Annotated in this window: 49 protein-coding genes and 1 pseudogene; 20 read left to right on the top strand and 30 right to left on the bottom strand. The window is 44.3% G+C overall.

All coding sequences use genetic code 11. The features are described from left to right. The 4 genes from A3762_RS16800 to A3762_RS16785 all read right to left on the bottom strand — a co-directional run. The coding region (locus tag A3762_RS16800) for a bifunctional (p)ppGpp synthetase/guanosine-3',5'-bis(diphosphate) 3'-pyrophosphohydrolase (RefSeq protein WP_068756716.1) at nt 1-2091 on the bottom strand (2091 nt) is incomplete at its 3' end. 131 nt (nt 2092-2222) lie between these two features. Further along, on the bottom strand, nt 2223-2435 hold the full coding sequence (gene rpoZ / locus A3762_RS16795; protein WP_068480249.1) for a DNA-directed RNA polymerase subunit omega: 213 nt from the start codon (nt 2433-2435) through the stop codon (nt 2223-2225). A gap of 79 nt (nt 2436-2514) precedes the next feature. Next, entirely contained in the window at nt 2515-3141 is a 627-nt protein-coding gene (gene gmk, locus A3762_RS16790) for a guanylate kinase (protein ID WP_068480252.1), read from the bottom strand. A 134-nt stretch (nt 3142-3275) separates the two neighbouring features. Next, on the bottom strand, nt 3276-4130 hold the full coding sequence (locus tag A3762_RS16785) for a YicC/YloC family endoribonuclease (RefSeq protein ID WP_231876703.1): 855 nt from the start codon (nt 4128-4130) through the stop codon (nt 3276-3278). A gap of 139 nt (nt 4131-4269) precedes the next feature. On the opposite strand from A3762_RS16785, the gene rph reads away from it, so the two are divergent. After that, entirely contained in the window at nt 4270-4992 is a 723-nt protein-coding gene (gene rph / locus A3762_RS16780; protein WP_068480258.1) for a ribonuclease PH, read from the top strand. A gap of 169 nt (nt 4993-5161) precedes the next feature. Here the strand turns inward: rph and A3762_RS16775 are convergent, their stop codons facing one another. Next, nucleotides 5162-5935 (bottom strand): exodeoxyribonuclease III, encoded by a 774-nt coding sequence (locus tag A3762_RS16775; RefSeq protein WP_068480261.1) that lies wholly within the window; start codon nt 5933-5935, stop codon nt 5162-5164. Nucleotides 5936-6026: 91 nt separating this feature from the next. On the opposite strand from A3762_RS16775, the gene pyrE reads away from it, so the two are divergent. Then, nucleotides 6027-6686 (top strand): orotate phosphoribosyltransferase, encoded by a 660-nt coding sequence (gene pyrE / locus A3762_RS16770; RefSeq protein WP_068480264.1) that lies wholly within the window; start codon nt 6027-6029, stop codon nt 6684-6686. A 93-nt stretch (nt 6687-6779) separates the two neighbouring features. Then, a complete protein-coding gene (locus A3762_RS16765; RefSeq protein ID WP_068480267.1) occupies nt 6780-7421 on the top strand; it encodes a hypothetical protein in 642 nt (213 codons plus the stop codon). On the opposite strand, the gene A3762_RS16760 is transcribed toward A3762_RS16765, so the two are convergent. Then, on the bottom strand, nt 7408-8556 hold the full coding sequence (locus A3762_RS16760; RefSeq protein ID WP_068480271.1) for a DUF3530 family protein: 1149 nt from the start codon (nt 8554-8556) through the stop codon (nt 7408-7410). The genes A3762_RS16765 and A3762_RS16760 overlap by 14 nt on opposite strands. Before the next feature lie 39 nt (nt 8557-8595). Between A3762_RS16760 and rpe the strand changes: the two genes are divergently transcribed. The 9 genes from rpe to A3762_RS16715 all read left to right on the top strand — a co-directional run bounded on the left by rpe (nt 8596) and on the right by A3762_RS16715 (nt 17230). Further along, the gene (gene rpe, locus A3762_RS16755) at nt 8596-9273 is read left to right on the top strand and encodes a ribulose-phosphate 3-epimerase (protein WP_068475688.1); all 678 of its coding nucleotides are present in this window, start codon (nt 8596-8598) and stop codon (nt 9271-9273) included. Nucleotides 9274-9299: 26 nt separating this feature from the next. Then, nucleotides 9300-9953 (top strand): phosphoglycolate phosphatase, encoded by a 654-nt coding sequence (gene gph / locus A3762_RS16750; RefSeq protein ID WP_068475686.1) that lies wholly within the window; start codon nt 9300-9302, stop codon nt 9951-9953. Between the two features lie 206 nt (nt 9954-10159). After that, entirely contained in the window at nt 10160-11671 is a 1512-nt protein-coding gene (gene trpE, locus A3762_RS16745; protein ID WP_068480275.1) for an anthranilate synthase component I, read from the top strand. Beyond that, nucleotides 11671-12255: an aminodeoxychorismate/anthranilate synthase component II gene (locus A3762_RS16740; protein ID WP_068480277.1), complete on the top strand. Its 585-nt coding sequence runs from the start codon at nt 11671-11673 to the stop codon at nt 12253-12255. Before trpE ends, A3762_RS16740 begins: the two co-directional genes overlap by 1 nt. Nucleotides 12256-12284: 29 nt before the next feature. Further along, nucleotides 12285-13322 carry an anthranilate phosphoribosyltransferase gene (gene trpD, locus A3762_RS16735; protein ID WP_068480280.1) on the top strand — a complete coding sequence of 346 codons (1038 nt, stop codon included), beginning with the start codon at nt 12285-12287 and terminating at the stop codon, nt 13320-13322. Nucleotides 13323-13342: 20 nt separating this feature from the next. Continuing rightward, nucleotides 13343-14155 carry an indole-3-glycerol phosphate synthase TrpC gene (gene trpC, locus A3762_RS16730; RefSeq protein WP_068477178.1) on the top strand — a complete coding sequence of 271 codons (813 nt, stop codon included), beginning with the start codon at nt 13343-13345 and terminating at the stop codon, nt 14153-14155. A gap of 104 nt (nt 14156-14259) precedes the next feature. Further along, nucleotides 14260-15363 carry a TRAP transporter substrate-binding protein gene (locus A3762_RS16725; protein ID WP_068480283.1) on the top strand — a complete coding sequence of 368 codons (1104 nt, stop codon included), beginning with the start codon at nt 14260-14262 and terminating at the stop codon, nt 15361-15363. Nucleotides 15364-15392: 29 nt separating this feature from the next. Then, nucleotides 15393-15950, top strand: coding sequence for a TRAP transporter small permease subunit (locus A3762_RS16720; protein WP_369820688.1), 558 nt, complete (start codon nt 15393-15395; stop codon nt 15948-15950). Then, nucleotides 15947-17230 (top strand): TRAP transporter large permease subunit, encoded by a 1284-nt coding sequence (locus A3762_RS16715; protein ID WP_068480289.1) that lies wholly within the window; start codon nt 15947-15949, stop codon nt 17228-17230. Before A3762_RS16720 ends, A3762_RS16715 begins: the two co-directional genes overlap by 4 nt. 10 nt (nt 17231-17240) lie before the next feature. Here A3762_RS16715 and A3762_RS16710 read toward each other — a convergent pair whose 3' ends face one another. After that, complete coding sequence (locus A3762_RS16710; RefSeq protein WP_068480293.1) at nt 17241-18305, bottom strand: SMP-30/gluconolactonase/LRE family protein; 1065 nt, start codon at nt 18303-18305, stop codon at nt 17241-17243. Between the two features lie 56 nt (nt 18306-18361). Next, nucleotides 18362-18853 (bottom strand): DUF4442 domain-containing protein, encoded by a 492-nt coding sequence (locus A3762_RS16705; protein WP_231878842.1) that lies wholly within the window; start codon nt 18851-18853, stop codon nt 18362-18364. A gap of 163 nt (nt 18854-19016) precedes the next feature. On the opposite strand from A3762_RS16705, the gene A3762_RS16700 reads away from it, so the two are divergent. Both A3762_RS16700 and A3762_RS16695 read left to right on the top strand, forming a co-directional pair. Then, nucleotides 19017-19280 (top strand): acyl-CoA-binding protein, encoded by a 264-nt coding sequence (locus tag A3762_RS16700; RefSeq protein WP_068474019.1) that lies wholly within the window; start codon nt 19017-19019, stop codon nt 19278-19280. Nucleotides 19281-19360: 80 nt separating this feature from the next. Continuing rightward, nucleotides 19361-19684, top strand: a complete 324-nt coding sequence (locus A3762_RS16695; RefSeq protein ID WP_068474017.1) for a phage integrase N-terminal SAM-like domain-containing protein — start codon at nt 19361-19363, stop codon at nt 19682-19684. A 9-nt stretch (nt 19685-19693) separates the two neighbouring features. On the opposite strand, the gene A3762_RS16690 is transcribed toward A3762_RS16695, so the two are convergent. From A3762_RS16690 to A3762_RS16670, 7 genes and pseudogenes are all read right to left on the bottom strand, one after another. After that, nucleotides 19694-20743 (bottom strand): AraC family transcriptional regulator, encoded by a 1050-nt coding sequence (locus tag A3762_RS16690; RefSeq protein WP_082869200.1) that lies wholly within the window; start codon nt 20741-20743, stop codon nt 19694-19696. Nucleotides 20744-20888: 145 nt separating this feature from the next. Then, nucleotides 20889-21542 carry a CocE/NonD family hydrolase C-terminal non-catalytic domain-containing protein gene (locus A3762_RS28425; protein ID WP_255375058.1) on the bottom strand — a complete coding sequence of 218 codons (654 nt, stop codon included), beginning with the start codon at nt 21540-21542 and terminating at the stop codon, nt 20889-20891. Nucleotides 21543-21674: 132 nt separating this feature from the next. Then, nucleotides 21675-22349 (bottom strand): annotated as a pseudogene (locus tag A3762_RS28420) (alpha/beta hydrolase); the annotation flags it as partial. Nucleotides 22350-22358: 9 nt separating this feature from the next. After that, nucleotides 22359-22556, bottom strand: coding sequence for a hypothetical protein (locus tag A3762_RS26595; RefSeq protein WP_068479983.1), 198 nt, complete (start codon nt 22554-22556; stop codon nt 22359-22361). Nucleotides 22557-23044: 488 nt separating this feature from the next. Then, nucleotides 23045-23986, bottom strand: coding sequence for a WD40 repeat domain-containing protein (locus A3762_RS16680; protein ID WP_068480299.1), 942 nt, complete (start codon nt 23984-23986; stop codon nt 23045-23047). A 77-nt stretch (nt 23987-24063) separates the two neighbouring features. Continuing rightward, nucleotides 24064-24534 (bottom strand): Rsd/AlgQ family anti-sigma factor, encoded by a 471-nt coding sequence (locus A3762_RS16675; protein WP_068480302.1) that lies wholly within the window; start codon nt 24532-24534, stop codon nt 24064-24066. A 171-nt stretch (nt 24535-24705) separates the two neighbouring features. Continuing rightward, a complete protein-coding gene (locus tag A3762_RS16670) occupies nt 24706-25194 on the bottom strand; it encodes a disulfide bond formation protein B (RefSeq protein WP_068474709.1) in 489 nt (162 codons plus the stop codon). A gap of 178 nt (nt 25195-25372) precedes the next feature. Here A3762_RS16670 and A3762_RS16665 point away from each other — a divergent pair, with 178 nt between their 5' ends. Beyond that, the gene (locus tag A3762_RS16665) at nt 25373-25777 is read left to right on the top strand and encodes a flagellar basal body-associated FliL family protein (protein WP_068480305.1); all 405 of its coding nucleotides are present in this window, start codon (nt 25373-25375) and stop codon (nt 25775-25777) included. On the opposite strand, the gene rmf is transcribed toward A3762_RS16665, so the two are convergent. The 3 genes from rmf to A3762_RS16650 all read right to left on the bottom strand — a co-directional run bounded on the left by rmf (nt 25774) and on the right by A3762_RS16650 (nt 30353). Further along, nucleotides 25774-25980 (bottom strand): ribosome modulation factor, encoded by a 207-nt coding sequence (gene rmf, locus A3762_RS16660; protein WP_068480389.1) that lies wholly within the window; start codon nt 25978-25980, stop codon nt 25774-25776. The genes A3762_RS16665 and rmf overlap by 4 nt on opposite strands. A 432-nt stretch (nt 25981-26412) precedes the next feature. Beyond that, on the bottom strand, nt 26413-27987 hold the full coding sequence (gshA, locus tag A3762_RS16655) for a glutamate--cysteine ligase (RefSeq protein ID WP_082869198.1): 1575 nt from the start codon (nt 27985-27987) through the stop codon (nt 26413-26415). A gap of 77 nt (nt 27988-28064) precedes the next feature. Continuing rightward, a complete protein-coding gene (locus A3762_RS16650; RefSeq protein ID WP_068480308.1) occupies nt 28065-30353 on the bottom strand; it encodes a Tex family protein in 2289 nt (762 codons plus the stop codon). A gap of 154 nt (nt 30354-30507) precedes the next feature. Between A3762_RS16650 and rep the strand changes: the two genes are divergently transcribed. Then, nucleotides 30508-32532, top strand: a complete 2025-nt coding sequence (rep, locus tag A3762_RS16645) for a DNA helicase Rep (protein WP_369820687.1) — start codon at nt 30508-30510, stop codon at nt 32530-32532. A gap of 9 nt (nt 32533-32541) precedes the next feature. Here rep and A3762_RS16640 read toward each other — a convergent pair whose 3' ends face one another. The 9 genes from A3762_RS16640 to A3762_RS16600 form a co-directional block, all read right to left on the bottom strand. Then, a complete protein-coding gene (locus A3762_RS16640) occupies nt 32542-33480 on the bottom strand; it encodes a DMT family transporter (protein ID WP_068480314.1) in 939 nt (312 codons plus the stop codon). A gap of 6 nt (nt 33481-33486) precedes the next feature. Beyond that, complete coding sequence (locus A3762_RS16635) at nt 33487-34614, bottom strand: methyltransferase (RefSeq protein WP_068756714.1); 1128 nt, start codon at nt 34612-34614, stop codon at nt 33487-33489. A gap of 26 nt (nt 34615-34640) precedes the next feature. Further along, on the bottom strand, nt 34641-35237 hold the full coding sequence (locus A3762_RS16630) for a LysE/ArgO family amino acid transporter (protein WP_068756712.1): 597 nt from the start codon (nt 35235-35237) through the stop codon (nt 34641-34643). Nucleotides 35238-35473: 236 nt separating this feature from the next. Then, entirely contained in the window at nt 35474-35725 is a 252-nt protein-coding gene (locus A3762_RS16625) for a GlsB/YeaQ/YmgE family stress response membrane protein (RefSeq protein ID WP_068756710.1), read from the bottom strand. Nucleotides 35726-35829: 104 nt separating this feature from the next. Further along, on the bottom strand, nt 35830-36096 hold the full coding sequence (locus tag A3762_RS16620; RefSeq protein WP_068756260.1) for a hypothetical protein: 267 nt from the start codon (nt 36094-36096) through the stop codon (nt 35830-35832). 9 nt (nt 36097-36105) lie between these two features. Next, complete coding sequence (locus tag A3762_RS16615; protein ID WP_068756709.1) at nt 36106-37638, bottom strand: 3'-5' exonuclease family protein; 1533 nt, start codon at nt 37636-37638, stop codon at nt 36106-36108. Between the two features lie 13 nt (nt 37639-37651). Beyond that, nucleotides 37652-38107 carry a GFA family protein gene (locus A3762_RS16610; RefSeq protein ID WP_068756707.1) on the bottom strand — a complete coding sequence of 152 codons (456 nt, stop codon included), beginning with the start codon at nt 38105-38107 and terminating at the stop codon, nt 37652-37654. A 32-nt stretch (nt 38108-38139) separates the two neighbouring features. Next, entirely contained in the window at nt 38140-39315 is a 1176-nt protein-coding gene (locus A3762_RS16605; RefSeq protein WP_068756705.1) for a glutathione S-transferase C-terminal domain-containing protein, read from the bottom strand. Continuing rightward, nucleotides 39316-40044 (bottom strand): DNA-3-methyladenine glycosylase I, encoded by a 729-nt coding sequence (locus A3762_RS16600; protein WP_068756703.1) that lies wholly within the window; start codon nt 40042-40044, stop codon nt 39316-39318. A gap of 149 nt (nt 40045-40193) precedes the next feature. Between A3762_RS16600 and A3762_RS16595 the strand changes: the two genes are divergently transcribed. Further along, a complete protein-coding gene (locus tag A3762_RS16595) occupies nt 40194-40814 on the top strand; it encodes an FKBP-type peptidyl-prolyl cis-trans isomerase (protein WP_068756701.1) in 621 nt (206 codons plus the stop codon). 90 nt (nt 40815-40904) lie between these two features. On the opposite strand, the gene nadE is transcribed toward A3762_RS16595, so the two are convergent. Both nadE and A3762_RS16585 read right to left on the bottom strand, forming a co-directional pair. Continuing rightward, on the bottom strand, nt 40905-41741 hold the full coding sequence (gene nadE, locus A3762_RS16590) for an ammonia-dependent NAD(+) synthetase (RefSeq protein WP_068756699.1): 837 nt from the start codon (nt 41739-41741) through the stop codon (nt 40905-40907). 75 nt (nt 41742-41816) lie between these two features. Further along, nucleotides 41817-42647, bottom strand: coding sequence for an outer membrane protein assembly factor BamD (locus A3762_RS16585; protein ID WP_068756464.1), 831 nt, complete (start codon nt 42645-42647; stop codon nt 41817-41819). Between the two features lie 136 nt (nt 42648-42783). On the opposite strand from A3762_RS16585, the gene rluD reads away from it, so the two are divergent. Together rluD and pgeF are read left to right on the top strand one after the other, a co-directional pair. Next, nucleotides 42784-43755, top strand: a complete 972-nt coding sequence (gene rluD, locus A3762_RS16580) for a 23S rRNA pseudouridine(1911/1915/1917) synthase RluD (protein ID WP_068756697.1) — start codon at nt 42784-42786, stop codon at nt 43753-43755. 67 nt (nt 43756-43822) lie between these two features. After that, nucleotides 43823-44566: a peptidoglycan editing factor PgeF gene (gene pgeF, locus A3762_RS16575; RefSeq protein WP_068756695.1), complete on the top strand. Its 744-nt coding sequence runs from the start codon at nt 43823-43825 to the stop codon at nt 44564-44566. Between the two features lie 10 nt (nt 44567-44576). On the opposite strand, the gene A3762_RS16570 is transcribed toward pgeF, so the two are convergent. Continuing rightward, nucleotides 44577-45494: a carbohydrate binding domain-containing protein gene (locus A3762_RS16570; protein ID WP_068756693.1), complete on the bottom strand. Its 918-nt coding sequence runs from the start codon at nt 45492-45494 to the stop codon at nt 44577-44579. Between the two features lie 163 nt (nt 45495-45657). On the opposite strand from A3762_RS16570, the gene clpB reads away from it, so the two are divergent. Beyond that, nucleotides 45658-48234 (top strand): ATP-dependent chaperone ClpB, encoded by a 2577-nt coding sequence (gene clpB, locus A3762_RS16565; protein ID WP_068502714.1) that lies wholly within the window; start codon nt 45658-45660, stop codon nt 48232-48234. Nucleotides 48235-48372 lie beyond the last annotated feature (138 nt).

The raw sequence follows: 48372 nt of genomic DNA, 5'->3' as shown, positions 1-48372 counted from the left end.
AAGAGATTCGAGAAAATGCTGGCGAATCACACGAGCAAGATGGCGTCGACCTTGAATGTAGATGACGGCCTCTATCGTGCTCATATGAGGGTTCTGCTCGCTGACACCAATGTGTTCGATATTTGCCTCGGCGCGAGTGATTGCAGATGCTAACTCGGCAATAATGCCGCGCTGTCTTTCGAGCTCAATACGCAATTCAACCGCAAATTCATCCGTAATATCCTTGACCCAAGATAGATAAAGTCGGTCTGGCGCTTTGCTAAGGCGCAGTGCTTTTTTGCACTGTTCTGCGTGAATGATAAGGCCCGCACCAGAATTTGAATCCGGTAGCCCGATGATAGGGTCGCCCGGAATTGGGTAGCAGCAGGAACTGAAGCTGACTTGCATGCCTTCTGTTCCTTTGATGATCAGTTTTTGTTTTGCAGGCTCTTCGGTTTCGCTACTTATTTGACTTGCATCTTCTGCAGCGAGCTGACGCGCAATGATATAAGGCATGCGCAATCCTTGGCCGACTAGAATCAGTAGCTCATCAAGTGAGTTTGCTTTGTTATGATCGAGCACGTTGACTAAGTGGGTTTCGCTGATGTTTTCCCAGCTTAGGTTGATGCTGCTCATTGAGCGTTCAAGCAGGCTCTTACCAAGAGATAGATTTTCTTCGTGTTGCTTCAGCTTGATAAAGTGACGAATACTACTTTTTGCCTTGCCTGTGGTGACGATATTTAGCCATGCAGGGCTTGGTTTTGCGCCTGGAGCCGTAATAATTTCTATCGTTTGACCGCTCTGCAAAGGCTCGCTTAATGAGGCAAGTTGTTTGTTGATGCGACAGGCGACGCATGCATTTCCAATGTCAGTATGAATGGCATAAGCAAAGTCTATCGGTGTTGCGCCAGCTGGTAGTTCGAGAATTGCTCCTTTCGGTGTGAAGACATAGATCTCGTCTGGGAAGAGATCAATTTTAACGTGCTCGAAGAACTCCATTGAGTCGCCAGCATTTTCTCGAATCTCTTTCAGGCCACTCAACCAGCGATCTATACGGGCTTGGTTTGCAAGCGCCATACTGGAGTCGTCTTTGTATTGCCAGTGAGCCGCGATCCCGTAGTTGGCAAGGTCTTCCATCTCTTGGGTGCGAATTTGCACTTCGATGTTCACATGCATACCGAATAGCGTGGTATGCAGTGATTGATATCCGTTTACCTTAGGGACGGCAATATAGTCTTTGAAGCGGAAAGGTAGAGGTTTGTAGAGCGCATGTAAGGCACCGAGAATGCGATAACAATCGTCTTCAGATTCAGCAATAATTCGAAAAGCATATACATCCATAATTTCATGGAAAGAACGATGCTTATACTTCATCTTCTTATAGATGCTGAAAAGATGCTTCTCTCGACCGATAACCTCGCCAGTAAGATGTCGCGTTTTTAGCTGACTCTCGATTTTACCTTGGATATCTTCGATGATTTCGTTATGGCTTCCGCGAAGCTTTTTGACCGCTTTGCGAATGTATTTGGAGCGCATTGGGTAGAGCGCTTGGAATCCAAGATCTTCAAGCTCGGTTCTAATGCTGTTAATGCCTAAGCGATTTGCGATCGGTGCGTATATATCTAGCGTTTCTGTGGCGATCCGCCGTCGCTTTTCATGATGCAATGGACCGAGCGTCCGCATGTTATGAAGGCGATCTGCAAGTTTAACCAATATAACGCGAATATCTTTCGCCATCGCCAACGTCATTTTCTGGAAATTATTGGCTTGAGCTTCAGCTTTAGATTTGAATTCTATTTGTGTGAGTTTACTCACCCCGTCGACCAGTTCCGCAACGGCACTGCCAAACTCTTCGGCTAATTCGTTTTTGCTAGTTTCGGTGTCTTCTATGACGTCATGCAGCAATGCTGCCATGAGTGTTTCGTGATCAAGGTGAAGGTCTGCGAGAATATTGGCGACAGCAATAGGGTGAATAATGTACGGGTCGCCACTGCGTCTATATTGCCCTTCGTGCGCCTCTTTTGCGACGTAATAGGCGCGTTCAATCAGTCTTACCTTGTTGGTGTCTAGGTAGGACTCGGCTCTCTCGATTAAGCCATCAATATCGGGCACGCTTTCTCTGCTCACTTGTGCGGAATGAAGAAATAAAAAAAGCCGAACGGCTAAAGCTGTTCAGCTTTTTATAAGCTCACCCTAATGATATTTGAGCGAGCTGTTTTTTCAAGCGTATTATCGCAAAGAAGTTATTCTTCTTCGCTAAAATCAACATTACCTGCGTTGATATGGCCTTCAGCGATTTCACGAAGCGCCAATACTGTTGGCTTGTCGTTTTCAACAGGAACCATTGGCTCTTGCGCAGTGTTTGCAAGTTGACGAGCGCGCTTGGTCGCAACCATGACAAGTTCAAAACGGTTGTCTACATTTTCCAAACAATCTTCAACGGTCACTCGTGCCATTTAATTTCACCTCTAGAATTCGAATATAGAACTAAGCATAGCTCAAAAAAGAACCGCGCATTCTATGTTAGTTGTACGCTTAAGACAATAGATCGTTGAGTATCTCTTGATGACGTTGTTTTTGATCTACTAACAATAATCTTTGAGCGGTAAATATAGCGCCTAATTCAGCCAGCGCTTGGTCGAAGTTTTCGTTTACAACAAGGTAGTCGAACTCTTCGTAATGACTACACTCTGAAGCGGCTTCTTGCATACGTAGCTCAATGACTTCAGGTTTGTCTTGACCGCGGCCTTCGAGTCTTGCATGCAGTGCAGCCTTGGATGGCGGAATAATAAAGATGCTCAATGCTTGTGGGAATTGTTCGCGTACTTGGCGGCCGCCTTGCCAGTCAATTTCTAGAATGACGTCTAGGCCTTGATCAAGTCGGCTCTGTACCCATTCTTTTGACGTGCCATAGTAGTTGCCGAATACTTCTGCATGCTCGAGAAAGTCGCCTTGATCGATTAAAGATTTAAACGTGTCGGTGCTAACGAAGTTGTAGTTAATGCCGTCTTCTTCACCAGGACGTTTGTCGCGAGTAGTGTGAGAAACAGAGACGGTGATGTTTTTGTAGCGATTCACTAACTCGTGAACGAGACTGGTTTTCCCTGCACCGGAAGGTGCGGCAATTATGTATAACTTGCCTGAAGTATGCGTGGTCGTCATTGATCGCTTATTCCCTACATTAAGAGTAATGCTGCCGCGAAAATTTACGCAAGAGGCTGTAAATCGGCGACTGGTTTAAGCCGGCACAGTTTACAGCCACTTTGGCTATAAAGATAGGGAGTAAACGATAGTCTTTACTCGACGTTTTGCACTTGCTCTCGCATTTGTTCTATTAATACTTTGAGCTCAACAGCTGCGCGTGTTGTGTCGGTCACGATTGATTTAGATGAGAGTGTGTTGGCTTCTCTGTTCAGCTCTTGCATTAGAAAGTCGAGTCGGCGTCCAACAGGTTCTTTCTTCTTCAGCACTTTTCGGACTTCTTTTACATGTGCGTCTAGGCGATCTAACTCTTCATCAACATCAGACTTTTGCGCAAGGACGACCATTTCTTGTTCGATACGTTGTTCGTCCAAATCAACACTGAGCTCAGCAAAGCGGTTACGTAAATTTTCACGTTGCTGTTCCAAAATTTGAGGCAGCTTGCCGCGGACCTCAATTACGATGTCGTCAATCTTGCTTAAGCGGTCTTCAAACAGCGGCGCTAGTTGCTCACCTTCGCGCTTGCGATTGTCGATCAGAGTGTCTATCGCTTGCGCAAATGCCGATACGCAGAGCTTCATAAGTTCGCCCTTGTCCGCTTCGGTATGTTCAATGACGCCCGGCCATTGAAGAATCTCTAAGCTTGAAGGTTTGGCGCTGTGCTCAATATTGGAAGAGATCTCGCTCAGCGCATGATTGAGCTGCTTTAAGATGTTTGTGTTGATTGCGATGTCTTCATTTGCATGGTCGTTTGCTTGCCATTTCAATGAGCAATCTAATTTACCTCGTGCCAACTTTTTACGTAGTTGCTCGCGAAGCTGTCCTTCAGCTTCCCTAAATTGTTCTGGAATACGAAAGTTCGGCTCTAAGTAGCGGTGATTTACACTGCGAATTTCCCAAGTCAATGTGCCGCCTTCTGTGTTTGCTTCTTGTCGTGCAAACGCGGTCATACTTTTTATCATGAAGCTTCTCAAAGTGGTTTTGTAAACGTCTGAGAATCATAGTGGAAAGTGAGGGCGCGAGCCACGACAGAAAGTGTTAAACTCGCCGCAAAATTTTTCTAGTTTAGTTTATTTTAAGGGAAATGATATGCGTCCAAGTGGCAGAGCGTTAGATCAAGCGCGCGCAATTAAACTTACTCCAGGATATACAAAACATGCAGAAGGATCTGTGTTGGTGGAGTTTGGTGATACGAAAGTAATTTGTACTGCATCAATTGATGAGTCGGTGCCTCGCTTCTTAAAAGGTGAGTGTAAAGGTTGGATTACAGCAGAATATGGCATGTTGCCGCGTTCAACTGGGTCGCGCATGTCACGTGAGGCGGCGCGAGGTAAGCAGCAAGGTCGAACAGTTGAAATTCAACGTTTGATTGGCCGCTCTTTGAGAGCAGCTGTGGATTTGAAAAAGCTTGGTGAGCGAACCATTACGATTGACTGTGATGTGATTCAGGCTGATGGCGGAACGCGCACAGCCTCTATTACGGGCGGGTGTGCAGCACTTGGCGTGGCGTTAAATCGATTGGTCGAAGCAGGCAAGTTAAAGGAATCTCCGCTTAAGCAAAAAGTGGCTGCAATTTCGGTTGGCATTTATGAAGGTGAAGCTGTCCTTGACTTGGACTATCCAGAAGACTCTGCTGCTGAAACCGATATGAATGTCGTGATGACAGATAAAGGTGGTTTTATTGAAGTGCAGGGCACAGCTGAAGGTGAAGCATTTGAGCAGAAAGAATTTGACGCAATGCTTGCTTTGGCACGCAAAGGCTTAGGTGAAATTTTTGAGCTTCAACAGGCGCTTTTAGACGATAACGCATAGTACTGAATCGTCAGAACTTAGCTACGTTCGCAGACTAGAGCGAAGTGTCGTGATGCGCTTTGCTCTTAATCTGAAAATGGGTGGTATTCTGATCTAAGTTGCAGAGTAACCGCGAGTGAAAAGAAGATTTAAATGAAGGGTAAGAGTTAGCGTCCGTGCTAATTCTCAGTTACATGATGATGTCGTAGTCGATGATCACTGGAGCATGATCTGAAAACCGCGTGTCGTAGTCGATAAAACCATCTTCAATGACATTGCTGACCGTTGCGCTAGTGATTTGAAAGTCTGTTCGAATCCCTGCTTCGCTTTGCTCTTCACCAGCCTCTTTTGGCCAATATGTGTACTCACCTTTGTGTTTGTTGACCTGACGAAAAGCGTCGACATAGCCGAGTTCGTCAAAGCTTTTATCAAACCACTCGCGTTCATGCGCTAGAAATCCGGCCACCTCTCGGTCGTGGTAGTACTTGCTCGCATCGGTGACTTGATGGGCTGATTGGAAGTTTCCGGTATAAATGAACTGTCGGCGCTTACGCAGACATTTTTCAAGATGGTCTTGGAATGCTTCCATGAATTTATCTTGATCTTCTTGCTGTTCAGCGTTGTGCATAGCTCCGGGGGCAAGCATTGAGGCTACGCTGACGTTATCAAAGTCTGCTTGAATAAAGCGGCCTTGGCGATCTGCTGGTTCGTAAGCGAAACCATACATAATGGCTTTAGGGAAGTGGCGCGTATATATGGCAACGCCGCCATCTTCTGGAAACTCGGCATCAAGGAAGTAAACTTCGTAACCTGGTGGGTGGTAAATGTCATCATCAAAGTCGTAGACTTTACCGCGAATGTCTTGGACGCAAACTACATCGGCATCGATTTCTTGCATCCATTCATAAAAACCTAGTTCAGCAGCTTGCTTCAAGCCATTTACGCTGATTGATACTACACGCATATCTGCCCCTTAATTTGAACGCGTGGTATGATACTCAATTCACATTTTTTGAAAAGAAATAACCGAAAATATTTACATTAAGGCTTTATCTATGTCGTCGAACCAAACTCTTAAACCACATCAACGTGAATTTATTGAATTTGCCCTTCAAAAAAATGTTCTTAAGTTTGGCGAGTTTACACTTAAGTCTGGACGTGTAAGCCCGTATTTCTTCAATGCAGGTTTATTCGACGATGGTCTTTCTCTCGCTAAATTAGGCGAGTTCTACGCTCAAACTTTATATGATGCATCTGCTGACTTTGATGTGTTGTTTGGTCCAGCGTACAAAGGTATTCCATTAGGTGCGGCAACTGCTGTGCAGTTATCTTCTTTGTTCCAGGATAATCGTCCATTTGCTTTCAATCGAAAAGAAGCAAAAGATCATGGAGAGGGCGGTACGATCGTTGGTGCATCGCTCACCGGAAAGGTCATGATCATTGACGATGTTATCACTGCCGGAACTGCCATCCGTGAAGTTATACAAATCATCAAAGCTGCTGGTGCTGAGCCTGCCGGTGTTATCATTGCGTTGGACCGTCAAGAGAAAGGCCAAGGCGAATTATCGGCAATTCAGGAAGTTGAGCGTGATTTCAATATTCCTGTTCTTAGCATCGTCAACCTGGACCAAATATTAGACTTCATCTCAAACGATGCAAGGCTTGGAGAGTACGCAGACAGTGTCGCCGCGTATAGAGATCGTTACGGAATATAACGGTTTGTAACGAGGCGCTTTTTGAAAGCATGGCTATAGTTTATTGAAAGGCTATAAAGTGCTGAATTCATAAAGAATGTGAGTGGAATAAAAATGAATCGAAGTCGTCTATTAATTTTTGTTGTTGTCGGGATGTTAGTTACGACAGCAGCATCGGCAATGCAGTTATATCGTTACAAAGACGATAACGGCAACACCGTGATGGCTGCTTTGATTCCTCCACACTTAGTTTCTAAAGGCTACGATATTTTAAATGCTCAAGGCCGATTAGTTCAGCGTATCCCGCCTGCGTTGACCGAAGAGCAGATTCGCGAGCGCGATGAAGCCGCAGAAAAAAAGAAGCAAGAAGAACTTGCTGCAGCGAAACAAGCTGAAGAGGACCAAAAGCTTCTTAAACAATACGGCACGCCTGATGCTGTTGTGAGCATTATGAATCGTCGTCTAGCTGAAATAGATGCAGTGATTGTTTCGCGAAAAGCGGCTATTGAAGCGTCTAAAAATCTCATTACAAAAAGCGAAGAGCAAGCGGCAAACATTCAACGAAGCGGTAAAAAGGTAGGTAAGCGAGTTTTAGACGATATCGAAATGGCAAAAAAAGAAATTGCTGTTTCTCAAAGCGTGATTGAGCAGAGTCAAGCGTCTTACCAGCAAATTCTCAGTGAGTTTACTGTTGTCGTAAATCGGCTCGAAGTTCTAACCGGCACCAAAGCAAAAGACTTTCCTATCGAGCGCTAGCCTGTTCTTGTCCGGGCGAGTAGCGATTTAACCAATCGCTAATCCTTTTTTCTAGGAATCCTTCCGAACCGCTGCCTTTAGGGGCGCTTAGTTTTAATTGTCTGTAGTTGGCAAAGCCGCCAACACGAGCTCCAGCATTACGTAGTCGGGCTTTATCTTTTGCTTCGGGGGAAGATTCGTATATATCGAGGATGGGTGCCGGAAATCCTGCGCCTAGTTCGCTAGATAGTTCGATGTTTTGGTGCTGATTTAACTCTGGCGCAATAAATATTAGCGCAAATCCTTTGTCTGAAATTTCTGACTCTTTGCTTTGAATGAAATCAATTGCGAGCCCCGCGCTCTCTCCAATGGCAATCAGCGCTATGTTTTGAAAGCCTTGGCTTGCAAGATAATTCATGCCCGCTTGAATATGCACGATTGCCCTGTCGTGATAAGGGCCAATTTTTGTTGAAAGTTCTTCGTCTTCTTTAAGATTGATATCGACGCTCTCTGATTCTTCGGGCTCAGCCGCAGGTTCTGCTTCTGCATCTTCAGTGGAAGGTGATTCTGCTTCTGGTGCTTTTTGGGCTCGGCTTCCCAATAAAGTGGCCTTTGTTATTGCTTCGTTGGCAGGGAAGGAGTCAAAAGACTTCGTCTCTAATTCACGCTGAGGGGTTGAGCTCAACTCAAACGTGGGAAGGCTGAGCGATAAAGTCTGCCATCCGGTAAACGGAAGATACTCCCGCAAGGAACGAACGATATTAGGCCAGTCTGCATGCTGCGAGGTGTTCGGGATGATTAAAGCTGCGCCCTGAGTAATCGGGCTTTTAGGTTTAATGTTTAAGGCAAGGCTTTGATGAGAGCTCGCTGATCCTGGGTATTTAATGTCTAGCCAGGTAACTTGGTTTTCTGGGCTGGCCGCAGCAAGAAGTTTGGTAAATGCGCGTTCCTGTTGAATTAACGCTGGTAGCGTTGGGCGCGTTTCTTCTGCTGAGGGGGCTTGTTCGGGCGCTTCTTGAGATGTGTTTTCATTCGACTGAGCAAGACCAGAGCTAGTTTCTTGGGCGAGAGTATTGGCGCTAACAATAAGGCTAAGACTAATTATTCTTAGATTTGACAGTATCTTGCTTGTTATTTTGTGATTGATTGCATACATTGCGCGCAAACACCTGTTCCCTTACTGATTGAGGTTGTCATGCCAGAATTCAAAATTGCTCCATCTATTTTATCGGCCGACTTTGCAAGACTTGGAGAAGAAGTTGAGCAAGTTTTAGAGTCGGGCGCAGATATTGTGCACTTTGATGTAATGGATAACCACTATGTGCCGAATTTAACGATTGGCCCAATGGTGTGTAAAGCTCTGCGTGATTACGGTATCAAGGCGCCGATTGATGTCCATTTGATGGTTCAACCTGTCGATGATTTGATTGGTCAATTTATTGAGGCTGGGGCTACTTATATTACGTTTCATCCAGAGGCGTCTCAGCACATTGATCGCTCTTTACAGATGATCAAAGACGGTGGCTGCAAAGCAGGTTTGGTATTTAATCCTGCAACACCGCTGCATTATCTTGATCATGTGATGGATAAGTTGGATATGATTCTTTTAATGTCGGTGAATCCAGGATTTGGTGGTCAAAAATTCATCCCGAGCACGCTCGATAAGCTCAAGTTAGTGAAGCAAAAAATTATTGAAAGCGGTTTTGATATCCAGTTAGAGATCGATGGTGGTGTAAAGGTCAATAACATTCGAGAGATTGCAGAAGCTGGCGCAGATACCTTTGTTGCAGGGTCAGCGATTTTCAATACTGATGATTACAAAGTGACGATCGATCAAATGCGTGCTGAATTGGCGGCTGCAAAACTAGGCTAATTGGCTTTCTTAGGGATAACGCGCAAATGAAACTGAGTGACTTTCAATTAGTGATGTTCGATCTAGACGGCACCTTAGTCGATAGTGCGCTTGATTTACATATTGCGTTGAATTTGTCTCTTGAAGAGGCGGGGTATCCATTAGTTTCATTGGACGATTGTCGTTTATGGGTTGGTAATGGGGCTGAAGTTCTCGTTAATAGAGCGCTTCAGCAAACGCTAGATGTGAGCGGTTCCCACTTCGACTTACATCGCGTATTGGAGCTTTTCTATAAGCATTATTCAGAAGTTAATGGGCAGCATTCAGAGCTTTATGAAGGAACGCTTGCTTTGCTTGCGCAACTCAAAGAAGCAGGATGCTTTGTTGCCATTGTGACCAATAAGCCTGAAGCCCCTGCGAGGGTGCTGATAGATCAAAAGGGTTTAGTGGTTGATATGTTGGTTGGTGGTGATACGACACAAGAGCGTAAGCCAAACCCTCTGCCTCTTCAGCATTGCATGGCGCATTTTGGCGTTTCAGAAGATGCGTCAGTGTTGGTTGGTGATTCGATTAACGATTTTCAAGCGGCTCACCGTGCAGGAGTGAAAGTTGTCGGTGTAAGCTATGGTTATAATCACGGTCTGCCAATTGACGCAAGGAATCTGGATGCCTTTGTTGATTCGCTTTCAGAGCTGAGTTAATCTCACTCAACTGTGTAAACACACTACAATGCAAACAGAATTTGACGCATTAGCGCTAAGTGTCGGTCATGACGATTTGTTCGGATTTTTCATTAATATCTAGTCCCTCTCAATGGAGCTTCTCTGCTTCATTTCGATGGCGATTTTGAGCAGCTGTAACTTACCACATAACACTTTGCCCAAAGATCGCTAGTCAAGGAAATACCATGAACGCAGAACAATTTTATGCCTTTGCCGGAGACGGCTATAACCGCGTGCCAGTTGTACGCGAAGTTCTTGCTGATTTAGATACCCCGCTCAGTAGTTATTTGAAACTCGCGGATGGCCCATACAGTTACTTGTTAGAGTCTGTACAGGGTGGCGAGAAGTGGGGGCGATACTCCATTATTGGTTTGCCTTGTAGACAGGTTTTGAAAGTCTGGGGGAAGACGATTCATCTTGAAGTAGATGGTGAGATTACGGAGTCATTCGAGCATTCCGATCCATTGGCTTTTGTTGAAGAGTTCCAATCTCGTTTTAGTGTTCCAGAAATAGAGGGGCTTCCGCGTTTTAATGGTGGCTTAGTGGGTTACTTTGGGTATGACATTATTCGTTATGTCGAACCGAAGCTTGCTCACTCTTGCCCAGAAGATCCGCTTGGTACGCCAGATATTCTTCTCATGGTTTCTGATCAGTTGGTCGTATTTGATAATCTCAGCGGCAAGTTGATATTGATTCATCATGAAGATCCAAGTGTGGATGGGAGCTACGAGGTCGCTGAGTCTGTGTTGGGTGTTCTCGTTCATCGTTTAAGAACGATGCAGGCATCAGCGCCCGCGCAAGCAGGTGAGGCTCAGTCTGTTTCAGAAGAAGATTTTGTTTCAGGTTTTGAACAGCCAAAATATGAAGCGGCTGTAGATCGTATTAAAGATTATGTGCTGGCCGGCGATGTCATGCAGACTGTGCTCGCTCAGCGTATGTCTATTCCTTATAAAGCTGCGCCACTCGATTTATATCGCGCTTTACGTTGCTTGAACCCGTCGCCATATATGTATTTCCTAAACTTAGGCGACTTTCATGTTGTGGGTTCTTCACCAGAAATATTGGCACGTGTCGAAGATGGGCTAGTCACGGTCCGTCCTATTGCAGGTACACGAAAGCGCGGTATGACCGAAGCAGAAGACTTGGCTTTAGAGCAAGATCTTTTAGCTGATCCTAAGGAGCTCGCAGAACACTTGATGCTGATCGATCTGGGGCGTAATGATGTTGGGCGTGTCGCGAAAACTGGAAAAGTTTCGCTCACGGACAAAATGATTGTTGAACGTTATTCGCATGTCATGCACATCGTCTCTAATGTGACTGGTGAGCTGAAAGATGGTTGCTCAGCCATGGATGTTCTTAGAGCAACATTTCCTGCCGGCACATTAAGCGGAGCGCCTAAGATTCGCGCAATGGAAATAATTGATGAGTTAGAGCCAGTGAAGCGTGGTGTATATGGCGGCGCAGTCGGATATTTGTCTTGGAGCGGCAATATGGACACTGCAATCGCGATTCGAACAGCCGTGATTAAAGATGATGTGCTTCATATTCAAGCTGGAGCCGGTGTCGTTGCAGATTCAGTGCCTTTAAACGAGTGGGAAGAAACCATGAATAAAGGGCGAGCCGTATTCAGAGCTGTGGCAATGGCAACGCAAGGTGTAGACAGTGTTTCTAATGAATCTGCAAAGGGGGATAAGTAATGTTGTTAATGATTGATAACTATGACTCCTTTACATACAACGTCGTGCAATATCTAGGTGAATTAGGCGCCGATGTGCGAGTTTATCGAAATGATGAAATCACTATTAAAGAAATCGAAGCGCTGAACCCCGAGAAAATCGTGATTTCTCCGGGCCCATGTACGCCAAATGAAGCTGGTGTTTCACTGCAAGTACTCGAGCATTTTAAAGGCAAACTCCCTATCTTTGGCATTTGCCTAGGACATCAAAGTATTGGACAAGCTTTTGGTGGATCTATTATCCGTGCTGGCCAAGTTATGCATGGGAAGACATCTCCAGTGCATCATAACAATGAAGGTGTATTTAAAGGTTTACCTAACCCAGTGACAGCAACGCGATACCATTCTTTAGTGATTGATAAAGATGCGCTTCCTGATTGCCTAGAAATTACTGCGTGGACCGAACATGAGGATGGTTCAATGGAAGAGATAATGGGTGTGCGCCATAAAACCCTAGATGTTGAAGGGGTGCAATTTCACCCAGAATCAATTTTGACTGAATGCGGTCACGAGTTGCTTGATAATTTTTTGAAGCGCGAGTCATAAGCAAACACCAACAATAAGAGAGACGAGTCATGGATATTAAAGATGCAATTGCTCAGATTGTTGAGGGGCAAAGCCTATCAACAGAAGATATGAAAGCCGCGATGCAGACGGTAATGACGGGCGAAGCGACCGATGCGCAGATTGGTGCTCTATTGATTGCGTTGCGTATGAAAGGCGAGTCGATTGACGAAATTACCGGTGCAGCGCAAGTGATGCGTGATTTGTCTGCCTCTGTAAATGTTGATGCTCAGCACTTAGTTGATACCTGTGGAACTGGTGGTGATGGCTCTAATTTGTTTAACGTATCGACTGCATCTGCCTTTGTAGTTGCAGCCGCAGGGGGCAGCGTTGCAAAGCATGGTAATCGTAGTGTTTCTAGTAGTACCGGAAGTGCTGATCTTCTTGAAGCTGCAGGTGTTAATTTGGGCTTAAGCCCTGAGCAAGTTGCGCGCGCAGTGCAAGAGATTGGTGTTGGATTTATGTTTGCGCCAGCCCACCATAGCGCGATGCGTCATGCAATTGGCCCACGCAAAGAATTAGCAATGCGTACGATTTTCAATATGTTAGGGCCAATGACAAATCCTGCTGGTGTAAAGCGCCAGATTATCGGTGTGTTTTCGAAAGCACTTTGCCGTCCAATGGCGGAAGTATTAAATCGCCTTGGCAGTGAGCATGTGATGGTGGTGCATTCTGACGACGGCCTTGATGAAATTTCTATTGCGGCTAATACCCATGTTGCAGAATTGCGAGATGGCGAAGTTATTGAATATGAAATTCGACCTGCTGCCTTAGGTATTCAAGAAGCAGCATTAACTGATTTAAGTGTGGATAGTGCGGAGCAAAGTCTTGCTCTCATTAAGTCAGCATTAGGCAAAGATGATGGCGATATCGCGCAGAAGGCGCGTAACATCATTACGATCAATGCGGCTGCTGCGATATACGTGTCTGGTCTAGCAGATTCGTTGAAGGCTGGTGTGTCAATGGCTGAAGACGCGATCGGAAGTGGTTTGGCCTTAGCCAAAATGAGTGAGTTAGCGAGTTTCTCACAAGTATTTGAAGAAGATTAAACGCATTAGCGAGAAGTTACATGAGCAGCAAAGTGAATGACAGCACACCAACGATTCTGCGCAATATTGTTGCGCGTAAGTGGGAAGAAGTAGAGGAGCGCAGTGCTGCGCTCGCGTTGACCGAGCTAAAAGCACAATCGCTTGATAAGCCAGAGTGTCGAGGCTTTGTTGCATCGATTGAATCCAAGCTTGCATCTAAGCAGTCAGCCGTGATTGCAGAAATCAAGAAGGCTTCTCCAAGCAAAGGTGTGATTCGAGAAGACTTCCGACCTGCTGAGATTGCGCAGTCTTATGACAATGCGGGTGCTGCCTGTTTATCTGTTTTAACAGATAGAGACTTCTTCCAAGGGCATGAAGATTATCTACAACTTGCGCGTAATGCAGTCTCTCTACCAGTCATTCGCAAAGATTTTATGGTGTCTCCATATCAAATTTATGAGAGCCGCGTTGTAAATGCAGATTGTGTGTTGTTGATCGCTGCATGCTTAACCAAAGACCAGATGCAGGAACTTTCAGGTATCTCACATGAGCTTGGTTTAGATGTATTGGTCGAAGTGCATAATGCACAAGAACTCGACGTTGCGCTTACGCTTGATACTAAGCTTATCGGCATTAATAACCGCGATTTGCATAGTTTTGAGGTAAGCCTAGATAACACGTATCAGTTACTTGAAAGCATCCCAGAAAATAGAATTGTTGTGACCGAAAGCGGTATTCATACATTGGATGACGTTCAGGATATGCGCAAAAATCAGGTGAATACCTTTTTGGTTGGCGAAGCATTTATGCGAGCCGAAAACCCTGGCGATGAGTTGGCGAGATTGTTTTTTTAAAGGCAATTTTTACAAGTTAACGAACAATCCTATTACGGAGGGTGAAATCCCTCCGAACATCTGATAATTTCTTATTGCGCAAACAAAAATAAAAGGACGCTATCATGAAAGTATTGGGTCTACCCACGCTTATTAAAACCCTTTTTGTTGCTAGTTTCGTTACCTTGATTGCATGTGCCGAACAAGCACAAGAGCAAGCAGTTGTAGAAACGAAAGCAGAAACAATTACTCTTAAGCTTGCTGAAACTTGGGGACCGAATTTCCCTATTTTTGGCGATGCTACAAAAAACCTCGCGACACTAGTCGACAAGATGTCCGACGGACGCCTTCAGATTACGATAGATTCTTCCAACAAACATAAAGCGCCTTTTGGTGTTTTTGATATGGTGAAGTCAGGCCAGTATGACCTTGGGCATTCGGCTTCTTATTATTGGAAGGGGAAAATCCCTGCAACGATGTATTTCACGACCATGCCATTTGGAATGTTGGCGCAAGAACAGTATGCCTGGTTCTATTACGGTGGTGGTATGGAGTTGATGGATGAACTGTACTCTCAGCACAACTTAATGTCTTTCCCAGGCGGTAACACGTCTAACCAAATGGGCGGTTGGTTCCAGAAGGAAATCAAAACGCTAGATGACCTTCAAGGTCTTAAAATGCGTATCCCAGGTTTTGCTGGTGAAGTGCTTGCAAAGCTCGGTGCGAAACCGACGAATATCCCACCGGGAGAGCTCTATACAGCACTTGAACGAGGCACTATTGATGCGCTTGAGTGGGTAGGTCCATCTCTCGATTTGCGCATGGGCTTCCATAAAATCGCACCTTACTATTATACCGGTTGGCATGAGCCTGGTGCTGAATTGCAGTTCTTAGTGAATCGTAAAACTTTTGAAGGTTTGCCGGCAGACCTGCAAGAAATATTGCGTATCGCCATGCGTACAGCAGCCTATGACATGTATATCCAGTCTACGCACGAAAGTGGTAAGAATTGGGCGACGATGCAGGAAGAGTATCCAAACATTCTAGTAAAAACTTTCCCTGAAGAAGTGATGTCAGCCATTATTCAGGCAAACGATGAGCTTCTTAAAGAGAATGCAGCAGCAGATCCGTTTGCCGCGAAAGTTCTTGCTTCCCAGCAAGAATATATGGCGAAAGTACGAGATTGGACCTTGATTTCAGACAAGGCGTATCTTGAAAGTACAAAATAAGTAAGAAGTGAGTATAAGGAGCCCGAACCTTGGTTCGGGCTTTTTTCTATATGATTGAACGATTAGATTGGTTTTGCCGTAAGGCAACTTCGCTATGTGGCTTTGTGGCCTGCATCTTGATGTTGCTCATGCTATTAAACGTCTTTTACGACGTGGTGATGCGTTATGTTTTTAATGATGTCTCTATAGGCATGCAAGAGCTCGAGTGGCATCTATTTGCGGCTGTATTTTTGTTAGGAACCCCCTACGCCATGCAGCGCGATGGTCATGTTCGTGTTGATATATTTTACGAAGGCTGGAGTGATCAGCGTAAGGCTATTGTGAATTTAGTGGGTGCGTTGATTTTCATTTTCCCTTTTGTCGCACTTGTTACCTATTACGGAGCGAGTTTTGCGCATGATGCCTATTCAATTGGTGAGGGAAGTGGTGACCCTGGTGGTCTACCTTATCGCTGGATTATCAAATCGTTAATACCTATCTCTTTTATCTTTATTGGTATCGCAGCTCTCGGCATGATGACTAAAGCTATTTTGGTCTTAAAAGGGCGTGCTCACTATCAGCAAGACAATAAAGGAATGCTCTCATGATAGGCATTATTATGTTTTTTGCTGCGCTTCTTTTATTGATGCTGGGCTTTCCCGTTGCGTTTACATTTGCAGGCGTCGCACTTGTTTTTGGAGTGATTGCTGAAGGCTTTGATTTGTTTGCTTTCATGCCTTATCGCATTCAAAGCATTATGGAAAACACCATATTAATGGCGATACCGCTGTTTATTTTTATGGGCGTGGTGCTACAGAAAACTAAGTTAGCGGAACAATTACTGGTTTCTATGTCGCAGTTGTTTGGTCGTATGAGTGGTGGTATAGCGATTAGTACAATCTTAGTCGGTGCACTCTTAGCTGCATCTACTGGTGTTGTCGGAGCGAGTGTGGTCGCGATGGGTTTGATATCGCTGCCAGCGATGTTGAAGTACAACTATGATAAGCAATTAGCGTGCGGCACCATCTGTGCATCGGGCACCTTGGGACAAATTATCCCTCCTTCAATCATCTTGATCATATTAGGCGATGTATTGGGCTTGCCGGTTGGGGATTTGTTCCAGGCGGCCGTTGCTCCAGGTTTGTTATTGATTGCTTTGTATATTGGTTACATTCTTTTTGTCACGCTTAGAAATCCAGAAAAAGCGCCTCCAATGCCACCAACTGAGGCCGTTGGCTTTGAGGCGATTAAAGACGCCTTGTTTTCCATTATTCCTCCGCTTCTGCTAATTGCATTGGTGCTAGGTTCTATTTTTGCGGGCATTGCGACGCCAACCGAGAGTTCTGCTTTGGGCGGTATCGGTGCGCTTGTCTTAGCTATGTTGTATCGGCAATTTAATTTGAAGATGCTTTTAGATAGTGCTCGTGAAACAGTGACCGTTACAGCGATGGTGTTTGCTATTTTGCTGGGTGCTACGGCCTTTTCAATGACATTCAGCTATACCGGCGGTGAAGAGATATTAGAGCACTGGTTAACGAATTTGCCTGGCGAGAAATGGGGTTTTCTTATTCTCACGATGCTTGTCATTTTGATACTAGGATTCTTTATTGATTTCGTCGAAATCTCTTTCATTATTGTTCCGGTGCTGGCACCGATCGCTGAATTGCTAGGAATCAGTATGCTGTGGTTTGCGATTCTCATTGCTATGAATTTGCAGACGAGTTTCTTAACACCCCCTTTCGGTTTTAGTTTGTTTTATTTGAAAGGGGTCGCACCGTCTAGCATTAGAACGAGCGACATATATCAAGGTGTGATGCCTTTCATTTGCCTACAAATATTGGTCGTTCTAGCTATCTTATTCTTTCCAGGATTTTTCGGTTTGCTCTAAAGTAGAACAGTTAGCGTGACGCTAACCGTTCAGATTTGCAGTGAAGATAATGTTCTTCGAATACAGAACCAATTAATAAAGAATCTTTATATTGCGCTGCGACGCTAGCGCCTGACAGCTGAGCGCCATCGCTCATATATAGCAAATTGATTTCACCGCTTACGGTATCGATTTCGTGTGCGATAGAAGGTGAGTGATTGCTGTGCTCAAAGGTATGCATTAAAAAGTAAAGCGCGCTTTGGTGAGAAGCAACTAGAAGCTTACCGGTATCTGACCATTCTAAATTGTCGACGATAACTTCAAGGTCATAGCGTTGAGTCGCTTTCCAACTTTCATCAGTATCTTTTGAATATTGGGTGATTTGAAGCCCGGTCGATTCCGCGACATATATTTTTCCATCTTCATCGATCGTAATGCCATTCGCCATATATAGATCATCCAGTGCAATCGTAGCTTTGCCATCTTTGTAATGAACGACATTGCTATTCGCTAAACGAAAGAAGTCTTCGACTTTTTCTTGTGGTGTGTGACGAGGGGCTCCGTGGTCATTTGTGACGTAGAATTCGTTTAAGGATGTAGCAAAAATGTCGTTAGGCGAAATAAATAAATCCGAGGTGACGCTCTTTAGTAAGGTCGCTTTATGCGAGCTTTCAAGCTCAAAAATATCGATTTGATGAAACGTAGTGCTTGGATGATTTACGACAAACAGATAGCGTTTTCCATTTTCTTTGAGAAGGGAAATTCCATGCGGATGAAATGCCTCTGGATAATTCGCTTCTATTTTAACCGGAGGAGGGTTATCGCTATTCAAGTCTTTTACCCATATAGCTCCTGGTGTTTGCGGGGCTGTGCCATATTTTAGGTAGTCGCGGCGAGCGTCTGTGGCAATGAATGCCTCCCCAGTCGCTAGGTCAACAGTGATATCTTCTGGGCCAGCCTCAATTGCGACAGGTGCGCAGTAGTCAGTATTAACGTTAGCGATATCGTAGCCAAGATTCATGATTGGCCAGCTACGCCAAACAAAAACAGCAATGGTTATGAGGAATATGAATAATACAAGTTTTAGGATGTTCATTGTTATTATCTTTTATTGTTATCAACACGAGAAATCCTTATCTCATGCTTATTTCGTTAGCGCTTCTTAGGAGTCCATGCCCATACCATTTCCATTAGAATCGGCTCTTTCCCATCAGCATCTGTGACCGTAACGGATACGGTTGTTTCACCCTTATTGGATGATGTAATAAGCTTTATTTGTTCATCAGTTAAAGAAGCTTCTGCACGCATATTGCCTTTAGCTCGCTTAACATAGTCTGCCTTTATTGTCTTGATTACCGGAACGCAGTCGTCTGAGATGTTCATTCCTATTAGGTAGCCTGTTGCAGATTCTGCAATCAGAATGCTGGCAACAGCATGAACCGAGCCAATATGATTTTGTACAGACTTTTTGTTGGTGAGCGTTACGGCCGAACGGTTCGTCGTTAGTTCTTCTACTTTGATACCGGTTGTTCCCGTGTATTTGACAGTTTTTCCGAAAAGCGTGCTTAAGGCTTTTGTTCGCATAAATTCGGGTAATTTATACACATTACTGACAATTGTGTTGAGTTTGTTGGGCTTTGCCACACAGCACTCCTAGTTTGTTTCTATGAATAAGTGTGCCGGCAGTTTGACCATCTGCTGTAGTTCTGTCAACGCAATAGATAAGTCCAAATATGGATCTAAATCACTGTAGATTCTAAGGAATGGTTTGTATAATCAACGCCGATTTTTTCGAGGAGTAATCTAGATGTCAGACTTAAAAGCAAAATTTGAAGAAACAGTAAACTACGTACAAACAGCTGAAGGTGACTTTCAGCCATCGAACGAGCTTAAGCTAAAGATGTACGCTTTGTTCAAGCAAGCTACAGAAGGTGATGTGACAGGTAAAAAACCTGGCATGATGGACTTCGTTGGTCGCGCTAAATATCAAGCATGGGAAGACCTTAAAGGTGCGAGTGCAGATGAAGCGATGCAGCAATACATCGATGCAATTGAAGAGTTAAAAGCTTAGGTCTTTTGAGTATTTGCGTGCTTTGCATAATCTGGTAAAGTGCGCACACTTAAATAAGAAAGATAGTTCAGGCGGTCAACATGGATGCGAAGATTGTTCTAGATGAAGCTCAGCCAGGGCTTGCGGATCGTATGACAAAAGTATGTCAGAAGAACGCTTTATGTGAGCGTACATTCCATACTTACGAGCAGTGGATCGCACAGTATCTTACATTTAACGGATTATCTAACCCCTTTAGCTTGAACGAGAAAAACGTGAAAGAATTTTTGCGACACGTGACGCGTCGTCTGTCTCCTTCGCGAGCTCGTCTTAATCAAGCGCGTCAGGCGCTCGAGTTCTTCTATAGTCAGGTCTTAAAGCGCCCATTAGAAGAGTCTGCTTACGCACTTCCATCTTCCAAATAAGCTTAGCTTTTAGGCAGTCTTAGTTTTTGCTTGAATCGAATAGTGCTTTCTATATTCGCTCGGCGTTTTTGCGCATGCCCTTTTAAACGCTAAAGAGAAAGCGCTGCTTGAGCTGAATCCTACTTTTTCTGAAATTAACTCGATACTGTCATCACTGTGTGAAAGTAGATGCTTGGCTTCTGCGATACGCTGGGTTGCAACTAATGTTCGCCAAGTAGTTTTTTCGTTAAGAAGGTGGCGAGCAAGTGTGCGTGAAGAAACACACAATGCGTTCGCAGCATCGTCGCGTGTCAGAATGTATTGATGTTGTCTCAGTAATTGCCCTATCTTCTCACTCAGACTCATTTTCTCATTAGTGTTGGGGAGAGCAATTTGTGTATAGCAGAGAGACTCTAGTGTTTGGCTGGCTTGCGCATTTAACAGTGGCATAGGTAGATGAAGTAGCTTTTCATCGACAGTAATTGACATTACCTTCGATTCCACATTTACATCGCAAGACAATTCCTCGACGATTTCTTTACTTAAGACTTCATCACTTAAGCTCGTGCTCAGCTTCTTGATCGGAATGTTATGACCTGATGAGCGCATGATTGTTAAGCAAGCGCCAAAATCTCTAGAAATGTAGAAGTCTTTTAGCTCTTCATCCTCTGCATGAGCTATTTCCCATTGTAAATCGAAATTGTCGTTCTTAACGTGATAATTGATGTTGGTGAAATGAAATACTTCTTGGCTATAACGAAGAGCAATATCAAGCGCGTGCTTGAGACTCGCGCTGCTAGCCATTGCTTGGCCGATTAATCCAAAGCTCGGTAGGCCTACCTTTAAACCGATGGCATAGCCAATGCGTGCAGGCGTTTCGTTGATATGATTGCATAGATTAAGAATGATAATGCGCTCTTGTTCTATGCTTGGCTCACAGGAGACGGTATCAAAGTCTTCGATGTTTAGTTTTGAGTTTTCTAGGCACTGCTCATGCATTAAGCCTTTCTTAAGACCATAACGAAGTAGCAGCCTACATTGCTCCAGTGCTAAACCAGGTGATCGAGTATATTGCGTCATTATGCTTACATCATTTACTGAGTTTTCAATCTAACACTTTGGTCTAATTCTGACTGTGGAAACTTTCTCAGAATTTTTCCTGAATTGATAACAAATAAAAAAAGGCAGAGTCTTTACTCTGCCTTTCGCTCTTTAAAGCAGCTTATTAAAGAGTTGGGATCGTGACAGTGTTTTGCTCAGACGTTTTGTATTGGAAGTCTAAGTAAAAGTCTGCACTAGTTGGTGACTTGTAATAAGGATCTTTTGTATCAATCGCCATGACGACTTTGTGGCCAGCAGGGACATCGTAAGCTGTTGTTACCATGTCGAAATCAACGCGGACTTTATCACCCCAGTTCGCATCAGGAAGAGTGATAACGCCGTGTGTAATTAACTTACCCCAGCCCCAAGAATCCATATCGTACAAGTACGCAACGATCTGAGCTTTATTGTAGTGGGGTTGTACGCGAAGGCTCACGCTTGGCGTGCCGCGAATTTCCATTTTTGCATCAAGACGGTCGCTTTCCCAGTAAATCGCACGGAATTCGCTCTCAGCTTTGATGTTAGCAATAACAGGGATGTCTACCTGCTCAAGAAGGTCGCCTAGAATTGGTACGCCAGTTGAGAAGGTTGTGCCGAACCAACCGTTAATGGTGTCGTCAGTTTCCATGTTGAACCATGACCAGTATTGGTAGGTTTCCATGTCGCCAGTGTCGAAGGTAGAGCGTGGGTGCAAGTAATAGGTTTGCTCAGTCGCTTCTGGAATTGGGTAGGCGTCAAATTGATCGAATTTGTCTTCAAAGCGAACCTTCATGTTCACTGGTTTTGCTGACGATAAAGCGTTAGTTTCGCCTTTCAAATGAATGTCGAACCAGTCGTATACGTTTTCCCAAATAACGTTTTCACCCAAGCCAACAAGTGATGGAAGTAATTCAGCAGTTGCGTGTGTGCCTGGCAGCAAGTCAACGTACTTAGGTGTAGTAAGTTGACTGAACATTTCCATCAGAGTGTTAGGCATAAATAGGTTATCACCATAAGCTTTTGCAAGGTAAACCGCAGTGCCATTTTCATTCAATTGATCAACGTAATTGATCGGTGAACGGATACTTGCCCATTCTACAACGTCTGGAATCGCATCTAGGTTCTGATTTTTTACATTGTTCCAATGTTGGTCAATGATTGGGCCTGGGTTGCCTGTTAAGCCGCCTGCTAGATTAAGTAGCTCACCCCAAACTTGGCGTGGCGATTGGTCGCCGTACAAAGCATGAACTAGATCGCCCCATGAACTCATTGCTGCAATGGCTTTTACGCGAGGGTCTTGCGCTGCACCTAGTAAGCTGATGCCTGAGCCGTAAGAAATACCCGCTGTTGCGATAGCGCTCTCGTCTACAGGGTAGTTAGCAATCAAATAGTCGATTACTGTGCTCTAGTCGTTCATGTCTTTTGGGCCAGCTGTGTCAATTAAACCGCCAGACTCGCCGAAACCACGCGTTGCATAATTCAGAACGATATAGCCTTTATCTGCAAGCTCTGCAGCTTGTTGTAAGTATTGGTATTCGTTCATTGACCAGCTATTGATGAAAATAATTGCTGGCGCAGTACCTTGAATATCTGTAGGAACAAAGATGTTCGCCGTTTATTCAACGCCATCAAATGCGGTAATGATGATGTCGTCATCTGTTGTGTAGTTCTCTGAATCTGGGAAGTTTGGAGCGCCTAATAAGCCGCCTGCAAAGTCTAGAATAGGAACAGAGCCTGAACCAGTCGCACTAGCCATTTGCGGAGACAAAGCTACCGCAGCACACATTCCGAGCGCAGTAAGGGTCTTTTTCATTTTAATCACCTGTCGTATGTGTTTTTTTATATTTATTTGCGGGGGGGGGAAAGAATAGGAGTTGAATTCCCTAACGACACTTTCCGATTTTTATTTTTATTGTCTAAAAAGCGTAATGCCTTACGCGTTCGTATACTATGCATCAAAAGGACAAACATATTTAGAAAGGGGCATGCTGTATAAAATGGGACGTATTGCTCGGGTTAAGATTACGACTGTTAACTATTGAAGAGGCGTAAAAATAATTCTAAGTTTTTAGAAGGATGCCTGAATATCTGTGCTTTGTGTGCCTGAAAGGCAGGTTGAGTGATTCTGAATTATTGAAGAAGAGAAAAAAGAACGGGCAAGCAAGGCTTGCCGTAGACTCATACTCATTTTGTTATTTTTATTTTCGGAATCAATATTATGGCTTTACGTTTACGTAAACTACAGCTCAAATGGACATTGAGTGTATATGACAGGCCAGTCAAAAAATGTGTGCACAGCATCTAGTTGGAGATAGAAAACGCTTGCAGTTGGCCGTCACTCGTTATCGCGAGCAACTCGTTTGTTAGGATGGCTAAATCTTCCACTGATCGCGATACGCCAAATACGTGTTTTCGTTTTGCTTGATAACGAGATACCTCTTCTCCACTGGAGGTGTCAAAGACTTGGATATACCCTTGTTGATTGGCGAGATATACGCGTTGATCATCGTTTGAAAACTTCGCTGCGTTAAAGACCGTATAGCGCTCATTAATCTGGCTTTTGATAGTAAAGTTGGTAGTGTCGATTACAAAGTGGTCCTCTCTGAGCGAGGAGACAAAGGCATGTGCTCCACTATGAGAAAACGCGACATGTCTTGATGCATTGCTGAGGTCTAGGGTTTTAAGCGCTTTCCCAGTATTTAAATCCCAAAACGTGGCGGAGTTGTCATCACTGCCGGATAAGGCAGTATTTCCCGATAGTGCGACTGATCGAATTGCATCAGCATGTTGAAATTCTTTGACGTTATTACCAGATCGGGTATCTGTGTACCAGAGATCTCCAGATGCTAAACCGATCAGTGCGTGGCTTCCATCTTCACTCAAAGCGATGCTGTTGATATTGCTCGGGGTTTGCCAGAAGTTTTGGGCCTTGCCTGTTTTTGCATCCCATAGAATCCATTCATTATTACGCGCTGTAATTGCAAAATTTCCATTTTTCGACAAATGAGTATGTGTGATCTGAGTATATTCATTACTCTCATGATTCCAGTTAAATACGCGCTCTAAGGGATTCAAGTTCCATAAGCTGGCGCCATGTCGTTGCGAAGCTATGAGAGCAATAGTGCCGTCGTTGCTTATGCTGGCATCAAATAAGCCTTGGCTTGCTAACTCGAAATTTTGTTCTGCTTGCTGAGCGCAGGCCAGAAGTGTGAAGGGGAGAAGTAATAAAAAGAGTTTTCGCATCTCTTACGGTTCGATCAAAAAAGAGGTCATAGAAGTATAGACCTCTTTATTATCGATGCTTGGTCGTTCCTTGTTAATTATACAAGGTCAGCTTGAGAGGTATGAATCGCTTCGATAAGTTGGTCTTCAAACTCAAATCGGATTTCTAAGGTTCTACCTAGACGCTCCAAGCGAGCCACTAACTTGTCGACACCATCATCTACTTTATGAATGTCGTCGAAGCTATCGTTAAAATTTAAGGCAACTTCGGTCGTTTCTTGAATTTGTGGAATTGTCGTTTCGACTAAAACCGTGCCATCTTCGTTATTGAATTCAATGGCTTCGGCAATGAGCTGTTCATAGATTTCGAAGTGGCCAACAGAAACATAGTCTACTAACACTTGGCAAAAGCTTTGAAGTTTCTCAATGGTGTTTTCTTGTGAGCTTGGATGGTTCATCGTGAGGTCGCAGAACTTGACAATTAAGTCTTGACGTTCGACCAACCATTTATCGATGAGCTCATTTACTCCGCCCCAACGTTCTTTTGCATTCTTGCAGTTTTCTAACATGAATCTCTCCAGTATCCGTTTGGCGTGAATCTTCTTTTTAAATTTCAGCCTGCTGGTTCAGCGCTTGAGCGCTTTTTTATTCATCCTGTTGTAGGACTTAAGCTAGCGAATATGCGTATTGCTAGCAATATGTAAATTGTTGCAAAACGTTACGGCGTGTGAGCCTTTCCGTTATTGTTTTTTAAACAGCAATATAATGTTTGCGACTGCAAGACCTGAAAAAGCAACAATGCTCCAAGCAGGAATCGACAGACCTAGAAACTGCCATTGAATTGCTGCGCAGTCACCAGTGCCCATTAACATGGATTGTAATACTTCTATTAACGGGAATACTTCGATCATATATTCAAGGGGCGGGCCGCATGCCGGAACTTCATCTGCTGGCAAATGTTGCAGCCAAACTTGTCGAGCAGCAACACTTATTCCTGCGATTGATGTGAGCAAACCAAGACCCGTGAAAATATTCTTTGCTACTGCGTGTTTGGCAGCGAGCAAAGCTAGTAGGGCAAAGCCCCCGACGCATAAGTAGATTGCTCTTTGCATCATGCACATCGGGCACGGATTCATACTAGCGAAAGGTTCAACATAGCTTGCGACAAGTACTAACGATACGCTCGTTACTATGATTGCTAGCCCGATCAATCGATTGGATAACTGCACTGTATAAGCCCCTATAAAATCTGCTACCAATGGTGCGAGTTAAGCGCAAAGTTGGCGAGTTAAGTCTTCTTAATTTTTGTGAACTGAGACCGGTCGCTACAAATAGTCACGCATCATTACTTCTTGAATTGGTGGATCGACCTATACTTGATCTATTGACCAATTTTAAGGAAGTAATATGAAAGCGGTACTCGCTCTAATCGGCGCTTTAATGACCATGCAACTAGCCTTTGCAGAGGATGAATCTTCAGAAAAACAAAGAGCTGTTTATCACACCATGAATCCTGCATTTGTAAGTAACTTTGGCGAGCCTCGCAGAAAACTATCTTATGTAAAAGCTGAGATATCTTTAAAAGTTGAAAGCGAAGAGCATGTCGAGTTGGTAAAGCACCATGCTCCTTTGATTAGGCATCAAATAGTAATGTTATTGTCTGAACAATCTAAAGAGGGAATGAGCTCTCACACAGCGCAAGAGACTATTCGTCTGGCTGCGCTTAGCAGAGTAAAAGAAGCTTTAGCTGAGGAAGTAGGTAAGACAGGTGTACAAGACCTACTATTTACCAGCTTTGTTGTTCAAATTTAGGAAGCTAGACGCACGACATTAGGCGTGTCTTGGATGGCAACATCGTTGCCGTCCTCCCAGCCTGCCTCCCACGCGGCAAGCACAACATCGCTCATACCGGGGCGGTCTTCTCTTGTTTTGCCCATAACGCCAGACATATAGCCTTGCTTATAAGCTTTGTTAAGAGATTCTAAATTCCAGCTTAAAGAAAAGTCTTCGGCCATTGGGCCACTCCTTTCAATAGGCTGCCAAGCACTTTCATGCACAGAGCATTGGTAGTTGCTCTGTACAATCGACTTCAAGCGGTTCGGCACGCACAAGTCAACACATAACGGTTTGATAGCGTAGTCTGTATTTTGTGATGCGCTTATCATTTTTGTTCGCTTTAAAAGCAATGCGCGAATACAGGTTACATATATTTACGTTAGTGCAATGAACACTACTCTGCACGCTAAGAATGTGTCTTTATGTTTTTTTAGGTAATACGCTGACACATTTCGTTACGTACAGTTACAAAATTAGCACATGCACGGCAATGCGCAAATTTTGAACGATGAAATATTTGTCAGAAACGGACAGTTCTCAAAAAAGGCGGGGATTAGCTTTACGTAATTGAAAAAACTCGGAAGCGTTTCGCATCCGAGTATGGGTGTTCTTTATGGTGAGACGTATGCATCAAGAAATGCATCGAAGGGTACGTTATCAGCTTGCTTAATGTTTTGAGCATCTTGATGACTTTGCTTCGCAGTCGATTCAAGTTCGGATAGCTTTTGCTCATTGATGCTGGATGCTAATAGTTGAGATTTATGCTCAGATGATAAGGCGGTGCAGAGCTCAAGCCACGAAGCAGACTTTGACTGCATATCTGCAAGAACCTTAGCAGAAGGGCATAAGGCACTGTCATTCACTTTAGCTTGCTGTGCCTTTATAGTGGACTTAAGCGCTGCAGCGTCTTGTTTATTCAGCGCAGAAGACACCTGCTCAATGTTTGCTAGTAATGATGTTGCCCACTCTTTCAAGTCACGCGCTTGATCATTTTGGTTCAGTGAAAGGTTTGGCTTTCGACCTTCATTGGTCACTAAAGTGAAGTTCCGCTCAAGTTCTTCACACGCTTCTGCGCTTAAGAATGGAGAGTCTTGGAGTAGGCAAAACAGAAGAAAACCATCCATAAAAGTAACTTGCTGTTTGTCGATACCTAAAGGTAGGTAGGGGTTTAGATCAAGACAGCGAACTTCAACATATTCTACGCCACGCTCAATTAATGCAGCCGTTGGCTTTTCACCTGAGAATGTCGTGCGTTTGGGGCGAATACTGCTGTAATACTCATTCTCGATTTGCAGAATATTGGTATTCAACTGCGTGTAGTCATGATCATCTTTTAGCCCAATTTTTTCATAGCTTGGGTAAGAGGTATGAATCGCATCGCCAAGTGTTTTAGTGAAGTTATCAAGCGTGTTGAAACAGATATTTAAAGAGCTTTGAGCGTTATTCGTATAGCCTAAGTCACTCATTCGCAGAGAGGTTGCGTAGGGTTTGTAATACGTGCCTTTTTCATCGAATACTTCAAGATCGCTGCTTTTGCCATTCAGAAAACTAGCGTCTAGTGCAGGAGATGCGCCGAATAGATACATCAATAGCCAACTGTAACGTCGAAAATTACGCGTCAGCGCAAAGTACTTCTCAGATTTGTAGGTCTGTAGATCAGTTTGACTATTTTCGGCATCTTTTAACTGCATCCAGAATTCATCCGATAAGGAGAAGTTAAAATGCAGGCCTGCGATACTCTGCATGATTCTGCCATAACGCACATCCAGACCTTTACGATAGATATGTTTCAGTCTGCCAATATTGGAGTCGCCGTACTCAGCGATACGAATGCTTTTATCACCATCTAAATGACAGGGCATTGATCCCGCCCACAAGAGATCGTCGCCAATATTATTCAAGACAAAACGATGCGTCATTTCGAGTTGTGATAGAAGATCATCCGCGTTTGATTCAACGCCTGTAATCAGCTCTAACAGAGCTTCTGAATAGTCAGTGGTAATGCTTGAGTGTGTAAGAGGATGGCCGAGAGCCTTAGGGTGATCACTCTGTGAAATGTCGCTGTTAGCTAGTGTGCGAAGACCCTCTTTTTCTAAGCCTCTTGAGATAAGAGGCACTGAAGAGGTTTGAACATAAGTGCGAAGAGTGTCGATTCCCGCTTCTAATCCTAGGCATGCGTCTGTCATGTGTAATCCTTTCACCCTATTTGCGGGAGAATATTTAGTCGGTTAGCTTAGTCGGTTAGTCTGTATTTAACTAGCGCTTACTGTTTTTTAGCCTTAGCAAAGGCAGAAGCAAACGCGTTGTTGAGTGGCGCGTTTTGCTGGTTTTTTGCTTTGGTGTTTTTTTGTTCTGATGACTTTGGTGTCGTTTGCTCGGCTGCGTCTTGTAATCGCATACTTAGCGCAACACGTTTACGCTTGGCGTCAAACTCAAGTACTTTTACTTTGACAATATCGCCCGTTTTAACCACGTCTCGAGGGTCTTTCACGAACTTGTTAGCCAGACAAGAAATGTGCACGAGGCCATCTTGATGCACTCCAATATCTACAAAGGCACCAAAATTTGTCACGTTGGTGACACTGCCTTCAAGGATCATTCCTTCTTTTAAATCGCTTATCTCTTCGATACCCTCTTTAAAGCTTGCTGATTTAAATTCAGGTCGAGGGTCTCTACCAGGCTTCGCAAGTTCGCGCAAAATATCGTTAATGGTATGAACGCCGATGCTATCGGAAGTGAAGGCCGAGGCGTCGAGTTGTGTGACAGACGTTTCACCAATAAGTTGCACTACTTTTTTGTCTTGAGATTTGGCAATTTGTTCAACGACAGAATATGACTCGGGATGCACGGCAGAGGCATCTAGCGGATTTTCGCCATTGTTAATACGAAGAAATCCAGCGCATTGTTCGAAAGTTTTATCGCCTAAACGAGGCACTGATTTCAAATCTTCTCTAGAGCGAAAAGCGCCATATGTATCGCGGAACAAAACAATATTGAACGCTGTGTTGGCTGCGATGCCAGATACGCGTGAAAGTAAAGGTGCAGAAGCTGTATTGACGTCGACGCCAACAGCATTAACACAGTCTTCAATGACCGCGTCTAAGCTTTTTCCAAGCTTGAACTGACTTACATCGTGTTGATACTGACCAACACCAATGGCTTTGGGCTCTATTTTCACAAGCTCTGCGAGCGGGTCTTGTAACCTTCTAGCGATCGATACCGCTCCTCGGATGCTGACGTCAATATCGGGAAATTCGTTCGCAGCGATTTCTGATGCGGAATACACCGAAGCTCCAGCTTCGCTGACGACAATTCGAGAGAGCTTCAAGTCAGGATAATATTTGCAGACATCTGCACAGAGTTTTTCGGTCTCGCGTGAGGCTGTGCCGTTACCGATGCTCAATAGCTCAGCATTGTATTTTTTTGCAAGTTGAGCAATACGTTCTCGCGATGTATCCCATTGGTTTTTGGGGGCATGAGGGTAGATGGTGTCATAGGCTAAAAGTTTGCCCGTCGCGTCAACAACAGCAACTTTTACTCCGGTACGTAAACCGGGATCAAGGCCAATGGTAACTTTTGGCCCTGCGGGCGCGGCCAACAATAAATCTTTTAGATTATCAGCAAATACTTTAATCGCGCCGCTTTCAGCTGTTTCACGTAGTTGAGAGAGTAGCTCTGTCTCGATGCTCATGCTGAGCTTAACTCGCCAAGCCCAGCGAACGACTTCTCTCAACCAAGCGTCCGATGCGCGGCCTTGGTCTTTGATAGCAAAATGCTCGGCGATCATGATTTCACAAGGTGAAACTGAAATTCGACTCGTCTTGTCCGCATCTTGATGCTCAAGTTTCAAAGATAGGATGCCGTCTTTTCGACCTCTAAATAAAGCAAGCGCTCTATGTGATGGGATCTTTTTGATGGATTCATTGTATTCAAAATAATCGCGAAACTTCTGTGCATCTTGATGCTTTTCATCAGCAACAGAGCTTTCTAATTGCCAGTATTGCCACATTTCATTACGCAGCTTATTTAGTAAATCTGCGTCCTCGCAAAAACGCTCGATCAAAATATATTTAGCGCCATCCAATACAGCTTTTACATTAGTACATCCCAACGTTTCGTTGATGTATTTTTCGGCTTCATGCTCTGGAGATATTTCTGGGGTAGAGAACAGCCTATCTGCTAAGGGTTCTAGGCCCGCTTCAATGGCTATTTGGCCCTTGGTTCGTCGCTTGGGTTTGTAGGGTAAATACAAATCCTCTAGGGTCTGCTTACTTTGAGCGGACTGGATTTTCTTTTCGAGCTCAGGCGTGAGTTTGTCTTGTTCCGAAATGCTATTAAGGATGACTTCTCTTCGTTCATTTAACTCAGTTAAATAAGTTAGTCGTTCATCGAGCTTACGAAGTTGCGTATCATCTAACGCGCCAGTTTGTTCTTTTCGATAGCGGGCAATGAAAGGAATCGTTGCGCCGTCTTTAATGAGGCGAATCGTCGCGTCAACTTGTTCTGTGCGAACAGAGAGTTCGTTCGCAATGGTTTGCGTGATAGATAACATTCGCGTTGTCCGTATTTTATTTTACGAGCGTTTAGATGGGAGCGAAGCCCTGAATTTAAACCCTTGTAAATGAAATAAAGATAGCTTTTTTACTCGGCTTGCAACTCGGTTAAACTACGCGGCTCTATCGTTAATGTGTTTATTGAGGTCAGTTGTGGGGAGTACCCTGAATCCAAAACAGAGTGAAGCCGTTAAATATGTTGGCGGGCCTTTGCTCGTATTAGCTGGTGCAGGGAGTGGTAAAACGAGTGTAATTACGCGCAAGATTGCTTATCTCGTTAACGAGTGCGGTATTAAAGGCAGGAATATCGCAGCGGTTACCTTTACCAATAAAGCCGCGAGGGAAATGAAAGAGCGGGTTAGTCAGCTGATTTCGGGCCCAGATGCGCGTGGCTTAACTATTTCCACTTTTCACAACCTCGGTCTCAATATCATTCGAACTGAGCACGAGCGCTTAGGCTATAAACCAGGGTTTTCTATTTTCGATAGCGAAGATGCAAAAACCTTGTTGCGAGACATCCTCATGAAAGAAGGTGAGGAAAACAGCGATGTTCTCAATCTTGTCCAGATGCAAATTTCTAACTGGAAAAATGCAATGTGGACACCTCAAGTTGCGGTGAGCAAAGCAAAAACACCAGAAGATCTGCAAGCTGCCCAAGCCTATGTTCTATATGAGCGCTATTTGAAAGCCTATAACGCTTTAGATTTTGATGACTTAATTTTATTGCCTGTTTTGTTATTTAAAAATGAGACTGATGTATTACAAAAATGGCGGCAGAAAATTCGATACTTGTTGGTTGATGAGTATCAAGATACCAATCTCGCTCAGTATGATCTTGTTCGTATGTTGGTGCAGGAGCGAGAGGCGCTAACAGTCGTCGGGGACGACGATCAATCAATATATGCATGGCGAGGTGCGAGACCTGAAAATCTAGCCAAACTAGAGCAAGATTTTTCATCATTGAAACTTGTTAAGCTCGAGCAAAATTATCGTTCCACAAGTTTGATATTGAATGCAGCAAACGTCGTGATCGCGAATAACCCGCATGCATTTGAGAAAGCCTTATGGAGTGATATGAAAGGTGGCGAGCCTATTCGTATTATCCGCTGCCGTAATGAAGATGCAGAGGCCGAACAAGTTGCGGCTGAGATTCTCGATCAGAAGTTAAAGCGCGGTGTTTCGTTCAAAGATTTCGCAGTGTTGTATCGCGGTAATCATCAAAGTCGTTTATTAGAAATCAAGCTACAAGCGTTTCAGGTGCCATATCGCTTGTCAGGCGGTACATCTTTCTTTGCTAAAAATGAAATTAAAGATGCGATGTCGTATTTAAGGTTGTTGGTAAATCCGGATGATGATGCGGCCTTTTTGCGTGTTGTAAATGTACCGCGCCGAGAAATTGGTCCTAGTACACTTGAAAAACTAGGGAACTATTCAACGGAGCGAAACATCAGCCTCTATCAAGCATGTGGTGAGATGGGCTTGTCTCAAGTCTTGAATGAGCGCGCCTTAGAGAAAGTGCGTCGTTTTGCCTCATGGCTTGAGCGCACAACACGTCGTTGTTATGAAGAGGACCCTATTCCTGTACTCAAGCAACTCTTTACAGATATCGAATATGATCAGTGGCTTCATCAAAACGCAAGTTCGCCCAAGGCTGCTGAACGACGAATGGATAATGTCTGGTATTTGATTGATTCGATGCAAACGATGCTCGAGGCAGACAAAGGTACAGCAGACGAAATTGGCATCGATGAAGCAATATCGAAACTTGTTTTGCGTGACATGCTAGAGCAGCAAGAAGAAGAGGATGACAGCGACAAAGTTCATTTGCTGACACTTCATGCCTCGAAAGGGTTGGAGTTTCCCCATGTTTTCATTATGGGATTAGAAGAAGAAATACTACCGCATCGAAACAGTATCGAAGAAGATAATATCGAAGAAGAACGACGTTTAATGTACGTAGGTATTACGCGAGCAAAAAGAACCTTGGCGCTAACCTATGCGGCAACCAGAAAGCAGTTTGGAGAGAAAATAGAGACGATTCCGAGTCGGTTCTTGGATGAACTTCCAGACGAAGATCTTGTTTGGGAAGGCGGAGAAGAACAAGACAAAGAGCGTGCGAAGAAAAAAGGCAAGCAGACATTATCGGCATTGCTGGATGATCTGAAGTCTGACTGTTAAGCCAAGCCTTTAAGGTTTCAACATTTGAGTTCGTATTGCCTTTAGTGGGCGCCCATCAATGGTTGCTAGTCCAAGGGCGATGCATAACATTCCCAAATAATGACTTGTGGAGAGCTGTTCCCCGATAATCAGCCATCCTAAAAAGATAGCAGACACTGGCACCATAAACGTCACAAGAGATAGGTTGGTAGCGCCTGCGCTTGATAGCACAGCAAAGTAACCAATATAAGCTAAGGCGGTGCTTAATACTCCTAGGGCGAGCACGGCGAGCCAAGCTGTATGCGTCGCGACTTGTAGCTCACTAAAACCGTCAAAGCTTATGCAAACTGGTATGAGCCATAGGCTTGCCAAACTAGTTTGTGCTGCGGCAATTACAATCACGTTTACGTTCATGGCTTTGAATCTGCGCCCAAATACAGTCGCAATCGCATAGCATAATGCTGCACCTAAGATCGCAAATTGTGCGAGTGTGCTCGGGCTAATATTAGTATTAATTTGTGTGATTTGATCTGTACCGATCATGATCACGACGCCAACAAAGCCAAACACGACGCCACTTAATTTTGTAGGGCTTATTCGTTCGTCACTAAGGAATATTCCGGCGACCAAGATCGTAAATAATGGTGTCGTTGCATTCAGAATTGAGGCTAAACCCGAATCAATTTCTTGCTGCCCCCATACAATTAAGCTAAACGGAATCGCATTGTTTAGTAGACCCATCAGTGCTATTGCAACCCAGAATCTCGGTGAGGAAGGAATGGGAACTTTTCGCACGAAAGCTAATGTCCACAAGCAGGCAGCGGCAATCGTGACTCTTAGCCATGTTGTCGTGGTTGGAGAAAAATCGGGTAGGGTAAATTCATTGAATAAAAACGAACCGCCCCATAGGACGGATAAACCTATGAGGATCGCCCAGTCTTTTAAACGCATGGTGAGAGCTGTATTCATAGTATATCAATCAATGCGTTTGCATCGTAAAACGACGTATTTGGCGTGTTTGGCAATATTTTCGCAATTACCAAAGAGTTTCTTTAATGCAGTGTGATATCCAAGGTGGCGATTAGCAACAACCCAAAATTCTCCGTTTCTCTTTAGCTGACGATACGCATTTTTAAACATGCTCATCGCGATATCTGTGCTCATGGTTTGTTGCTGGTGGAAGGGCGGGTTGCAGACTATAAGATCCACTTTTGGGTATGATTCGGGAATATTATTGGCGCAGCTTGCAGAAAATCGCTCGCTTAAATAACGACTCGCGTTTCTTGTAGTGCTCGCGACGGCCATAAATGATTCGTCACAAAAATAGGTATGTTTGGGCTCAATAGTTTGAGCGCACATAATTCCCATGATGCCGCTGCCGCAGGCTAGATCGATGATCGTTTCAGCTTTTGGAAGCTCTTGTAGATAGTCTAGAAATACGCGAGTTCCAGGGTCCAGTCGCCCCTCCGCAAAAACATTAGCATCGCAGCTCAATTCGAGTCCATGTGTTGAATAGCTTCTAGGAAAAGGCGATCGGCCTTTCCACTTGTTTGGAGTGGGGTTGCAATGGATTAATCTTGATTTTCTTGAAGCTAAAGATTGTTCGCTAGGGCCTAGCAGCTTTTCAAAAATATCACGGGTGTTCTTGCTAAGACTTTTTACCATAGCGCTTGCTATGACAACAGAATGCTCGTTTATATGTTTTCTAATCGCATACAACTGATCTTCTAGAAAACTTAATGATTTGGGGATTTTAATAACGACAAGATCAAAGCTGCCTTCAAGTGATGTTGTGCTTGGAACAAGTTTCTCAGGTTCTTGTTTTGTATTCGCCTGCGTATTTAATCGAATAGCTGTCGATGACAAAAATGAGTCAGTTTGAATCGTGATATCAAATGCACGAAGCGCACAACTGATCGCGCCAAATTGGTCGTTTAAGATAAGAATTCGTTTATTGGACAGATCATGCTTACTCAGTTCTTCCAATAACAATGTGTCAGCGCCTTCCCATGCCTGCAGGTTCTGTTGAGCCTTACTATTTTTAAATAACGGATAGCGTTGAAGCGTTAGCGCACCAAAAGGACTGTCGTAGTGTGTGTTCATTTATCTCGCAGTGAAAGCAAAGAGTTTTAGATGACGAGGCTCAGCGCCAAGCTTAGCATGATGACACCAATAATTACTTCCAAGACTTGCCATGATTTTGCTTGGGCAAAGATTGGTCTTAGGAACCGAGCACCATATCCAAGTGAAAAGAAGAAAGTAAATGATGCGATAACGGCACCGAATCCGAACCAGTATTGTAACTCACCATATTGTGTAGAGATGGAGCCAAGCAATACTACAGTGTCCAAATAAACATGAGGATTGAGCCATGTAAAAGCAAGGCAGGTTAATATTGTCGTTAATATGCTTGATGTGTTTTCTTGGCTTTCGGTAAGCTCATGCTTAACAGTGCAAGCACTATAGAAACTGCTTAAGCCATAAAACAGTAAGAATATTGCACCGCCATAACGTGCAAGGGTTTCTATTTGCGGATAAGTAGTAACGAGAGCGCCAAATCCGAATACGCCTGCCGAAATAAGAATGGCATCTGAAAGCGCACAGATAAAGCAGCTAACAAATACATGTTCTTTTTTGAGTCCTTGCTTCAGAACAAATGCGTTTTGAGCGCCGATTGCCAAAATCAATGACAGGCCCAAAGAAAATCCTGTCAGTATTGCGCTCATTGCGTCGCTACCACCTTATATAAGCTCTTAGGTTCATACAGAAAATAATGATGTTGGCGATAAGCATTGCGATGCTACCTGTTAAAATCCCCAGCGTAGCCCAGCAAATATTAGCGGCCATCATGGTAATAAAGCCATAGCGATGCTTGCTGCCTAATTGATAGGTTGCCAAAAAGGTAAAGATCATTACAAGCCAATCGCAGCCGTAATATTGGAAAATTTCCACGATAAGGTATTTATGCTTTTTTGATAGCTCCAATGACTGCAAGCAGGATGACGGCACCTAAGGTGGCGCTAACGATCGAACCTAAAATTCCACCGGCGTACAAGCCAAGGAGTTGCAGTACGAAGCTGCCTATGAATGCGCCAACAATACCAACAACTATATTTCCAACTAAGCCAAACCCTATGCCTTTCATAATTTGGCCTGCTAGCCAACCCGCGATCACGCCGATTAAAAGTGCAAGTACTAATGCCTGAACGTCCATACTAAGCTCCAAATTGTGTGTATGCGTCAGTGACTGTAGTACGTAAAACTATGCTGCGTGCATATTTTTGTCATTGATTGAAAGCAATTGTTGCCCTCGTTTTTCTAGAAAAAGAAGGAGGCAGCGGCTGTCGCCAGTACGCTGCACCATACGATACAAACGAGTGTCGCGATGAGTCGTCGTGATGGCTGATTAGTTGGATTGATGACAAATTTGATGCCGAAGCCTAAAGGCAGTAAAAGCAATGCAAACAGTATGCTTTTAATCAGCATGGGCTGCTCTGTTGTATCGAAAAAGAAAAGAGCAACTAGGCAAACAAGCCCTATGAGCTGTATGGCGCGATCTTTTGGTGTTTGTTTCGCTTGTTTCATAGATGCATTTTACCCAAGTTTTGTAAGTTTATGGATGCGCAATTGGTTCAATTTTAGTTGATCTGATTTAAGCAGAAAGCGGAGCAGTATAAAGTAAATATCTAGATCAAAATGCGCCTTATTCTCTGCATTATTTTCGTGTTGATGAGCTTGAATTTCTGTCCCAATATGCGCGTTTAAGGGAACATAACCACGCTCTCTTAATTCTTCTTCTGATTCAATTTTGCCTAGATATTGCCATTGATCGATTAAGTGAAAGTGTTTGATTTCGTCATCATTTACGTCGTTTTCTTCCACGAGTATCGGCGTATCAAATGGCCATAAAACAAGTTGATGTTTATTCATCGCTACATCGATACGAGCATTATAGTCTTCGGCAGATTCAATTCCTTCGCATGCACCAAAGCAGCGATGTAATTGGCGTCTAAAACAGGGAGTGTTATCGAGCGGATTGCCCTCTAAACCAAGCAACTTGTAACAAAGAAAATAGTGATCTGCGAGTTTCTCTAATTGCTTGCTAGCCTGACGAGCGCTCCGGAATAGTCCCGCACTCTCACCTGGTTTTTGTTTACTGTTTATTTGTTGGGTGAGGACGGTTTTATAACCCTTTGAATTTTGTTCAATTTGAAAGCTATAAAGTTTTCTAGTACGTCGAAGCCTTCTGTTATAGAGCGGCGATAATGCTTTTATCTCATTGCTCTCGAGAATTTGTGCGCCGAAATCACTCGGTGTTCGCTTGAAATCGATATGCGCAACCTTAGTGCTCATAAGGAGTTCTTTGCTACTTCGATAATCATTGCTGAAATGACTCATGACACGAGCGCGTATGTTGACACTCTTACCAACGTACAAGAGAGAGCCTTCTTCGCTATAAAAGTAATAAACCCCCGCGGCTTTCGGAAGGGCTTTAATTTGTGCGGCTTTGATTTTTGGTGGTAAAGACGGCGTTTTCAGCAGGGGAGAGATAGCGCTTGCAAGCTCGTCAGTTGAATAGAGCTCAGTTGATTTTAAGAATAACTTCCAGATGATTAAGGCATCATCCAAAGCACGATGACGGTTTTCGATCGAAAAACCAAAACGCTTAATGATTGGGTCGATGCCATGCCGGTTGAATTGGGGGTACAGGGCACGACTAAATTTTACCGAGCAAAATGTTTTCGCTGAAAATTTAATGCCGACGCGTTCAAACTCGGTTTTGATGAAGCCATAATCAAAGCGAGCGTTGTGGGCGACAAACACTCTGTCCTTAAGTTTTTCGTACAATGAGTTAGCTATGTCCGAGAACTGTGGTTGGCCAACTAGCATGTTCGGTGTAATGCCGGTTAGCTTCGTGATGAATGGAGGAAGCTCTCTTTGCGGGTTGATAAAACTTTGCCAGCGTTCAACGATGGCACCATCATCAACAATTAATAGACCAATTTCGATGACTCGGTGCTGTTGAGGTTTGCCTCCTGTGGTTTCGCAATCAATGATCGCCATGCGCTTTGGAAAGCTTTCAGATAACTGCTGAACATTTTCAGTTGGAAAGAGGTCTGATTGCATTGTTTAAAACGGTTTATGACATTTGCAGAAGTTTTGGCATTACCCACCGGCATATTGCGAGTTGGCTGCCCCAATAGCCCTCGTGTTTTTCTAGCTTGTCGTCATAGCTTGCGCTTTTGCGATGATAAAACACATGCCCAACAGCGTCTGGCAGTGAAGATTTATCATCAAAGTTTTCTGCTGATATAAACGCTAAGCCTAAGCCGGGGATTCCTTTCAAGAATCCTGCTATAGGCAAGTGACAATGTTTGCAGGTTCCGCGCTGTAACGCCGGTGGTAGGCGATACGTCTTAAACTCTACATCTCGCTCATCTAGCTTTACGTGTTTTGATTTCACAACACAGACATCTGAGTAATTTGATTTATACAGAGCTTGGCAAATTTCACAGTGACAAAAAAAGCGTACAGCAGGCGTTTTCTCTACAGTAAATTTGGTTTTTCCGCACGGACAGCTGCATTGATGACTCATAGTATTTGCTCTGTTTGTGGTTGGGTTAGTAGTTAGTAATCAAGTAGTTCAGTGAGTTGTGTCTGCTCAGTTAAGATTTCTCTATCGCTAGGGGCAAGGCCTTTCCAGTGCTCTTTTACTTCGCGCCAGCTTCTCACTTGAAAGCTTTTAACAACTGATTTGAATGCGTAGCCTCGGAGTTTTCCTGTATAGATGTTTTCGCCCGAATCAAAACCTTGTTCATTAAATCTGTGTTTGCCATTTGCGACCGCGTCATTATATGCGCGCTCATTTTGAACCATCAGCGCAGCATATGTTCCCATCAAAATATTCATCAGCGTTGACAATTTTTCGTTGAAAATTAGGTTCTCATTAACGCAATTACTAGTTTCCATGAATTGGCCTTCGTCTATACGTTTTAGCCAAGCAAAAAGATTTGGTGCAATTTGTTTTATTTTGTCCGCGGCTTCCGGGTCGACAAGGTTCATTCCTAATTGACCATAGATGCTCGCATCGGTTAGAGAAAAGTGATCACCGAAAATATAGTTTTGGCGGCGAAATATTGCGTCTAACGCCTCTAATATAGCTTTCCAACTTTGTTCAAGTAGTTCGTGTGTTGGTGGGAAGTCTTCTTTTGTTGGCGGTGTTAGTGATGCGCGAACGCCTGCCTTGTATCCTTTCGGGGCGACGCTCATCAAATAAGGTAAACGCTTTACTTGGCGAGCTGGAAATGACCGAGATAAGAGCCAAGCGCCGCCGGGTGGTAATGCATTTTTAAACTCTGATGCGAGCAGTTTGCCCATTCTGTTGCTTTTTGTAGAGCCGACCCAGCGCATATGATGCACGAGATATAAGCCAAACTCATTGAATGCTTCATCGATAAAATGGGTTAAGAAGTTAAATAAGTGAGGCGAAGGAATAATGTTACGTCCTTCGCCTTCTTGTTCCATGCGTCTGAGAATACTAGAGCTATCGTATTCAAAAAATCGTTTATCATGGCTGAAATAGGGGAGCAGAGGATATTCGTCTAGCTCTTTATCCATATCAGGATAACGACTAACTTCTTTTCGTCGCTTGGCCGCTTCTAGTCTTAAGATAATTCGAGCATTCTCAAAGTGAGTGCCCATCGCAGGCAAGCGTCGATAGGCGATACCTTTGTATTGCAATGTAGCTTCGAGCTTTAAGGTGTAAGGGCTAAGTCTAACTCCCCAAATTACCGCTTCAGACATCTAAACCCTACTTAGTTGAACTCCAACGACATTGTCGCCGTTAGCATAGGCACAGATTTGGCTCATTTGCGTGTAGCTGATTCCGCTTTGCTTGTGCCATTCATTAAACGTTGCTTGTATTAGTTTTAGTTCTCTCAGAGAGCTCGGTTCACTTTTAATATCAAGCCCAGCGCTTTGCAATGTTAATACAACATCTCGTGAGAGGATAAAGGTGTCGCGCCCCATCATGCGAAGAAAATATTGTCCTGTATTCCCGCCTAGTCGCGAACCACGCTTTTTAAGCAGCTGCATCAGGCCAACTTGATCATCGGATGGCCAATGCGCGATTAATGAAGCGATACCTTTGTCTGTAAATCGCAGGTCGTACAAGAAAGATACATTGTCGCGCAGCGCTTTGATTTTTTGGCCGCTGCGCACAACACGCGAATCATCAAGATAGGCTTCCCATTGCTCATCTGAAAGTAGGGCCAAGGTGTCGACTTTAAAACCAAAGAATGCTTCTTCAAACTCCGACCATTTGCGATCAATGACCCTCCAACTGAAACCCGCGCGATTCACGCATTTTGTCATGGCTGCGAGATAACGATCTTCTGGAATCTGCTCTAGCTCACTGCTTGAGAAGTGCGTACTTAAAAGGTTTGCTAAGGCTGATTTTCCGCCTTTTCGTTCGATCGCTCTTTCTAGAATTGTGCTAAAAGCAGTGAGGTCAGTAGGGAGTGTTACAGCCATAATTATTCTTATTGCCAGACAAAACCGTGAATTCGTATCTAATCTTACGAAGCTTTATTTGTAAAGTCTCTAAAAAAGCATGGACTGCCCCTTTTAAATCTTACTTTAGCCCCAATAATTGCAGCTTCACTTAAAAGACTGGAGCAAATATGTCTGATTTAGATTTCTCAACGGATGAAGCAAAAGCATCCTACGGTGTTGGTTTACAAATGGGCCAACAATTAGCAAGCGTTTTTGAAGGCGTTTCACTTGAAGCTGCGCTTGCTGGTATTCAGGATGGTTTCGCAGCGAAAGCACCTCGCGTTGAGGGGCAAGACATCAATGCTGCATTTGGTGTAATTCAAGAGCGTATGCAAGCTGCAGAAGCGGCTAAAGCAAAAGAATTCTCTGCAGCGGGCGAAGCGTTTTTAGCTGAGAACGCTAAGCGTGATGAAGTGACAGTGCTTGAGTCAGGACTTCAGTACGAAGTCATTACCGAAGGTGAAGGCGCTAAGCCAACGGCAGATAGCGTTGTTCGCACACACTACCGTGGTACTTTGATCAATGGTGAACAGTTCGATAGCTCGTATGATCGTGGTGAGCCTACTGAATTCCCAGTTGGTGGCGTTATCGCAGGTTGGACAGAAGCACTTCAATTGATGAATATTGGTTCTAAGTGGAAGCTATATATTCCTTATCACTTAGCATACGGCGAGCGCGGTGCTGGTGGTGCGATTGGCCCATACGCAACGTTAGTATTCGATATCGAGTTGATCGAAATCGTAGGCTAAGCCTCCTCGAAAATAAAAAAACCGCCTTTGGGCGGTTTTTTTATGTCTGCAGTACGGGACAGTCTTTTTCTACGAGAAGCTGCAGCAGTCTCAGTCGTACACAGTTGGGATAGCTTGACGTTTGTGTTGGGTTGCCTGATAGGTCTCAATTAATCGATCTGAGACATGATCTTCGACCTCCCGTCCCTCAAGAAAATCATCAATCTGGTCGTATGAAATACCCAGCGCTTTCTCGTCCTCAAGTCCCGGGTCGTTGTCCTCAAGATCCGCCGTTGGCGCTTTGTGCACAAGATGCTCTGGTGCGCCGAGAGCGCTGGCAAGGGAGCGTACTTGGCGTTTGTTCAATCCGAATAATGGAATGAGATCGACCGCGCCGTCGCCGTACTTGGTGTAAAAGCCAGTAATATTTTCTGCGCTATGGTCAGTCCCTAATACAAGCCCCCCAAGTAAACCCGCAACATAATACTGAGATACCATGCGCACACGCGCTTTTACATTTCCCTTAGCGAAGTCGACGGTATAGGCGTCATTTGGCATAAGCTGTTGCTGGCTGAGTTCCTGTGCAACAGTGTCGTGTATTGCATCAGTACCTGGTTTCACGTTTAAGGTGATGGCGCGGCTTGGGTTGATAAATGTAATAGAGTCTTGTGCATCTTGTTCATCGCGTTGCTCGCCGTAAGGTAAGCGGACAGCAATGAATTGATACTCGCTAGAATTATTCTCTGCATTTAATTCATCGATTGCGCGTTGGGCGAGCTTGCCGCATGTGCATGAATCAATGCCGCCACTAATACCAAGAACTAAAGTTTTTTGGCCGGCGGCATTTAGTGTTTGTTTGATAAAGTTTGTACGACGTTCAATTTCGACATTTACATCGATCTCAGGTTGCACATGCATCTCTGTAAGAATTTCTGATTTGCTGACCATACTTTACACCTATTGTTTGTCAGTCACTCAGGGTGATATTAAATTCATGCCCTGTTTTGATATCTTGAAAGGTTTTTATTCTAAGAACCCAAAAGAAATCACGCTTAAGAGTGATCGACTTTCCTTCTGAATAAACTGCTTTTTAAATGATCCATCGTCATTGAAAGCGATTCCCTCAGGGTAGTTAGCCTTCAATACAGTGAGAGCATCTTCTTTCAATTTTAGTAAGCCTGTTTCGTCGTAGAGTTCCACCATCATTGCTAATGCTTCTTCGACGACGGGGCTACTAGGAAAATTTTCGACGACATAAGCCGCTCGATTTGCCGCAGCTGTGTACGCTTCGCGACGAATGTAATAGCGGGCTGCATGCAATTCATACGCAGCTAATCGGTTTCGGATCATTAGCATCCGTTTACGAGCATCGGCCGCGTATTGGCTTTCTGGATATTGATTGATGAGTTGCGCGAAGTCTTGGAAGGCTGTTCGCATATTGCCCGGATCGCGAGATGTGATATCAACATCAGTGAAAAATTGAGTTGCGATGCCTCCATCAAGATTGTAGTTAGCAACGCCTCGCAAATAGTACGCATAGTCTACGTTAGGGCTTTGAGGGTGCAGTCGAATAAAGCGATCGGCCGCGAGGATAGCGCCATCTAGATCGAGCGCACTGTAACGCGCATATACTAAATCTAACTGTGCTTGCTCTGCATATTTCCCAAATGGGAAGCGTGATTCGAGTTCTTCGAGCGCTAGCGTTGCTTGTTGGAAGTTACGAAGCTTGATCGATTTCTTAGCGGCTTCGTAAAGTTCTTTTTCACTGGATTCTTTTTTTGGTGCTGAGCTGCATGCAGCTAAAATCGTGGCGCTTAATACGATGATTAAACAGTGTTTGATCCACTGGGGCATAGTTGATGTTTCTCTTCGTGTTTACCGGGCCATGATCAATATTTGTTTAAAGGATTTGGATGAACACAGCTATAATGCGTCGATTATGTCATAACTTTGGGCTGTATCGTAAGAGTCCTACTGCACGGAATAGAAGATGAGTGAGCATACACGCGAGAGCGTAGAAGCGGATTTTGTAATTGATATGGAACATTCTGGGATGCGCTTAGATCAGGCGATTTCGGAATTGATGCCAGATTATTCGCGTTCGCGCCTCCAGCAATGGATTAAACAGGGTGCATTGACTGTAAATGGCGCAGTACTGAAGCCGAAAGAAAAAGTAAAAGTTAACGACTTCATCGAGCTCAGAGCGGAACTTGAAGCGCAGGGTGAGTGGAAGGCAGAGCCTGTTGATCTGGATATTGTTTATGAAGATGAAGCCATATTGATTATCAATAAGCCCGTTGGCCTTGTTGTGCACCCAGCAGCAGGAAATTATTCCGGAACGTTAGTTAATGGCTTACTTCATTATGATGCGAGCTTAGAGAATGTGCCGCGCGCAGGTATCGTGCATCGTTTGGATAAAGATACTTCAGGCTTGATGGTGGTCGCTAAAACCTTGCAAGCCCACGCGCATATTGTTGCTCAGCTACAAGATAGAAGTATGGGGCGTGAATATGAAGCCCTCGTAACGGGAGTTATGACAGGCGGTGGTACCGTCGATGAGCCAATTGCTCGCCATTCTCGAGATCGAAAGAAAATGGCAGTTACGCCTTTTGGCAAGAATGCCGTGACGCATTATCGCGTGGTTAAAAAATTCGATCACCATACGCATATTCGTGTGAAGCTAGAGACTGGGCGTACGCATCAAATTCGTGTTCACATGGCGCACATTGGTTATCCGCTTGTTGGTGACAGAACATACGCAGGACGTTCGAAAGTGCCGGCGGGAACGAGTCCTGAATTCAAAGAAGCATTGAAAGCTTTCCCTCGTCAGGCGCTGCATGCAAAAAAACTCACTTTGATTCATCCTTTAGACGAAGAAGAAGTGAGTTGGGAAGTAGACCTGCCGCAAGACATGCAGCATTTGTTGGCGCTTGTCGCAAACCCTGATGATGTCGGTGAGTGAAGACTCGATTCAACTTCGCGAGATGACTGCTCATTACTGTAGATATTTTTCTTAAAAGGAATCGTTTGTGTCACTAGATCTCATTCAGCCTAATTGGCCCGCGCCGAAGAACGTGCGTGCTTTTGTTTCGACTCGGCTCGGCGGTGTAAGTAAAGCGCCATATTATTCTTTGAATTTAGGCGGTCATGTTGATGATGATCCTGAAGCAGTGCAAGAAAATAGAGAGCGCTTTGCGCACGCGGTTGGGCTTGAAGCTGAGTCGATTGCTTGGTTAGAACAAGTGCATGGCACGGATGTTCTAGAACTGAATGAAGTGCCATCAGGTCTTTTAAAAGCGGATGCCTCCACAACAATGCAATCGAATCTAGCTTGCGTTGTTATGACTGCGGATTGCATGCCTTTATTAATGTGCGATTCGGCAGGTAAGCGTGTTGCAGCCGTGCATGCTGGTTGGCGCGGCATGGCTGATGGCGTGATTCAGGCTGCCTTATCTAAGTTTGATGATGCGAGTGAGGTGATGGTGTATTTGGGACCGACCATTTCTCAGTTAGGGTTTCAGGTTGGCGCTGAAGTAAAGGATCAGTTCGTATCGATTGATGCTGACTTTGATGCTGCGTTTTTGCCAGAGAACGAGAGCGACAAACTCATGTGTAATTTGTATGCGATTGCTCGAATGATCTTACGAAAGGCAGGCGTTAGCAAAGTCTACGGTGGAGGATTTTGTACCTTTGCTCAGTCCGAGCGTTTTTATTCTTTTCGTCGAGATGGGCATGTATCGGGGAGAATGGCCTCCCTCATTTACTTGTCATAAGCCAACAGGCTTAATCAAGTCTTAGATGATCAAAATACAGTGAGAATCCTTGCTCCGGTTTTGCGGAGAAAAGTGCAAGGCTCTGAATGTGTTTCATATCCATTGCTCTGCCTTGTGGCGCTTCACTTATTTCGGAAAGTGGAATCGATATTTTGTTCACGCCTTTTTGTATTTCGAAGCTGCGATTGAAGCGATCAACATACTCATGGTTATGTGTTTTGTCGTGTATTCGGAGTGTTAGTTTCTGTGGTGTGTCTGATTTCGAAAAAATATCAATGCGGAATTGATTGAAGTCAGACCAGTCGTCGTGAATATGCGGCACGCTAAACCCAGGGTATGTCGTGGTGGCAAAGTCCACTTTGAGCGTGGTGCTCGGGTTGTCCCAACCCTTTGGCTTGCTTACTAAGCTTAAGCTTGCTTTATCTCCTGGTCTGTAAAGGCGCATTTGCCACGCGTGCTCGAAATTGAGTAATGACGGAAGCTCTGCTTGACGTTGATACAGTGTGTAGGCGCCATGAGCTGGGACAAACATTGCACTAAAGAGTAAAAACAGCGCGAAGAATCGCACGATTATCTTCTTTTTAAAGGTTCGTTGCGTGCTGACAATAATCAAAATCGCGGAGCAGATACCAATAAAGTTGTAATAAATATCAATGAAACTCGCGCTGCGTTGAAAGAATGGTTGGGATAACTCAATCACGATGCCGATGATGAAACAGAAGCCGCCAACCTGAATCAGCTTCAGCCCCGAGTCTTTTGCTCTAGCAAGGTGGCTCAACAGAAGTGTTAAAAAGAAAAGAATATAGGTGTGGGCACTGTCATGAAGCGGCCCCCAAAACAAATTTTGATTCAATACGTTCTCAATTCCGACAGAGATACCGATAAGGCATGCGAGATAAATAAAAGAATAAAAATGATAAGAAATCATAAAGAGCGTCAATTAATTGGCGGTTCGACCTTGAATTGTTTTTGTTTGTTCCCATCTTAACAGGTAATCAAAATTTAGGTGCAAAGTGCGCCCCATAGTTCAGCGCTTAGGGAAGGCTTTAACGCAGTAATTAAAGTTTGCAGTAGCGCTCAAGGAGAATGGAATGCGAATTGACAGATTAACTAGCAAATTACAAATGGCTTTGTCCGATGCTCAGTCGATTGCACTTGGCAAGGACAATCAGTTTATTGAACCTGCTCATCTTATTCAGGCTTTATTAAATCAGAATGGAAGTTGCAGCGCTTTACTTAGACAAGTGGGCGTTGCGTTGAGCGATTTTAAGGCTGAGCTGAATAAGCTTGTTGAAGCGTTGCCGCAAGTTGAGGGTGGTGATGCGGATGTCCATATGTCGAACGACTTGGGTCGCTTGATGAATATGGCAGATAAATACACGCAAAAACGCGGCGACCAGTACATTTCATCTGAGATCGTCCTTTTGGCGGCAGTGGATGATAAAGCGGCTTTAGGTGCGCTTTTAAAGAAATTCAATGTCAATAAAGCTGCACTAGAAGCGGCAATTGACACGGTCCGAGGAGGCGAGTCTGTGAAAGATCAAGGTGCAGAAGACAATCGAGAAGCCTTAGATAAATACACTGTCGACCTTACAGCGCGAGCGGCAGAAGGGAAGCTTGATCCTGTGATCGGTCGTGATGATGAGATACGCCGAACTGTCCAGGTTCTGCAGCGTCGTCGTAAGAATAACCCTGTATTGATCGGTGAGCCGGGTGTAGGTAAGACCGCTATTGCAGAAGGTTTGGCGCAACGTATTGTGAACGGCGAAGTGCCAGAGGGTCTAAAAGACAAGCGAGTTCTTTCTCTTGATATGGGCGCGTTGATCGCAGGTGCTAAATTTCGCGGTGAATTTGAGGAGCGTTTAAAAGCTTTGCTAAATGAATTGGCAAAACAGGAAGGCCAAATCATCTTATTTATCGATGAAATTCATACCATGGTGGGCGCTGGCAAGGGCGAGGGTTCGATGGACGCAGGGAATATGCTCAAACCAGCTTTATCACGTGGTGAATTGCACTGTGTCGGCGCGACAACCTTGGATGAATATCGCGAGTACATTGAAAAAGATGCAGCGCTTGAACGCCGTTTCCAAAAGGTGGTGGTCGATGAGCCGACCGTTGAGGATACGATCGCGATTCTAAGGGGATTAAAAGATCGGTATGAAGTGCATCATGGCGTTGAAATTACTAACGCTGCGATTATCGCTGCAGGTAAGTTGTCTCATCGTTATATCAGTGACCGACAATTGCCAGACAAAGCTATTGATCTAGTAGATGAGGCTGCGAGCCAAATTCGTATGGAGATGGATTCGAAGCCAGAGTCCTTAGATAAGTTAGAGCGTCGACTCATTCAGCTCAAAATTGAACGAGAAGCTTTAAAGAAAGAAAAGGATGAAGGTTCAAAGAAATCCTTGTTAGAACTTAACAAACGTATTGAGACTGTCGAAAAAGAATTTGCCGATCTTGAAGAAGTTTGGACGTCAGAAAAAGCTGCCTTGCAAGGTTCGCAGCAAGTGAAAAGTCAGCTAGAGCAGGCGCGTGTTGAGCTTGATACAGCGCGTCGTAACGGTGATTTAGGACTTATGTCGGAACTGCAATATGGCAAAATTCCGGAGTTAGAGCGTCAGTTAGACATGGCGAGCCAGGCGGAGATGGTGGGTATGACCTTGTTACGTAACCGCGTGACAGAGGAAGAGATCGCCGAGACGGTTTCGAAATGGACAGGGATTCCTGTTTCGAAAATGCTAGAAGGCGAGAAAGAAAAGCTATTACGTATGGAAGATGCTTTGCATGAGCGCGTGATAGGGCAGCAAGAAGCGGTTAATGCGGTTGCTGATGCGGTACGTCGTTCTCGCGCAGGTTTGTCTGATCCGAATCGACCGAATGGTTCTTTCCTATTCCTTGGGCCAACAGGCGTGGGTAAGACTGAGTTGTGCAAGTCTTTGGCAAACTTCTTGTTTGATACTGAAGAAGCAATGGTTCGTATCGATATGTCTGAGTTTATGGAGAAGCACTCGGTCGCGCGATTAATCGGTGCTCCTCCTGGTTACGTGGGCTATGAAGAAGGTGGTTACCTCACTGAGGCGGTACGACGAAAACCTTATTCGGTATTGTTGTTGGATGAGGTGGAAAAGGCGCATCCAGATGTATTCAATATCCTATTGCAGGTACTTGAAGACGGGCGCTTGACCGATGGGCAGGGACGAACGGTTGATTTTCGTAACACGGTGATTGTGATGACTTCGAATCTTGGTTCAGATGTCATTCAGGCGAAAAGTTCAGGATATGTAGAAGCGAAGTATGATGAAATCAAAGATGCTGTGATGGAATCAGTTGCTGCGCACTTTAGACCTGAATTTATAAATCGTATTGATGAAGTCGTGGTTTTCCATGCTTTGGCAGCTGATCAAATTCAGGGGATTGCGAAAATTCAGTTGGCAAACTTAGAGGCTCGACTGAGAGAACAAGATTTAAGTTTGTCCTTCTCAGAAGAGGCATTGCTTAAACTTGCTGATGCAGGCTTTGATCCCGTTTACGGGGCGCGTCCTCTCAAACGCGCTATTCAGCGTCGCGTAGAGAATCCGCTTGCTCAGATGTTATTAGCGGGCGAGTTTGTGCCGGGAAGCGTGATTACTGTGTCTGTGAGTGGGGACGACTTAGTCTTTCATTAAGCTCGATATAAAAAGGCAGCCAATTGGCTGCCTTTTCTTTAACAATTCTCTGCGAGATAGGTTTGCGATAATGCGCGCTTATCTGCGATTTCTTCTGGGGTCATGTAACGCATTTGGCCGTTCTCTTTTATCCGTAAG

The sequence above is a fragment of the Oleiphilus sp. HI0125 genome (genome assembly GCF_001635355.1).
This window is presented reverse-complemented; position numbering and strand designations above follow the sequence as displayed.

Bases quoted from the DNA above. Each gene is read 5' to 3' on its own strand.
- nadE (WP_068756699.1), bottom strand. From the start codon at position 41,741: ATGGTCAGCAAATCAGAAATTCTTACAGAGATGCATGTGCAACCTGAG.
- A3762_RS16695 (WP_068474017.1), top strand. From the start codon at position 19,361: ATGGATGCGAAGATTGTTCTAGATGAAGCTCAGCCAGGGCTTGCGGAT.
- A3762_RS16680 (WP_068480299.1), bottom strand. From the start codon at position 23,986: ATGCGAAAACTCTTTTTATTACTTCTCCCCTTCACACTTCTGGCCTGC.
- A3762_RS16710 (WP_068480293.1), bottom strand. From the start codon at position 18,305: ATGAACATCCTAAAACTTGTATTATTCATATTCCTCATAACCATTGCT.
- A3762_RS16605 (WP_068756705.1), bottom strand. From the start codon at position 39,315: ATGTCTGAAGCGGTAATTTGGGGAGTTAGACTTAGCCCTTACACCTTA.
- gph (WP_068475686.1), top strand. From the start codon at position 9,300: ATGAAACTGAGTGACTTTCAATTAGTGATGTTCGATCTAGACGGCACC.
- A3762_RS16765 (WP_068480267.1), top strand. From the start codon at position 6,780: ATGAATCGAAGTCGTCTATTAATTTTTGTTGTTGTCGGGATGTTAGTT.
- trpE (WP_068480275.1), top strand. From the start codon at position 10,160: ATGAACGCAGAACAATTTTATGCCTTTGCCGGAGACGGCTATAACCGC.
- A3762_RS16740 (WP_068480277.1), top strand. From the start codon at position 11,671: ATGTTGTTAATGATTGATAACTATGACTCCTTTACATACAACGTCGTG.
- A3762_RS16600 (WP_068756703.1), bottom strand. From the start codon at position 40,044: ATGGCTGTAACACTCCCTACTGACCTCACTGCTTTTAGCACAATTCTA.
- A3762_RS16725 (WP_068480283.1), top strand. From the start codon at position 14,260: ATGAAAGTATTGGGTCTACCCACGCTTATTAAAACCCTTTTTGTTGCT.
- A3762_RS16715 (WP_068480289.1), top strand. From the start codon at position 15,947: ATGATAGGCATTATTATGTTTTTTGCTGCGCTTCTTTTATTGATGCTG.
- A3762_RS16630 (WP_068756712.1), bottom strand. From the start codon at position 35,237: ATGAGCGCAATACTGACAGGATTTTCTTTGGGCCTGTCATTGATTTTG.
- A3762_RS16625 (WP_068756710.1), bottom strand. From the start codon at position 35,725: ATGGACGTTCAGGCATTAGTACTTGCACTTTTAATCGGCGTGATCGCG.
- A3762_RS16640 (WP_068480314.1), bottom strand. From the start codon at position 33,480: ATGAATACAGCTCTCACCATGCGTTTAAAAGACTGGGCGATCCTCATA.
- A3762_RS16760 (WP_068480271.1), bottom strand. From the start codon at position 8,556: ATGTATGCAATCAATCACAAAATAACAAGCAAGATACTGTCAAATCTA.
- rpe (WP_068475688.1), top strand. From the start codon at position 8,596: ATGCCAGAATTCAAAATTGCTCCATCTATTTTATCGGCCGACTTTGCA.
- A3762_RS16665 (WP_068480305.1), top strand. From the start codon at position 25,373: ATGAAAGCGGTACTCGCTCTAATCGGCGCTTTAATGACCATGCAACTA.
- A3762_RS16775 (WP_068480261.1), bottom strand. From the start codon at position 5,935: ATGCGTGTAGTATCAATCAGCGTAAATGGCTTGAAGCAAGCTGCTGAA.
- rpoZ (WP_068480249.1), bottom strand. From the start codon at position 2,435: ATGGCACGAGTGACCGTTGAAGATTGTTTGGAAAATGTAGACAACCGT.
- A3762_RS16650 (WP_068480308.1), bottom strand. From the start codon at position 30,353: ATGTTATCTATCACGCAAACCATTGCGAACGAACTCTCTGTTCGCACA.
- rmf (WP_068480389.1), bottom strand. From the start codon at position 25,980: ATGGCCGAAGACTTTTCTTTAAGCTGGAATTTAGAATCTCTTAACAAA.
- A3762_RS16610 (WP_068756707.1), bottom strand. From the start codon at position 38,107: ATGAGTCATCAATGCAGCTGTCCGTGCGGAAAAACCAAATTTACTGTA.
- A3762_RS16690 (WP_082869200.1), bottom strand. From the start codon at position 20,743: ATGACGCAATATACTCGATCACCTGGTTTAGCACTGGAGCAATGTAGG.
- A3762_RS16700 (WP_068474019.1), top strand. From the start codon at position 19,017: ATGTCAGACTTAAAAGCAAAATTTGAAGAAACAGTAAACTACGTACAA.
- gshA (WP_082869198.1), bottom strand. From the start codon at position 27,987: ATGACAGACGCATGCCTAGGATTAGAAGCGGGAATCGACACTCTTCGC.
- rluD (WP_068756697.1), top strand. From the start codon at position 42,784: ATGAGTGAGCATACACGCGAGAGCGTAGAAGCGGATTTTGTAATTGAT.
- A3762_RS16675 (WP_068480302.1), bottom strand. From the start codon at position 24,534: ATGTTAGAAAACTGCAAGAATGCAAAAGAACGTTGGGGCGGAGTAAAT.
- gmk (WP_068480252.1), bottom strand. From the start codon at position 3,141: ATGACGACCACGCATACTTCAGGCAAGTTATACATAATTGCCGCACCT.
- A3762_RS16635 (WP_068756714.1), bottom strand. From the start codon at position 34,614: ATGAACACACACTACGACAGTCCTTTTGGTGCGCTAACGCTTCAACGC.
- A3762_RS16615 (WP_068756709.1), bottom strand. From the start codon at position 37,638: ATGCAATCAGACCTCTTTCCAACTGAAAATGTTCAGCAGTTATCTGAA.
- A3762_RS16585 (WP_068756464.1), bottom strand. From the start codon at position 42,647: ATGCCCCAGTGGATCAAACACTGTTTAATCATCGTATTAAGCGCCACG.
- A3762_RS26595 (WP_068479983.1), bottom strand. From the start codon at position 22,556: ATGAAAAAGACCCTTACTGCGCTCGGAATGTGTGCTGCGGTAGCTTTG.
- trpD (WP_068480280.1), top strand. From the start codon at position 12,285: ATGGATATTAAAGATGCAATTGCTCAGATTGTTGAGGGGCAAAGCCTA.
- A3762_RS16785 (WP_231876703.1), bottom strand. From the start codon at position 4,130: ATGACCGCGTTTGCACGACAAGAAGCAAACACAGAAGGCGGCACATTG.
- A3762_RS16620 (WP_068756260.1), bottom strand. From the start codon at position 36,096: ATGAAACAAGCGAAACAAACACCAAAAGATCGCGCCATACAGCTCATA.
- rph (WP_068480258.1), top strand. From the start codon at position 4,270: ATGCGTCCAAGTGGCAGAGCGTTAGATCAAGCGCGCGCAATTAAACTT.
- trpC (WP_068477178.1), top strand. From the start codon at position 13,343: ATGAGCAGCAAAGTGAATGACAGCACACCAACGATTCTGCGCAATATT.
- clpB (WP_068502714.1), top strand. From the start codon at position 45,658: ATGCGAATTGACAGATTAACTAGCAAATTACAAATGGCTTTGTCCGAT.
- pyrE (WP_068480264.1), top strand. From the start codon at position 6,027: ATGTCGTCGAACCAAACTCTTAAACCACATCAACGTGAATTTATTGAA.
- A3762_RS16595 (WP_068756701.1), top strand. From the start codon at position 40,194: ATGTCTGATTTAGATTTCTCAACGGATGAAGCAAAAGCATCCTACGGT.
- A3762_RS16570 (WP_068756693.1), bottom strand. From the start codon at position 45,494: ATGATTTCTTATCATTTTTATTCTTTTATTTATCTCGCATGCCTTATC.